This is a genomic window from Gemmatimonadota bacterium (assembly GCA_026706845.1).
Lineage (GTDB): Bacteria > Latescibacterota > UBA2968 > UBA2968 > UBA2968 > VXRD01.
Map to the genome: position 1 here is coordinate 42,492 of JAPOXY010000005.1, position 53,027 is coordinate 95,518.

The 53,027-nt window shown below is 53.0% G+C and carries 32 protein-coding genes; 16 read left to right on the forward strand and 16 right to left on the reverse strand.

Annotated features, from left to right (window positions below; genetic code table 11):
- Positions 1-69: 69 nt before the first annotated feature.
- Positions 70-573: a helix-turn-helix transcriptional regulator gene (locus tag OXG87_00390; GenBank protein MCY3867976.1), complete on the reverse strand. Its 504-nt coding sequence runs from the start codon at positions 571-573 to the stop codon at positions 70-72.
- A 444-nt stretch (positions 574-1,017) separates the two neighbouring features.
- Here OXG87_00390 and OXG87_00395 point away from each other — a divergent pair, with 444 nt between their 5' ends.
- A complete protein-coding gene (locus OXG87_00395) occupies positions 1,018-1,368 on the forward strand; it encodes a hypothetical protein (protein ID MCY3867977.1) in 351 nt (116 codons plus the stop codon).
- Positions 1,369-1,424: 56 nt separating this feature from the next.
- Here OXG87_00395 and OXG87_00400 read toward each other — a convergent pair whose 3' ends face one another.
- Positions 1,425-2,285 (reverse strand): fumarylacetoacetate hydrolase family protein, encoded by an 861-nt coding sequence (locus OXG87_00400; protein ID MCY3867978.1) that lies wholly within the window; start codon positions 2,283-2,285, stop codon positions 1,425-1,427.
- Between the two features lie 193 nt (positions 2,286-2,478).
- On the opposite strand from OXG87_00400, the gene OXG87_00405 reads away from it, so the two are divergent.
- From OXG87_00405 to OXG87_00425, 5 genes are all read left to right on the forward strand, one after another.
- Positions 2,479-3,162: a peptidylprolyl isomerase gene (locus tag OXG87_00405; protein ID MCY3867979.1), complete on the forward strand. Its 684-nt coding sequence runs from the start codon at positions 2,479-2,481 to the stop codon at positions 3,160-3,162.
- Positions 3,163-3,477: 315 nt separating this feature from the next.
- Positions 3,478-4,071, forward strand: coding sequence for a CDP-alcohol phosphatidyltransferase family protein (locus OXG87_00410; protein MCY3867980.1), 594 nt, complete (start codon positions 3,478-3,480; stop codon positions 4,069-4,071).
- Positions 4,072-4,153: 82 nt separating this feature from the next.
- The gene (gene tmk / locus OXG87_00415; GenBank protein MCY3867981.1) at positions 4,154-4,783 is read left to right on the forward strand and encodes a dTMP kinase; all 630 of its coding nucleotides are present in this window, start codon (positions 4,154-4,156) and stop codon (positions 4,781-4,783) included.
- 80 nt (positions 4,784-4,863) lie between these two features.
- Positions 4,864-6,774 carry a S41 family peptidase gene (locus OXG87_00420; GenBank protein MCY3867982.1) on the forward strand — a complete coding sequence of 637 codons (1,911 nt, stop codon included), beginning with the start codon at positions 4,864-4,866 and terminating at the stop codon, positions 6,772-6,774.
- Positions 6,775-6,789: 15 nt separating this feature from the next.
- Positions 6,790-8,085, forward strand: coding sequence for an arylsulfatase (locus tag OXG87_00425; GenBank protein ID MCY3867983.1), 1,296 nt, complete (start codon positions 6,790-6,792; stop codon positions 8,083-8,085).
- Between the two features lie 291 nt (positions 8,086-8,376).
- Here the strand turns inward: OXG87_00425 and OXG87_00430 are convergent, their stop codons facing one another.
- From OXG87_00430 to OXG87_00440, 3 genes are read right to left on the reverse strand one after another with little or no spacing between them, the layout of a single operon-like run.
- Positions 8,377-8,763 (reverse strand): type II toxin-antitoxin system VapC family toxin, encoded by a 387-nt coding sequence (locus OXG87_00430; protein ID MCY3867984.1) that lies wholly within the window; start codon positions 8,761-8,763, stop codon positions 8,377-8,379.
- Positions 8,763-9,008, reverse strand: a complete 246-nt coding sequence (locus OXG87_00435; GenBank protein MCY3867985.1) for a type II toxin-antitoxin system prevent-host-death family antitoxin — start codon at positions 9,006-9,008, stop codon at positions 8,763-8,765. The genes OXG87_00430 and OXG87_00435 overlap by 1 nt, the downstream gene beginning before the upstream one ends.
- A gap of 55 nt (positions 9,009-9,063) precedes the next feature.
- On the reverse strand, positions 9,064-9,246 hold the full coding sequence (locus OXG87_00440) for a hypothetical protein (GenBank protein ID MCY3867986.1): 183 nt from the start codon (positions 9,244-9,246) through the stop codon (positions 9,064-9,066).
- Positions 9,247-9,556: 310 nt separating this feature from the next.
- Between OXG87_00440 and OXG87_00445 the strand changes: the two genes are divergently transcribed.
- The gene (locus OXG87_00445; GenBank protein ID MCY3867987.1) at positions 9,557-10,846 is read left to right on the forward strand and encodes a DegT/DnrJ/EryC1/StrS family aminotransferase; all 1,290 of its coding nucleotides are present in this window, start codon (positions 9,557-9,559) and stop codon (positions 10,844-10,846) included.
- A gap of 170 nt (positions 10,847-11,016) precedes the next feature.
- Here the strand turns inward: OXG87_00445 and OXG87_00450 are convergent, their stop codons facing one another.
- A complete protein-coding gene (locus OXG87_00450) occupies positions 11,017-12,465 on the reverse strand; it encodes a sulfatase (GenBank protein MCY3867988.1) in 1,449 nt (482 codons plus the stop codon).
- A 134-nt stretch (positions 12,466-12,599) separates the two neighbouring features.
- Positions 12,600-13,832 (reverse strand): NupC/NupG family nucleoside CNT transporter, encoded by a 1,233-nt coding sequence (locus tag OXG87_00455; protein MCY3867989.1) that lies wholly within the window; start codon positions 13,830-13,832, stop codon positions 12,600-12,602.
- A 114-nt stretch (positions 13,833-13,946) separates the two neighbouring features.
- On the opposite strand from OXG87_00455, the gene OXG87_00460 reads away from it, so the two are divergent.
- From OXG87_00460 to OXG87_00480, 5 genes are all read left to right on the forward strand, one after another.
- On the forward strand, positions 13,947-14,114 hold the full coding sequence (locus OXG87_00460) for a DUF2283 domain-containing protein (GenBank protein MCY3867990.1): 168 nt from the start codon (positions 13,947-13,949) through the stop codon (positions 14,112-14,114).
- A gap of 73 nt (positions 14,115-14,187) precedes the next feature.
- Entirely contained in the window at positions 14,188-15,060 is an 873-nt protein-coding gene (locus OXG87_00465) for an SMP-30/gluconolactonase/LRE family protein (GenBank protein ID MCY3867991.1), read from the forward strand.
- Positions 15,061-15,062: 2 nt separating this feature from the next.
- The gene (locus OXG87_00470; protein MCY3867992.1) at positions 15,063-16,208 is read left to right on the forward strand and encodes a mandelate racemase/muconate lactonizing enzyme family protein; all 1,146 of its coding nucleotides are present in this window, start codon (positions 15,063-15,065) and stop codon (positions 16,206-16,208) included.
- A gap of 14 nt (positions 16,209-16,222) precedes the next feature.
- A complete protein-coding gene (locus tag OXG87_00475; GenBank protein MCY3867993.1) occupies positions 16,223-16,999 on the forward strand; it encodes a phytanoyl-CoA dioxygenase family protein in 777 nt (258 codons plus the stop codon).
- Positions 17,000-17,134: 135 nt separating this feature from the next.
- Positions 17,135-18,577: a sulfatase gene (locus OXG87_00480; protein ID MCY3867994.1), complete on the forward strand. Its 1,443-nt coding sequence runs from the start codon at positions 17,135-17,137 to the stop codon at positions 18,575-18,577.
- Position 18,578: 1 nt separating this feature from the next.
- Here the strand turns inward: OXG87_00480 and OXG87_00485 are convergent, their stop codons facing one another.
- The 5 genes from OXG87_00485 to OXG87_00505 all read right to left on the reverse strand — a co-directional run bounded on the left by OXG87_00485 (position 18,579) and on the right by OXG87_00505 (position 35,347).
- On the reverse strand, positions 18,579-22,049 hold the full coding sequence (locus OXG87_00485) for a GWxTD domain-containing protein (GenBank protein ID MCY3867995.1): 3,471 nt from the start codon (positions 22,047-22,049) through the stop codon (positions 18,579-18,581).
- A 17-nt stretch (positions 22,050-22,066) separates the two neighbouring features.
- Positions 22,067-23,806: a hypothetical protein gene (locus OXG87_00490; GenBank protein ID MCY3867996.1), complete on the reverse strand. Its 1,740-nt coding sequence runs from the start codon at positions 23,804-23,806 to the stop codon at positions 22,067-22,069.
- A gap of 142 nt (positions 23,807-23,948) precedes the next feature.
- The gene (locus OXG87_00495; protein ID MCY3867997.1) at positions 23,949-24,191 is read right to left on the reverse strand and encodes an acyl carrier protein; all 243 of its coding nucleotides are present in this window, start codon (positions 24,189-24,191) and stop codon (positions 23,949-23,951) included.
- 90 nt (positions 24,192-24,281) lie between these two features.
- On the reverse strand, positions 24,282-34,331 hold the full coding sequence (locus OXG87_00500; GenBank protein MCY3867998.1) for an SDR family NAD(P)-dependent oxidoreductase: 10,050 nt from the start codon (positions 34,329-34,331) through the stop codon (positions 24,282-24,284).
- An 89-nt stretch (positions 34,332-34,420) separates the two neighbouring features.
- On the reverse strand, positions 34,421-35,347 hold the full coding sequence (locus OXG87_00505; protein ID MCY3867999.1) for an alpha/beta hydrolase: 927 nt from the start codon (positions 35,345-35,347) through the stop codon (positions 34,421-34,423).
- 253 nt (positions 35,348-35,600) lie between these two features.
- Between OXG87_00505 and OXG87_00510 the strand changes: the two genes are divergently transcribed.
- From OXG87_00510 to OXG87_00525, 4 genes are all read left to right on the forward strand, one after another.
- A complete protein-coding gene (locus tag OXG87_00510) occupies positions 35,601-38,438 on the forward strand; it encodes a spermidine synthase (GenBank protein MCY3868000.1) in 2,838 nt (945 codons plus the stop codon).
- A 61-nt stretch (positions 38,439-38,499) separates the two neighbouring features.
- Positions 38,500-39,729 (forward strand): ankyrin repeat domain-containing protein, encoded by a 1,230-nt coding sequence (locus OXG87_00515; GenBank protein ID MCY3868001.1) that lies wholly within the window; start codon positions 38,500-38,502, stop codon positions 39,727-39,729.
- A 19-nt stretch (positions 39,730-39,748) separates the two neighbouring features.
- On the forward strand, positions 39,749-40,972 hold the full coding sequence (locus OXG87_00520) for a PQQ-like beta-propeller repeat protein (protein ID MCY3868002.1): 1,224 nt from the start codon (positions 39,749-39,751) through the stop codon (positions 40,970-40,972).
- A 13-nt stretch (positions 40,973-40,985) separates the two neighbouring features.
- Positions 40,986-41,969: a hypothetical protein gene (locus OXG87_00525; protein ID MCY3868003.1), complete on the forward strand. Its 984-nt coding sequence runs from the start codon at positions 40,986-40,988 to the stop codon at positions 41,967-41,969.
- A gap of 5 nt (positions 41,970-41,974) precedes the next feature.
- Here the strand turns inward: OXG87_00525 and OXG87_00530 are convergent, their stop codons facing one another.
- The 4 genes from OXG87_00530 to OXG87_00545 form a co-directional block, all read right to left on the reverse strand.
- Positions 41,975-44,557, reverse strand: a complete 2,583-nt coding sequence (locus tag OXG87_00530; protein ID MCY3868004.1) for a GWxTD domain-containing protein — start codon at positions 44,555-44,557, stop codon at positions 41,975-41,977.
- Between the two features lie 10 nt (positions 44,558-44,567).
- Positions 44,568-46,520, reverse strand: coding sequence for a hypothetical protein (locus OXG87_00535; GenBank protein ID MCY3868005.1), 1,953 nt, complete (start codon positions 46,518-46,520; stop codon positions 44,568-44,570).
- Between the two features lie 69 nt (positions 46,521-46,589).
- A complete protein-coding gene (locus tag OXG87_00540; protein MCY3868006.1) occupies positions 46,590-48,422 on the reverse strand; it encodes a tetratricopeptide repeat protein in 1,833 nt (610 codons plus the stop codon).
- A gap of 373 nt (positions 48,423-48,795) precedes the next feature.
- Complete coding sequence (locus OXG87_00545) at positions 48,796-52,992, reverse strand: leucine-rich repeat domain-containing protein (protein ID MCY3868007.1); 4,197 nt, start codon at positions 52,990-52,992, stop codon at positions 48,796-48,798.
- Positions 52,993-53,027 lie beyond the last annotated feature (35 nt).

The window sequence follows — 53,027 nt, forward strand, 5'->3', positions numbered from 1 at the left end:
CGAGAGAGGCTACTTCGTAGCGGTGTTACACGGGGTGAGCGCACCGCTCCAGTCCCCAACCCCTCTTTTTCATTTTATATCAGCAAAAGCTTTTGCTGTACTGAGCAATACCTGCCATTGTTGGACGGGGATTTGGGTGATGATCTTAATGAGTTCGGGAATATCCCGGTCTGTGGTTGAAGCACTCTCCTTCAGGGCTTCGCACCACTGCTTGTCCTTGAGTACTTTGCGAATATCGGGGCTCTGGAGTGCTTTGACAATGCCTGCATCGAGCATTTTGGGGTTGACAATTACCTGGCTTATGACCAGATCGATCATCAGTTTTTCCATCTGAGAAAAAAGTCTGCGGCCTTCAGGTGTTTTCTGTGCGCGTTCTTTATATACTAAAAAAAGAAGCCTCTGAGGATCGAGATCGAGTGCTTTTGCAAGATACGCACACACGTCGTCGGATGGTATGCGTTCCCCTTTTTCTATTTGATAAATATACGTGCCCCACACCCCAATACTTTCACCTAACGCCTGCTGGCTAAATCGCCCATTACGAGCGCGTTTAATTATTTCACCAAACCTCATACACCTCTCCCAATGGTCAGTCGCGTTTAAAAATTTGATGCCATAATATGAATCGAAAAGAGCCGCGTGGCAAGCTAAATCCTTGAGAAACAGACAGGTTAAATGAAGATATTTCCTCTTGACAACACAAACTTGAGAGTGTATATTTGGGTAATTGCTTTCTGGATCTCCCCATACAGAAAGTCCTTCATACACACTTGTTTGTGTGTATGAAGGACTTAACGTCCTGAAAAATAAAGAGAAACGAGATTCAGTTTAATCCCTAATTCCCCTGGACTCAAGACTCTCTTTATTGGGTGGGGAGGGTAACCGATCTTGCTCTGATTCCCCTTTCTCCCCAGATCGTCAGGCTTATCCTCCCCATTTCCCCACCTTCTCCTCCTTTTTTTTCGTCTAAGTATCGCTATTTTTCGGACGTCGTCTGCCTTTTTCAGGAATTCGCCCATGGCCCTTGATGGTGGCGAACTCGACCTTATTCGAGAAGCCGTTCGCGATGCCGTTGAGTCTTCGCAAGAAAATTTCGCTCAAATGGTCGCCAAGCAGTTTGTCGATATTCGATCTGACATCCAGAATGTACAGGATGAGATTCGCAAAATAAGCACACGCCAGACTCAGGTCGAGGCCGATATATCTGAAGTCGGCCACATCTGCGAACAGCTCAAGCGCAGGCTTTCGATCATACACGATAGTATGGGTACCGCTGATCGGTTCTTGCACGAGCGTGAAGTTTCACTCAGATTGGATCATCTCGAACGCGAATTGGCAGAATTGCGGAGCCGTTTGCCTTCCGTTTAATATTCCTCCCAAACGTCAAGTCCCTCCAAGAGTCCTCCCATTGACTTTGGGAGATCTCAATCTGAAATGACTGGATTTTCGAGCCGTCCTAACCCATCAATTTCACATATCACATGATCGCCGTGTTTGAGCCAGAGTTGTGGCTCACGCCCCATACCCACACCGTGTGGTGTACCGGTAAAAATCAAATCTCCGGGGGTAAGCGTGAATACATGTGCGAGATAAGCAATGAGTTTGGGTACGCCGAAAATCAGTTGAGAGGTATTGGAATCCTGTACTGTTTCGCCATTGAGAATACACCGAATGCCCAGGTTATGAGGATCGGGCACATCGTCGGTTGTGACCAGGTCAGGTCCTATTGGAGCAAATGTGTCAAAGGTTTTGCCCATCATCCATTGTGCACCTGGTTTTTCGAGCTGGTAATCACGAGCACTCACGTCGTGTCCAACCATGTAGCCCGCAACGTGGTCGAGGGCATCTTCTTCAGAAATGTTGCGACCGCGTTTGCCAATAACGACGACGAGCTCGACTTCGTAGTCAACCTGGGTACTCGCGCTGGGGGCTACGATATTCTCATCGGGACCGATGATGGATGATGCGTATTTGGAAAAGACAATGGGTTCGTCGGGAATGGGCATACTGCTCTCGGCGGCATGATCGGCGTAGTTGAGACCTATGCAAATGATTTTTTCTGGGTTGTCGATGGGCGCATGAATGGTGACATCGGTTGCAGAAATAGCATGCGTCCCACTATCAATTATTGCCTGGGCTCTGGAATTGGCATTATCGCCCGCTTCGAGAAATTCTTTCATGGTGGAGGGTAATGACGGGTCGGCAGCGCTGAGGTCAATAATTGAATCGCCTGATCGGGCACCGAGCCGACGTTGTCCTTGGTGCGTAAATGTAACGAGTCTCATAATGATGTTGTCCTTGGGAATGTGGAGGTTTGTGTTGTTTTGCGCGGCGGCGTTTCAGCCCCGCGATAGGCGCAATGGGTGACCGACGTTGTGTTGCGCCTGTATCACCATAGCGCGAACAATAAAGCGTGGAGAAGAACCACTGTCAAGGGAGATTTGGGGGTATTATTTTTTTAAGGAGATATGTGTGTCTATGAAACGATTTGTTTTTTTGGGAATATGTCTTTCGATAGCGAGTTGTGGAGGTAGCGGAATGGAAGATTTAAAACAAGCCAATGAGAAGTTGAACAATGAGAATCGGTCGTTGAAAAGCTCGTTGAACAAAGCGCAAAACCAGATTAAGCGAACTGGCGAGATCGGCAGCCGAATGCTATTTCTGGTAAATCAGATTCGGGGTGTGAAGGCGCGTATCGCGACGAATATGGGCGATATCGAATTGAAGTTTCACCCCGAAAAAGCACCTGTTCATTGTCTGGCCTTTATCACCAGAGCAGAAAGCGGATTTTACGACAATACCAAATTTCATCGCGTAATTAAAAATTTCATGATTCAGGGCGGCGACCCAAATTCAAAGGACGATGACCCGTCCGATGATGGAATGGGGGGACCCCTCGTGCATATCCCTCATGAATTTAATGACACAAAACATGTACCGGGAATTCTTTCCATGGCTCGCATTTCAGATGTGTCGGCAGGTGCCGGGTCACAATTTTTTATTATGCATGGGACTGCGCCCAATTTGGACAATCAATATACTGCTTTTGGAGAAGTGACAAAGGGAATGGATGTGGTTGACAGTATCGCAATGGCCGAAACCGCACCGGGGGATCGGCCTGTAAAATCTGTGGTGATCAAGCGCATAGATGTGTTTCGATAGACAGATGGGAAGATATGGACACTCATGGGAGGTGTCGCATTGAATGTGGAAAAGTGGATAACATTATCAACAATTTAAATGGTTGATTTTATTGGATAAAAGTACTAAAATTATGCGAACTTTTGAAAGTTATCCACATATTTTTCCACACTATTTTTCGGATTTCCCACCACTGAAATGCAGGCTGTTCAGGTTGTTTTTTCACCTATTTTGGAGGGATATTTCGCTTGCAACACCTGCAGAATTGGCCTATATTTGGATTTGTTCTAAACATTAGAAAATTCAACCAAAAACTTCACTCTCTGTGGGTTTACAGTGATTGAAAAAGTTAAAGATGATGTCGCCGAGATTTTGGGACCATCTACAGAATTTCTCGTAGAAAAGCGCTTTACGCCCGATTTGTTGACCATGATCGGGTTTGTTTTCAATATAGGTGCCGCGGTGCTCTTTGGCTTTGGATTGTATATGTGGGCCGGGCTGACGGTGCTTGTCGCGGGTGTTTTTGATTTCCTCGACGGGCAGGTGGCGCGCAAGGGCAAAACAGAGTCCAAATTTGGTGCGCTTCTCGATTCCACTGTTGATCGATATTCCGAAATTTTCATCTGGTTTGGCATTGCGATCAGTTTTATACGGGCTGATGATCTCTGGACAAGCGCGGCGGTCTTTTTTGCACTGGCAGGATCTTTGATGGTGAGTTATGTACGCGCGCGCATTGAGGGGCTTGGAGCAGAGTGCAAAGTTGGATTTATGCAGCGGCCCGAGCGCGTTATTGCCATTGGCGCTGGCGGGGTGATCGTTCCTCTGATTGGGGATATTGGTCTGATCGTTGTGGTCTGGGCAATTGCTCTGTTGGGAAATTTTACTGCGCTGGAGCGGGTAATTCACTTTCGAAAGCTGACAAAATCATAGGCCCGATTGTCCAATACTGGATGACAAAACCCGGGGGCATATCGCCGGGTTCTTTTTTTCTTTATAGAAAAATTGGGAACAAATGTCCGGTCTTTTCATATCATTAGAAGGCATTGATAAAAGCGGGACGAGTACCCTGGCCAGATTGCTGGTTGATCACCTGAGAAGTAGCGGTCACGCTGTTGTATTTACTTATGAGCCAGGCAGTACAGAACTTGGAGGAGAAATTCGGCACCTGGTACTCGACTGGAAACCACAGGGCGAGATCGATGCAACTGCCGAGATGTTTTTATTTGCAGCAGATCGCGCACAGCATGTCAACGAAGTGATTCGGCCTTCGCTGGATGCAAACAAAGTGGTGATTTCAGATCGGTATATCGATTCCACACTGGCTTATCAGGGCTATGGTCGCGGGTTGAATCTCAATGACCTGAGAATGATTCAAAATGTGGCCACGGGTGGTTTGATGCCAGCCATAACGATCTGGTTAGATGTCGATTTACAGACTGCGCGAAAACGCGGTTGGGGATCCGGAGCAGATCGCATTGAGAAGGAAGATGAAGCATTTTTTCAAAGGGTTCGACAGGGTTTTGCCGCGGGATATAAATCTGAACCCGATCGCATTTTCAGGGTTGATGGCTCTCAGCCCATAAGCGATGTATTTGAAGATGTTAAAAAGGTGGTTGTCGATCGCATGTCGGCGACTAAATAATCGCGATATGATTTCAAGTGAACTTGCCGTTTGTCAAAAATGAACTGCTGATGCAGTTGTACATCGCCTGGAGGCGCCCTATGTTTGTCCGAAGAAGACTTGCCGTTTTTACAACTTTAATTGGTGTTTTGAGTGTTTATCTCGTGCTCGATTCCCGGTTGGTGACCGGCGAAGATGCGTATGCAAAATTGGGGCGCGGGTTTGATGAGATTCAACAGGCCTATACCCTGCTGTTCAACGAGTATGTCGATGAGTTGAAGGCAGAGGATTTGAGCAAGACTGCCATTTCCGGCATGTTGTGGGATCTGGATCCCTATACCACCTTTTTTGATAGTAGAGACCTCAAGCAACTCCAGATCGAAACGCAGGGCAAATTTGGTGGGCTGGGCATTATGATCAGCAAACGGGGAAAGGATGATGGCCCGCCAGTTGTGATGAATGTTATTGAAGGCACGCCTGCGGACACCTCGAAGCTCGTTGTAGGAGATCGCATTATCGCCATTGAAGGAGATCCGACTTTTGACAAGGAACTGCGCGAGATTGTCAATATTTTACGGGGTGATCCAGGTGCTGGTGTGACCATTAAAATTGAACGACCAGGGATGGAGGTACCATTTGATCAGCCAATTATTCGGGCGCGCATTGACATTTCAAGTGTACAAATTCCGGGCGAAGTAGATCCCGATATCGGTTATATTTCCATGTCCTGGCTCAGCTCTTCTCGATTTACTGAACGCACGGGAGGGGAGTTGCAACAGGCAGTGATAAAGTCGCTCAACAATGGTGCTACGGGGATTGTCCTGGACCTGCGCGGCAATCCTGGCGGACTGCTCAACGCAGCGGTTGATGTGGTCGATAAGTTTTTGCCATCCAATCATCTGGTGGTGTCAACCAGAGGTCGCCTTCGCGAGCAGAGTCGCAGTCACAAAACGCGGCACGACCCCATATTGCCCGCCGATATTCCACTTGTGATCCTGGTTGATGAGCGCAGTGCCAGTGCATCAGAAATTGTCGCCGGGGCAATTCAGGATTGGGATCGGGGTTTGATTGTGGGCACGCAAACATTTGGGAAAGGCTCTGTACAAACCGTGCGTCCATTGGGTCGTGATGGCGATAAAGCTTTGAAGTTGACGACAGCAGCCTATTATACGCCGAGCGGGCGCAGCATTCACAATGCTGAAAAACGCCGATATCGCGGCGGTCCCATTGAGATTACAGTGGGAAATTCAACCAAGGTCTCGGCTTATGAACTCTTTGGCATTATAGGTCAGGCTGAACGGCGAGAAGATGTTATTACAGAACTCGAGGAAAGATTTGGTCTGGAAAATCACCTGGCAGAAGAGGTCCTTGGAATGCGATTAGAAGGGTTGTTGGGTCTGGCTTCCAGCGCGCATAACGGACCCGAAGATATCGATCCTGAAAAGGTATTTACAACGCGCGTGAACAAGCGCAAAGTTTATGGTGGTGGTGGGATTAAGCCCGATGTGGTGGTGCAACAAGAGCGCAGGCCGCGGCTGGTGCTGGCGTTATTGCGCAAAGGCCTGATTTTTGATTTTGCGGTTGATTTTGCAACGAAACAATCATTCCCCAGTCGATTTGAAAACTACACATTGCCCGAAGATATTGTCGATCAATTCTGGACTTTCATGGCAGATTCGGTCAACGCCGGTGGTTTTTCATATCAAACGGATACAGAGATTCAAGTGCAAGAAGTCGAAAAATCACTGAAAGAAAAGGATGTATTGACAGACGATGCTACCGTAGCGCTCAATCAATTGTCACAGGTTGCAGAGCGCGAGCGCGAAGCAGATTATGACAGGGCCAAGCCGTATATCCGGCTGGAGATTGAACGGGCATTGGCCAATCGCGTGTGGGGCACTAATGGCAAAATTTTAGCGGCGCTGAAGGGGGACAAGCAGTTTCAGGAGGCTGTTCGTCTGTTAAAGGATCGGGCTGTTTACGCGCAAAAATTGGCATTGGTAAAAGAGTGAGATATCGGAAAATATATGATGTCATTGCCCAACATTATTTTTATCCTCTGTGATGATATTGGCTATGGCGATCTGGGTTGTTATGGGCAAAAGGTTATTCCCACACCCCGATTGGATCAGCTTGCGTCGGAATCCATGCGGTTCACGCAGTGTTATACCGGGTCTCCTATTTGCGCGCCATCTCGGGCGGTTTTGATGACGGGTTTGCACAGTGGACACACGAGGGTGCGCGACAATATGGGCATTGTGGGCGGTGTGGGAGAGCAGAAACGGGTACCGCTCGAGCCGGAGGATTTTACGGTTGCCGAGATGCTCAAGGAGGCGGGATATACCACTGGGATAACCGGCAAATGGGGGTTGGGTGAACCCGATACGACGGGTATTCCCACCCGCAAGGGATTTGATGAATGGTTTGGCTATCTCAACCAGCGCAACGCGCATTCGTATTATCCGCCTTATTTGTGGCACAACGAAGAGAAGGTTATTCTCAAAGGCAATCTGGACAGCCAGGAGAACGACTATTCTCACGATATGATTTTTGACTTTGCCTGTGGCTTTATTCGCGACAATAGCGATGGTCCGTTTTTTTTGTACTTGCCGTGGACATTGCCGCACGGGAGATATGAAATTCCCGATGCGAGTGCCTGGGACGGTAAACCCTGGACAGATGATGAGAAAGTTTATGCGGCGATGATTACAAAAATTGATACGCAGGTTGGACAGATTGCGGATTTGTTGCGCGAACTGGATATAAAGGACAATACGCTTTTGTTTTTTGGTTCTGACCACGGGGCTGCGCGCCGGTGGGAACCGTTTGGCAGTTGTGGTGCTTTGCGCGGGCAAAAAGGGACGATGTACGAAGGTGGTTTGCGCACGCCTATGATTGTGCATTGGCCGGCGCGCATTCCGGCAGGTACTGTGAGCGATCAGGTGTGGTATTATGCCGATTTTATGCCTACGGTTGCAGACGTGATCGGCACAGACGCGCCAGATAATATGGATGGCGTGAGCATATTGCCGACGCTTTTGGATGAATCACGGGATATTGGGGAACGCTTTTTGTACTGGGAGCGCTTTGGCGGGGGCTTCAAACAGGCTGTGCGCTGGAAAAATTGGAAGGCCGTGCGCAATCCGTCGCCCCGGTTGCTCGACGAACCGCTTGAGTTGTACGATCTGGACAGGGATATTGGCGAGGAAAACAATGTCGCAGCGGATCATCCGGATGTGATCGCAGAAATTGAGAACTTTATGAAAGATGTACGCATAGACTCCCCTAATTGGCCAATTGGCGTCAAGGGGTCTCATGGGTGATTTATAATTGTATATATTCCAAAAATAGGTTGACATTGCTGCTTATATAGGACAATTTGTTTATTAACATGACCCATCGAACCGTCGCCCGTATAGGGAATTAACGCGTGTTCGATTGTTTCTACCCCAGGGACGCCAGGTGCGTCCCTGTTTTTTTGAGAACACTATGTAGATGACAATTTAAAAAGGAGATACCAGACGGTATCTCCTTTTTGCATTTCTCAGATCAAAATACCAGCAACACAGGCACTCATCATTCCCATGCTGGTGAAGACTTCTTACCTGTGGCGATTACCATATCACATCAATTGAATACTCCTGAAAGGGTCTGTCTCTGCTAACCACTGGTATGTTCTCTACCATAGCCTGTGCAATGATCAAGCGGTCAAACGGGTCGCGGTGATGAAATGGAAGTTCGGTATATCTCGCAAGATGAGGTAATGAGATAGGTAGTACATCTATTTGGTTTATCAGAAGTTGCTCTGGGATGAACTCGCTGAAGGCACGCGACAGGCTCAACTTACCGATACCATACTTAATAGCTATCTCCCACAGACTTCCTATGCTCAGCAGCACCTCATTATCTATATTAGAGATCATTTGCTCTGCTCTCTGGCTGAGCCTGTCATCGTCTTCTATATACCATAAAAAACTGTGCGTATCGAGTAAAAGGCGCATCACATATATTCTCGGAAATCTTCGAGCGGTTCGTCGAAATCATCGCTTATATGAACAAGCCCTTTGGCACTTCCAGGTCGTCGTCGTTTCGTCGGAACTGCTGGGGTAGTTGTAATCTGCTCAACAGCCACAAATTTGACTACGGGCTGATTGCGCTCTGTAATAATGATATTCTCGCCACGCCTAGCTCGTTCAACGAGTTCAGGGAACAGTTGCTGTGCTTGGTCCAACTCAAAACAATTCATTGCAAAAATCTCCATAAATCAGGATATGGTGTCCAGTAACGCCAGGTCCTCGGGATTATGGCTCATAAGCCGCTGCTCGATCATACCCGCCAATCAGGTAGGACTTATGCGTCGCAAACACGATTTCTTTGTCTTTGCACGCCTTTCTGTGCTGGGTCTGTTCCCGTAAACTATCAACCATCTTCTGTAACCAGATGGTATATTCATCGGGCAAGCCTCGCACATCGAGTGTATCCATCATTTTCTCCTTTGGAATTGATTGCAAGGGGCATGAACCGCTTATGTTCGAAATTACTATACCCAACAACAAAAGTCAACCAACAGCTCATTGAGGGGTGTGCACATTGTCTGCGGGATGGTGGTTTTAGATGTCAGATCAAAATACCCGCAACACAAGCGGTCATCATCATTGCAAGCAAGCTGATTACGCGCTCCATAGACCCTTCTTTAACGGTTGCTGATGTCTGTAAATGCCCGTAAATTAATTCGGTGTCTTTTGTTCTCGTCCCCATTTCTATGCGGTCTAAAGGCGCATAAGGAGGTCGCTCATGGCAGCAAAACTCGCTATATATGGTGGTAAAGGGACTGTCCCTGATGGATTAATTCAGCCGTGGCCACAGGTTACCCCATCCGACAAAGACGCGATTGCCGAGGTTATCGCCTCCGAAAAAATTACGGAACAGCAACGGATCCAATCCGAAGGTCTCGCGAAGGAATGGGCGGAATATATGGGTGTCCAGTATTGCATCCCGGTCAACAGCGGAACCGCTGCGTTGCATCTGTGTGTCGCAGGTGTTGGCATTGAGCCGGGTGACGAGGTCATTATCCCTGCCTTCACTTTCTGGGCAACGGCAGCAGCTGTTCTCCATCACAACGCTATTCCCGTCTTTGTTGACATTGACCCAATAACCTACTGTATTGACCCAAACGACATCGAAGCGAAAATCACGGAGCGAACACGTGCGATTATGCCGGTTCATATCCACGGTATGCCCGCCGACATGGATCCGATTTTAGCGATTGCGAAGAAGCATGACCTGAAAGTTATTGAGGATGTCGCTCAGGCACACGGGGCATATTATAACGGCAAGCTTTGTGGGTCATTTGGCGATGCGGCGGGTTACAGCACGCAAGCCTCAAAGACGCTGAGTAGTGGGTGTCAAGGCGGTTTGTTCACAACGGATGATGAGCAAATCTACAAACGCGCAGCGTTATTGCAGTATTTCGGGGAAATCGTCGTGCCGGGTAGGGAACGCGAGGAACAGGAGTACAATGCTTACGGGCTTGGGTGGATGTATCGTGGGGATATGTTCAGTCAAGCGTTCATCCGTAGCCAGCTCAAACGGCTTGATGTGAACAACGCGCTGCGGATCAGGAATTGCCACTATCTTACCGAACATCTGGATGAAATTGACGGCATCGAAACGCCTGTTACGCCAGAAGCGTGTGAACCGGTGTATTACAACTATGTTATCGGTTTCGATCCAGAGGCGTTGGGGTTGGATATTCCCGCACGAACCTTGCGTGAGAAGGTGCAAGCGGCACTACGCGCTGAGGGGGTGCCGACCGGACAGTGGCAACGGCTCCCCGTGCCGTCTCAAAAGATTTTCCAGAATCGGATTGGTTACGGGATAGGCTGTCCGTGGCGATGTAATCAGTCGACGGTTGAATATAAGACAAAGGATTATCCTCGAACTGTTGAATTCATTGATTCTCACTGTTATATCTTCGATGTCAACCCACCCAACGATTTCGAGTTGATGTCCTGTTACGTCGAAGCGTTTCACAAAGTGATGGATCAGCTTGATGCCGTGCTTGATGTACCTGATAATACTTAGGTTTTCAGTACTTCATTTGGGAATGAAAAGCAAAAGGAAATTTGAAACCAGATCATCCCTTTCTGAGGTGGGGAGCATCCGAAGCTTTTTGAGATTTGAGCGTCGGTGCATGGATAAAGAATGAATACAAAAAGGGCGGAACACTTCGGTGTCTCGCCTTTTACCAATTTCTATTCATCTGACTCGTCGGGATAGTCGATCGACCATTTGCCGCGTCCGTCGCCAGAGGGTTCTTCCTTCCAGAGATCAAGGAACTTCTCAGGCGCATTATGCTCCGTGAGATGCGCCATAAAGAGTTCATGCAATTCCTTGACGAGTTCCATGTTATCCGTAGCGATGTTGTTCTCCGCTATGGGGTCTGCGGGCAGGTCGAACAGTTCCGGTCTACCGTATTCACCGACAGGTGCGTATCCCCAGCGTTCGGTGACGAGGAACGGCGTTGTTGCGCGACGTGGTACACTCCCGTCCGGTGCGCCGATATGGCAACCTGTTACGGCGTATTCCCTGTGTTGTGTATCACCGTTAAGGAGAGCCTGTGTGAAGGAATGTCCCTCAAATGGTTTGGGTAGATCCAAGGTAACACCAGCCAATTCACAGAGTGTCGGCATAATATCCATCGGTTGCGCGATAAGATCGAGGCGTTGCCCGCACGGAACATCTCCACCAGCAATCAGGAACATCTCATGGTTAATCTCTGGATACGTGGGCCAGTAGCGTGAATCGTCTGGATCGATGTTGGATTTACCCGTTCTACTGTGTTCACCGATGGACATGCCGTGGTCGGAAAGCACAACGACGAGGGTATCATCCCATAACTCCAGATCTTCCACTTTCTGCAGAACCCGTCCGATGTGTCGGTCAATGAGTTCTGCCTCTGCTGCGTAGTGTGCCCAGAGGTTGTGCAATTCCGCATCCGTAAAGAGGGACGACAGACCGTAGTTCGGATGTATCATCGGTGGATCGGTATAATCTGGATCGTATCGTTTGACAAGGTATTCAGGTGGGTCCCACGGTTCGTGTGGATCGAAGAAGTCAACCCAGAGGAAAAAGGGACCCGAGCGGTGGTTTTCCTCCAACCATCGAATTGTAGTCTCGGAAGTCCTACTGGAGAACGTTTCCGCCTCGTACTGGTAGTAGCGGTTCGTCCAGCGGTGCGTGTTCGGTAGGGTGTGTCCGCGGTATGATGGATGCGGTCGCGTCTTTTCATTCGGCATAACGATTTTTATTTCATCGTTGAGGTGGAGAAGCGGTTTGTCTCCTTCCTGTCCACGATGCTGGAAAGCGGCATCGAAACAGTGCTGGAACCGTGTGTTAAACAGGTGCGGGGTGTCACAGATGAGCTGCGTTGCGTATCCCTGCTCACTCAGAAGTTGCGCGGTGATGTTCCGTCCGCTCAGATCGATTGGCTGCCACGGGTAGTGGGGCCACCCGACTGTTCCCGTCATAATATCTGTGCGGTGCGGTACCGTCGGGAAACTACTCATATAGAATTTGTCAACAGCAGTCGCTCGTTCTGCCTCAAATTTATCGAGCATTGGCGTGCGAATCGGACGTCTCGCCCGCTCGCCGAGATTGTCATACCGAAAGGTATCGGTGATAAGTAAAACAATATTTTTCATTTTTTACCTATTAACCTCTCTATGATCGCCCCCTGGACGACCATCGGTTTCTAAGTCGTCGTCGCTTCGTCGGAACTGCCGGTTATGTTCGAAGTTACTATACCCAACCATAAAAGTCAACCAACCGCGTTTTTTTAGATCAAAATACCCGCAACACAGGCAGTCATCATCATCGCGAGTGTGCCGCCGATCATGGCGCGTATGCCGAGGATGGCTAATTCTGTGCGGCGTTCTGGGGCAATGCCGCCGATGCCGCCGATTTGAATGCCCACGCTGCCAAAGTTGGCAAAGCCGCACAGTGCATAAGTCAGGATCAAGGTGCTCCGTTCGCTCAAGACCACGCCGGAATCGGGCTGGGACCATTCCATCATTTGTGCATAGGCGATAAATTCGTTGAGCACCATCTTCTTGCCCAGTAATTCCCCGGCATAAAAGCAATCGGCCCACGGGATGCCCAGCAGATAGGCAAATGGTGCAAAGACATAACCGAAGAGTGCGGCGAGGGACCAGTGCCAGTTATATCCAAGGAGCGCGCCAATCCACCCACCAATCAGTCCGAGAATGGCATCGACCAGTGCGACAAGGGCAAGGAAAGCGATGAGCATTGCGACGACGTTGAGGGTTAGCTTCATGCCGTCTAATGCTCCGTTGGTGGCTGCATCCACGATATTGGCATGTTTTTCGTCCACACTTAATTCAACTTGTCCCAGGGTCACGGATTGCTCGGTTTCGGGAATCATCAATTTGGAAATCAACAGTGCTGCGGGTGCGGAGATGACCGACGCGGCTACGAGATGTCCCGCGTCAATGCCCATGCCCACATAGGCGACCAGAACGCCACCGGCGATGGTTGCAAAGCCTCCGACCATCAATGCCATGAGTTCCGATTTTGTCATGCTGCTTATGTATGGACGCACCATCAGCGGGGCTTCTGTTTGTCCGACAAAAATATTGGCCGCTGCAGAGAGTGTTTCCGATCCCGAAGTTCCCAATGTGCGTTGCATGACCCATGCAAATGCTTCGACGACTTTTTGAATAATGCCCAGATAATAGAGGATGGACATCAATGATGAAAAGAAGATGATGGTGGGCAATACTTTGAAGGCAAAGAAATGGTGGAGGTATTCTTCTCCAAATACCAGGCTTGTGCCCGCATCGACAAAGCCCAATGTGGCGGTGAAAAAATCTCCAATGCTTTGAAATATAGCCGCACCTATTGACGTTTTCAAAATGAATACCGCAAGGACAAACTGCAACAACAGCCCGCCCCATACTACGCGAAAACTCACCTGTTTTTTGTGCTCACTCATAGCCCAGGCCAGGGCCATCATGACCACCAGACCCAGCAGGCTGATTACGCGCTCCATAACCCCTCCTTTAACGGTTGCCGATGTATATAAATGCTCTTAAATTGTTTCGTTACCCTTAATATAAGACGTTGAAAAGGTTCACAAGGCTTTTTTTAATAGAGACTTTGAGATATGAAAGTACGATACTTTTCCGATACGGATACGGCACTGGTTGAATTTGTAGATAAAAAATTTTTTGAGACCAGAGAAATCAATGAAAACATCTATGTCGATCTCGATGAAGAGGGTAATCTGGTAAGTATGACAATTGAACACGCCAAAGCAAATGCAGGACTCTGAGAATTTTCATTTCAGGAAGTGACCGCATAACTATTTTTTGTTTTTTTACAACTTTTTATGAAAGGTTGACACAATGGGTATTGAAGTTATTCGGGACGAGATGGCTGATCTGGTCGATCCCGCGGCAGAACCCGAATTGGTTGCAGATGGGTTTCAGTTCACCGAAGGTCCGGTCTGGGACCCCGCACAAGTCTGTTTGTTTTTTTCGGATATTCCGGCAAATACCATTTTTAAGTGGACGCCAGAAGGGGGGATAGTCGCATATCGTCAGCCGAGTTATCATTCAAATGGATTGACCCTGGATGGACAGGGGCGGCTTCTTTCGTGCGAGCACTCTGGCCGGCGGGTGAGCGTTGAGGCAGATGGCGAGTTGAAGACGCTGGCGGATTCCTATCAGGGCAAAAAACTCAATTCGCCCAATGATCTGGTTGTATGTCAGAATGGGGACATCATTTTCACGGATCCTCCTTATGGTCTGTCGAGCAGCCACGGCGTGGTGGCAGAACAGGAATTGCCGTTTCTGGGCGTGTATCGTCTGCCTGTAGGCGAATCAGAGCCCGTTCTTTTGATTGACGATTTTGAACGCCCCAATGGGTTGGCGATAACAGCCGATGAAAAGACCCTGTACGTCGATGACACGCAGCGGGGACATATTCGCGCATTTGATGTGCAGGATGATGGCTCTCTCGCAAATGGCAGAGTATTGGCGGAACTGAAAGGCGATGAAGATGGCGCACCCGATGGCATGAAGCTGGATCGCAATGGGAATATTTACTGCACGGGACCTGGGGCTGTGTGGGTGTTTAATCCCGCGGGTGACCTTCTTGGGAAAATTAGACTGCCTCTTCCCGCTGCCAATTTGAACTGGGGCGGCGAAGATCGGAAGACGTTGTTTTTTACAGCGCGAACGGATGTTTATCGCGTGGCGTGCAAAGTGGGAGGATAGATATGAAGATCACAGCAATCAAGACGTTTATGGCGAGCATGGGGCAGCGGTCTCGTGCGCTGGTGAAGGTCGAAACTGACGAAGGCATTTACGGATGGGGAGAGTGCTATAGCCCCGGTCCCGATCTGGCAATTGGTCCAACGATGGATTATATTTTTCAACTGGTTAAAGGCGAAGATCCGCGGCGGATTGAGTATATCATGCTCAAGCTGTTTCAGCAGTTCAGATTTCCACCCGGAGCAATAGGCCTTTCCGCTATGTCGGGTCTGGACCACGCGCTGTGGGATATCAGTGGCAAAGCTGCGGGATTGCCGGTTTATATGCTGTTGGGCGGTGCTGTGCGCGATCGCATTCAGGTTTATCGGAGTGTCGGTGGAAAAGACGGCAGGGAAGCAGCAAGAGTTGCGCGCCAGCTAAATGAAGATCACGGCATTACGGCATTTAAGACCAGTCCGTTTCGCCTGGATCCCAGTGCGGATCGGTGGGGTCGGGTATGCGCGGCTGCCGCCGATTATTTCGAGGCATTGCGAAAGTATTCAGATGACAATTGGGAATTTGCATTTGATCCACATGCCAAAATTTTTGAGCCAATTCGCGCATTGCAACTAGCCAACGCCCTTGCCCCTTACGATCCACTTTTTTATGAAGAACCGTTAAGGCCCGAGAACAGCGATGCGTGGGCGCGCTTGCGTTCACAAATGCAGGTGCCGCTGGCAACGGGTGAATCTCTGTACACGAAGTTTGAGTTTTTGGATTTGATGTCGAAAGATGGCGCGGATATTATTCAGCCAGACATTTGTATATGCGGTGGGTTGTTGGAGATGCGAAAGATCGCTGCGATTGCACAGGCGCATTATGTGTCGGTGGCACCGCACAATCCGATGGGACCATTGGCTACAGCGGTCAATGTCCAATTTGCCGCTGCCACGCCCAATTTCAAAATTCTGGAATATCACCTGCCCGATGAAAACAATGCCCTGAACTGGTTGGACGAACCCTATTGGCCCGTGGATGGATATTTGGAACTGAGGCCAGACCGCCCCGGTTTGGGTGTGGAAGTGAATGAAGAAGTCATCAGGGCTGGTGAATACGTCCACTGGGAACGGGGGAGTACTAAAGCGCCTGATGGTTCGACGAATTATATTTAAAAGAGGAGGGCGAAATGACACCAGAAGAAAGGTTTATGTTTGACCTCGAGGGATATCTGGTCATCAAAAATGTGTTGACGCCCGAGGCAGTCAAACGGCTCAATGAAGTCGCTGATGCGACATTTGTGCGCGATTACGACGATCCGGGTAAGGACTCAAAGGGGCGAGTTGGTCGCCGACAAGTGGGGCGCGTGTCTGCATGGTCGCCAGAGACACAGGCTCTGATCGATCACCCGCGTATTTTGCCGTATTTAATTGAATTGCTCGGTCCAGCTTTTCGGCTCGATCACGACTATTGCATCTTTATGAGACCGGGGGCTGCATGTGGTCGTCTGCACGGTGCGCCCGGCGGGCATACGGGCAGTCAGCGCAAGTACCTGTATATAGAAGGTGAGATGCTGAATGGGTTGAGTGTGGTGACGTTCTTTTTGGCCGATGCAAAGGCAGGAGATGGTGGCTTTACGTGTATTCCCGGAAGCCATAAGACCAATTTTGGCCAAAATGTGCCACCCGAAGTGCGAAATTTTGAACGCGTTCCCGATTATATGGTTCAACCAGAAGTGGAAGCAGGCGATGCGCTGATTTTTACAGAGGCGCTGATGCACGGCACGATGCCTTGGAGAGCAGGCCATGAACGCCGCGCATTTCTGTATAAATACGCGCCGGGCCATCTGGCATATTCCAATAAGTTTTACAATGCAGATGATTATACCAACCCATCAGATCAACAGCGGCGTATCTTAACGCCGCCATCTGCAGGAAGACGACCATCTGTGGTGGAGGGAGTGTGATCCGCAGAAAAAAACGCGAGTGAGCGGTGTACAACTGGCCGCCTATCAGGCCAGTTCATTTGAGCGTTTTTCGCAGATACACACAGATAAATGGGAGGGGCGAAAAACCTTTCGCCCGTTGTGAAGGGAGATTCTATGAATATTGTTCTCATTATTATTGATACGATGCGCTACGACTATATTGGTGCTAATGGAAATGACTGGATTGAAACGCCCAATCTCGATCGCTTGGCCGCACAGTCGTGGTGTTTTGACCGCGCTTTTGCCGCCAGCTTTCCCACGATTCCCTATCGCACGGATGTTATGACCGGAAAATACGGCAGCCCCTTCCACACCTGGAAACCCTTGCCTTTTGACACGCGGTCTCTTCCCTCGGTGCTGGGCGAAGCGGGATACGCGACACAACTCATTCACGATACGCCTCATCTCGTCAACGGTGGGCACGCATTTGATTATCCCTTCCACACCTGGACATTTATTCGCGGGGCAGAGGTTGACCGCGCCTGGATGGACGATGAAGCGCAGTGGCCGAGCAATTGGAGCAGAGATCCCTTATTCGATGTTCTGGGCAAAGACGCGGATCTGACAAAACACAATTACACGTATGCCCGTACCAATCGGGGACGCACAAATTTAGACGATTGGAATTGCGCGAAGTTATTCAATACCGCAGCCCAATTCTTGCGGGACAATGCGCGGCGGGAAAATTTCTTTCTCTGGATTGACTGCTTTGATCCCCACGAACCGTGGGACGTGCCTCCGGCCTTTATGCTGAAATACGACAAGACCCCCGGTTACGATGGGCGGCTTGATCCCCGCGCTTTTCAAGGCGGAGGACGCAATAACCCCAATTTGCCCGATGAAGCCAAAGCGCGCCTCAAAGCGAGTTATGCCGCCAAAGTTACGTGGATGGACCACTGCTTCGGGCGGTTTCTCGAGGCTTTCGACGCCACGGGATTGAGCAAAAATACCGCGATCATAATTGCTGGGGATCACGGTACTAATGTAGGTGAGCGCGGGCGCTTTGGCAAGTACGCGCCTGTGTACGAGCAGGAGATTCACATTCCGCTTATTATCAAAACTCCTGATGGCGACGCGGGACGCAGTTCAGCTATTTTTCAACCCCAGGATTTTTTCGCTACTGTTGCCAACTTGACCGGTGCGCCAATTCCGGGAGAGATAGACAGCCAGGATATCCTCACCGCCGCACGGGAAGGGAGTGCGGGAATGCGACAACTCGCGCTTGCTGGCACTGCCCGGGGGTGGGCACCACAGCGCGGATTTTTCACTGTGTTCGACCAGGACGGGTACCTGGAATGGCAACCCGAAGCAGAAGACTGCATGCTCACGCCTTATGGTTCGCTGGACAACACGGCGGCAGAATATCCCGATCGCGTCCAGAATCTGCATGCCGCTGGTCTTTCTGAACTCGAGCGCCGGGGAGCTGATCCACTCTTGATCGACTGGCTCAAAAATGGTGCAGAGGGCCAGGTGCCCGAGAATTGTCGCCTTTTCGATGGCTGGCCCGGGCCAGAAGGGTTTCAGACGTATTTTGCAAGAGCTTATGGCGGTGCGTGATTTACCTGGCAATAAAAAATATCACGTCTTTGGCGACTTTTTCTTTTGTATGCAAATCCGTCACTGCCACCTCTAATTCATAGCGCCCCGCCTCTGATCCCTTTACGTCAATCTCCAGATAATTGTACTCTGTTTTCTGCGTGCCTGTTTGTTCGTAAGAAATCGTTACCACTTTCTTTTGTTCAATACCCAGGAGTTTTCCGACCGCGCGCAAAATTGTCACGGCCAGGGGTTTACCTTTGCGGGGTGATATTTGGTAATCCATCTGGTAGCGCGTTTGACCCAATTCGTCGTGTGTCAACCCATAGACTTCGTAATAAATTGTCACGGGTTGTCCGGGCAAATAGGTTTTGGATGGCATAGGTACGACTTTGTGTCCACCTTTTACTTTTGTGGAAGGGTCTTCTACCACCAGACCGGCCATCTCGATGTCGGAAAGCATCAGCGAAGGACCTGTATATGGCTCCACTGTCAGCGACCGGGTATATGCGCCTCGCAGGTTGCCTTTCGGGCTGCGTACCTCTACCCCCAGGTGATAGTTGCCCGGCGGTAGATTGAGGGCGATTTGATCAACGGCGAGATCGCCCGCTCCCAGCGAATCTGTCGCATCTACCGCAAAAGGCAGGGGTGCCATCTTGCGATAGACGGGTCTCCAGGTGCTGTCAAATAACGCAATGCCCCGTTCCAAAATACCGGTTGCCTGTACGCTGTCTGGCAAATTGGCAAGGGGTACGCCGTAATACACTTCCATGCGGCTGTGCTCGTTTTTTCCCTGGAAATCGACCGCGTCGAAATGGAAATTCAATACATCATCAAAGGGCGGCATGAGATCTGCCTGCGCTTGAATGGCCGATGCCACCTGCCGGTCCGGCCGTCGGTCTGTCCACAGCGCCATGTTGAAGTGCGATTCGCTGCGGCCCTGTGGGATATCGGGATAGATGTAGTTCCCTTTCCGATCTAAAGCTGTGAATACCACTTCAATTCCCCCGGCGACATCCGGATAAATCCAGTATTCCCAGCGCGTGCCGCTATCGATGGGATAGAGCGGATAGCCCCGCACCGTCTTATCGCTCGCACCCCGATCATAGCCGCTGAGTTCCACTGTGGGCTGGTAGCGGTCAGTGCTTACCTGGTTATAAGATGTGGCACCAAAACGGGAGCGGTTGGGGTTCAATTCAAAGTCTATTGCCTCAAAATCGTTTACAGTGACCTCAAGCCCGTATTCATCCTGGATCGCCACATCTTGCAGAGATGTCCGCAACCTGCCCATCCGCGCGATTATCTCTTTGCGACCATCTACTGGAATGCCCAGCCACAGCCGCTCCTTGACCCGCACGACATCGGGGTCCGTCTCATAGCGCACATTGCCCGAACGGCTTTTGTGCGCGGGTTCTCCATAGCGAATATAAATTTCTCCGCGCCTGTCCCACGGCTTGCGCCCGGTTGAAAAATGCTGCATCGCATATAGCACCCTACGATAGTGCTCTACCAGACGCTCGTTGCCCGGCGTGGCTGGCGTGGGGTCTCGGCGCTGCCAGAACATCCGCACAAAGTCCGGTTGCTGCTCGGGCGGCAATGCCTCGTAAGTGGCAGTCTCTTTCAGGGTCGCAATAAGGCGGATGTCTTGCAGAAGTCCGCGCGTGTCGTCATCTACGGTGCGCAAATACTCGGCCATCACCTTTTGCGCTTCTCCTGTTTGTCCCATCAGTTGATACACACCCAGGAGCAGAGGAAGGCATTCTTCGCGCAGTTCGGGCCGCGTGTCCATCAGTTCGCGCCACACATGCGTCGCCCTTGCGCGTTGTCCCCGTTTCAACCATATTCGCCCCAGATCGAATCGCGCGCGCGCGTGCATCGGGTTTACCACAATCTGTCGGGTATAGGCTTTCTCGGCAGCTTCGATCTTGCCCTCGCGTTCAAACACCCGCCCGAGCAAATACAGCAACTCAGGGTGATGGGTATAGGCTTCAATGGCCTCTTTCAAGGCGTCTTCCGCTCGCTGTTTACCCCCGAGCAAGCGGGCAAGCGCGCGGTTGACCTGCGCGGTTTTCCAGTCGGGACGAAGGGCGAGAGCCTGACCATAAGCCGTCACGGCTTCGTCCCACCGCTTGCGTCCCATGTGGGATATTCCCACACCGTTGTACACTTCGGGCAATACTCCGCCTGAGTTCAATGCCGAGTTAAATGTCCGTTCCGCATAGGGTAAGTTGCTCGCAAACAAATAGGCATATCCCTGCGCGGCTTGTCCCATTAAATCTTTTCCATCTTCATCGAGGAGTTCCTCAAGCACCGCCAGGGCATCTCTTGCCATTGCTGTATCTGGCAGCACCTGTCGAGCTGTATAGCGCGGGTCGAGATGCTTTGCCATTTCTTTGCGCCTGCCCATGGCCGTGATTATCGCCCCGTTCAGGTTGGGAGGTGCACCAAAACCGAACAGTGGATTGTAATACGACCGCGCCACGATTGGATTGCGATCCATCCAGAATCCATAGAGGAATGCCGCGCGGTCTGCGCGTCCCAGGCCAGTATATACGGTTTCAACCTCAGACCTACCAAATCGTTTTAATAAGTGCTGCGCTGTTTTTGCACGCTGGTCGTCAAAGCCAGAAGCCGGAACGAGTGCGTCGCCCAGTATTTCAAATTTTCGGGCCGATACGAGCGTATCCCTCCCCGCCGCGACCTGAACCCGCAACGTGTATGTTCCCGGCAGAAGTTCACGAGTGGGAATGCCTTCGGCGAATTTGACTTCACCCCGATACCCGGGAAATGACCGCTGATCGCGCCAGAGGCGATGTCCGTATCGGTCTTCTATCTGCATCTCAATCCGGTGGCTCTGATAGCCCAGATAATACACCTCAAAATACAGGTAGAGCGGTGTCCCTCGCTGATATTGCCGCGCTGGATTGGGCAGGATCAAGCGCCCGTTTTTTCGAAACATCTCAAGAGCTTCTCCAGCTCCCTGTGGATTGAATCCGGAAGACAGGTACAGATCGCTCATGCCTATTTTCCCGGGATCGTAAGCGGGTACATCGAGAGAAAATACCGCCAATCCCGCCCGGTCGGCCTGCAAGTCGCTCAGGGTCAGTTCCCCGCGATAGCGACCTGTGGGCAGGCGCACCTGTACCATGTCATATACCATGCGGTCTGTATCGACGGTGGCTTCCAGCGATTCGGCTGTCAGCCTGCTTTCTGCCTCCACCTGCTGCACAACGTCTCCGGCATCGTTTAAGACCCGCAGCGAGGGCTTGTACCGCGCGAGATAAATCCCCGAATTTTGGCGCAAAAATGCAAATTGCGCCACGGGGAACCGCAGGGTAACTTCTTCGAATCCCTCGCGGCCCCGATATAGAAAACTGCACACATCAATCTCAAAAGCTATGGATCCTTCTCCGCGCGGCGGGAGATCCATCTCGCTGGCGTGTATTTCACAAACTGCGACTATTAAACTCAAAAATATCGTCGCGATACGCATAGTATTCCTCTTTGGATTTAGACAGGTGCGTTCACGCGCACGGTTACGATATCCGTGTCGTGATATTGCTGGTGGCGCACAGACGACGCGAGATGCTGCAACAGCCGAAGTGAAATTTCTCGCTCACTGGACAATTCATCCGTCTGTGCATTGAGTAGCGCGAGTCGATCCTGAAGATTTTCCTTTCCGGGTGCGATAACGAACTCGAGGACTGCGTCGCCTTCTTCTCTGTACGCGGTAAGGCGCAAGCGCCGTCGGTCGCGTTCTTCTTCATCTTGCGGGATGAGTGTCAGCAATGTCTCCTCAGCGGCAGCGTCCAGACGGTTCGACATTGCCGTGTCCCAGCCGTTGCGGGATGTAAATGCGCCGAGAAAGTCGCTGATTTTTGGCAGGGCGGAGATATCGAACTCTGTTTCTATCCGACTGCGGCGAGGTTCTGTTAGTTCCACGAATATGGTCATGAGGATGGCTGTGAAACCGCCCGCGCTCATTCCATTCTGCAACAGACCGCCTGCAAATTCCGAGATGTATTCGGGAAATATCAGGCCGCTCTGGAAACCAACACCGACAAAGAACGCGATGCCGACAATCATGCCGTTGCGATAGTCGATTCCATCCTGGACGACTATCTTCAGGCCGACTACGAAGAGCGCTGATAGCAGTACGGTGAGATAAGCCGCGATGACGGGACCTGGTATCGCCAGGATTGAGGCGAGTACTTTCGGAAGAAACGCCATCGCAATGAACACTGCCCCGGTGGCAACCCCGACGCTGCGGGCGCCGACCCCGGTGAGTTCGGTCACCGATACACCCACTGTATAGGCTGTGTTTGGCATTGTTCCCGCGAGACCGGAAATCAGAGTGCTCATACCATCTACGGTTAACGCACCCTGCACTGTCCGAAAATCCACTGCCCGGCTCTGGCGCCACGATATGCGCTGGATGGCGATGGCACTGCTGATCGTTCGGATGGTATTGATTACGGCGACGAGCAAGAATGCCGGAAGCAGTGCCCAGAATGTCGGTCCAAAATCGAGATCAAAGCCCGGCCATTCGTTCGTCGGTATGCCGATCCACGAAGCCGAGGCGACGCGGTCTGTGTCGTATAGACCGAAGAAGCCGCCAATTACTGAGCCAGCGACGACGCCGATGACCGGTGCCCACAGACGCAACGCTCCTGTCGCCTTTAGCGCGGTGCCGCTGATGATGATGATTGTTGCAAGCGCACTCAGCGGAGCAGATAGGACCGGGGTTCCGGGTGGTGTGGCCGACAGCAGGTTCAAGATGGCTGGCATTACCGTGATGGGTATCAGCATGATAACTGTTCCCGCCACAGTAGGGGTTAAGAGGCGCTGGAACAGCGAAAGCCGATGGGAAAGTACAAGGGGGACGAGCGATGTGATGACGACCAGGGTGGCGAGCATCGCCGGACCGCCTTCGGCAACGGCTGTGATGCAGACCGCGATAAAGGCCGCAGAAGGTCCCATAGCGAGTATGTAACCCATGCCGATCCGGCCGATGCGGACCGATTGCAGGATTGTGGCTGCGCCGCCGACCGCGACAGCGGTAAACACTGCCCACGATAGATAGGCTTCGGTCGCACCCGCAGCGCGCATCACGACTGTTGGGATCAATATGATGCCGGCTATACTGAGGACGGCGATTTGGAAGCCAAGGCCAAGGGAGAGAGGGGCCGAGAGCCTGTCGTCGGGCTGGTAGCGGATGCGTGAGGATCCGCCGGGGTTATTGGTGCTCATTGTGAAGTGTGAAGTATGAAGTGTGAAGTGTGAAAGGTTGAATAAGCGGAACCGTCATCAAATCCCCATAAACCAACAGGCCCCGAATTTCCATCCAGGGCCTGTTCTTTAAGAAGCGTACGTTCTCCGGCTGGAGAGGATTTTAGCCAGCTGCGTCCAGCCGCTCGACCAACTCCTGTACGCTTTTGACATCACCGCAATCTTCAAGCGTAAATTCAACGTTGAATTCCTGTGCGACTACTTTCGCGAACGCGACGAGATCTACAGAGGAAATTCCGGCCTCCTGGAGGCTGATGTCCAGATCATCGGGCAACTCAATTGGCTGTCCATCGACTTCCAAATTTTCCGCGATGAGGTTTCTGATACGTTCTGCGGTTGAAGCCATTGTTACTCTCCTTTCGTAAGGTAGATGGTTTGAACCGAAAAGATAGTGTTCGGCAGGCGTAAAGTCAAATTTTTTTTCAGGTCGTTTTGGCTATTGAATCCAGTAGTGCTGGTGCTGGAATGGATAGCTCGGCAGCGAGATGCGGCGGCGCGTTTCTCCCGCAAATAGCCCGGGAAATGATACCGAAAGTCCCGCTTCATAAGCTTTTGCTACTGCTTCTATAAAACCGTTGTCTCCCAGACTCGACAATACAACGGGTGGATTCGCGTCGCCTTCTATCGGTCCCGGCACCGCACTCGGGCCGATCTCGATGAGTACATTGACTCCCAGGTTCACAAGCTTCTTCGCGCATTTGTCCAATGCCGCCGGTTCCTGTGCTTGCCGACGCCAATACGCCGCGTCGAGGACTTCGACGCCCCCTGTCACACTGCTCACAAGGACCAGAGATGGCGATGCGATTGTGACGTCTGTGAGGGTGGCTTCCAGACTGTCCGTGTCCCATTCCAGCGCAACCCGCAAGCCATCCTCCAGGCTAAAGACGCCCGCCGCCTGTGCCGCTGCAATTTCCCCTATACCGTGCCCGACCACCACGCTGGGCTGAATCCCCACGCTTGACCACAGTGCCGTAAGCGCGGATCCCATTGCATAGATGGCAGGCAGGTCAGATAGATCACCGGTCTGACCGAACATCGCGTCCAGCAACGAGGTGTCCCGCTCTTCCCGAATTACTTTGTCGCAGCGATCCAGAACGGCTCGGACTACTGGCTCGCTTTCGTAGAGGTCTTTCCCCATGCCGATCCACTGGCTACCCTGTCCGGTGTACGCGAAGGCGATTTTTGTCGCTGTGCGCGGTTCCGGTCTTTCTCCTGTTTCTGAGAGTGCCTGTAGTTTTTCTCGTAGAGACGCAACATCCTGGAATACGATGCCCGCGCGGTGGTCGAAATGGCTGCGTCCCACACCCGCTGTCCACGCCATGTCGGCAAGCAGGTCCACATCTTCGGAGGCAAGCTCTTCAAGCCAGGACAGATAGCGTTCTGTCAGATCCCGGAGAGCTTCATCGGATTTCCCCGATAGGGGCAGGAGCCGCGTCTGGCGCAGAGCAAACGCTTCTTCCTCGTCTGGGAGATCCAGAACGGATAGGGAAACGGGTTGTGCTGAACCCACAGGTGTTGTATCCGGGCTGTCATACCCCTCTACGACAACATGTGCGTTCGTGCCCGATATCCCGAAGGCGCTTACCCCGGCCCGCGGCGGTCGGTCGGGATGGCTCGGCCAGTCCGTCAATTCGGAAGTCACCTGTACCGGCAACCGATCCCAGTCTATATGCGGACTCGGATTCTCAAAGTTCAGGTGCTTCGGTATCTTTCCTCGCTTCATCGCCAGCACTGCCTTGATCAGAGCCGCAACCCCGGCAGCTGGCTCCAGGTGGCCGATATTGGTCTTCACTGAGCCGATCAAAAGCGGGCGGTCTGCTTCGCGGCCCTTGCCGTAAACAGTAGCCGCTGCCTGAACTTCGATCGGATCGCCCAACTCCGACCCTCCTCCGTGGGCTTCCAGATAATCTACTTCTGATGGGGCAACGCCCGCTCGCGACAGCGCTTCTTCGATCACCCGCTCCTGTGCCGGTCCATTTGGCACGGTGGGTCCTGCGCTGGCTCCGTTCTGGTTGACCGCAGACCCGCGGATCACGCCCCAGATGCGGTCGCCGTCGGCTTCTGCCTCGCTCAGCCGCTTGAGGACGACTATCCCGCAGCCCTCGCCGCGCGTGAAGCCGTCTGCAGAGGCATCGAAGGGCCTGCCCTGCCCCTCTCGTGACAACATGCCCAGGTCCGCCATTTCTCTGGTTAAATCAGGTGATAAAACTGCGTGTGTCCCTCCAACCAGAGCCATATCTACTTCGCCCTGCCGCAAACCCATCACTGCCTGGTGTACCGCGACCAGTGATGACGCGCAGTTGAGTTCCACCGGTATCGTCGGTCCCTCCAGACCAAGGAGGAAAGCAATTCGCCCGACCGTCATGCTCGCGGCAGTGCCCAGATAACTGATGCCGTAGTCGCTGGCAGTCATCAGGTCCCGGTATTCGCTGGTGGCGATGCCGGCATATAGCCCGGTGCGGCTGCCCTTCAATTCGTCTGGATCCATCCCCGCATCCTCGAGCGCTTGCCAGGTCGTCTCCAGCATCATGCGTTGCCGCGGATCCATAATGCGCGCCTCAATCGGCGAAATCCGAAAGAATCTCGCGTCAAATTGATCAATGCCCTCCACAAATCCGCCCCGGCGATAAGCTGCGTACTGGGGTGGAAGGTCTTTGGCGAGATTGTTCCATGAACCGGGATCCTGGCGTCCGTCGGTCACCGCGTCTTTGCCGTTTTCGAGCAGGTGCCAGAAGGTGGAAAGATCCGGAGCGCCGGGGAAGTGGCACGCCATGCCCACGATTGCAATACCGTCGTCCTCGCGCTGCACTGCCGTCTGCGGTTCTGGCTCGGGTTGCACCTGAGGCTGAGGGGCGGGCGCATCGCTGACTTCGCCGAGTTCCTCGACCAGATGGCGGGCGAGACTGGCGATGTCCGGGTAGTCAAATACCACGGTGTTGGGGACCACGTACTCATCGGCAAATGCCCGGTTCAGACGATTCCGCAACTCTACCGCCATCAGTGAGTCCATTCCCAAATCGAAAAATCCCACTGTGGGTTCCGGCGCTGTCGGCAACCTCAGCACTGCCTGTACCTCCTGCTGCAGGAAGGATACAAGCAGGTCCTCGGGTGCCGCTGCAGGTGCCTCTCGCAGTTGGGAAAGCAGGTCCTTTGACGAGGCCGAGGCGTCGGCTTCGTCGTCCGCATCGGCGGACAGCAAGTCCTCCAGGAAGGGAGGACGATCTTCGACCGCCTCTTCGAACACTGACCAGTCCATCGACATCACCACGGAAGTCGTGGCGTCCTGACGCACCAGTTGATCGAATGCCCGGATACCCTGTTGCGGGGTAAACCAGCGGCCGCCAAGCGCTGACCGCTGTTGGTCAATCCGCTCCCGCTGTTCCGCTGCTTCGCCGATCTCCGACCACGCTCCCCAGGCAATGGCCTGTCCGGGTAGCCCCATCGCGCGGCGGTGCCCGGCGAGTTGGTCCAGAAATGCATTGGCTGAGGCGTGGTTCGCCTGTCCCGGATTGCCCATGACGCCAACCCGGCTCGAGAAGAGGACAAACATGTCCAGGTCGCGATCCAAAGTCGCCCGATGCAGATGCCATGCGCCCAGTATCTTTGGCCAGAGCACGGTTTCGAATCGCTCCCAACTCTGGTTGGTCAGCGCGCCGTCCGACAGCACGCCCACGCTGTGGATCACGCCTCCGAGCGGCGGTAGCGTCTCATCTATCCGCGCCATCATCTCATCTATTGCGTCGGCATCTGTCACGTCTGCGATCTCTACCTGCACTTTCACGCCGCGTTCTCGCAGCCTGCGGATCACCTCCTCAGCCTCGGGGTCCGGTGCCCGGCGCCCGTTTAGCGCAATTGCGCCCGCACCGCGATCCGCCAGCCAGTCTGCTACGGCGCATCCGATCCCACCCAGACCGCCGGTCACCAGATAGGTGCGGTCCTGTCGCAACTTGCCTTTCAGGATCGGTGGCGTTGTTACGACGATTTTTCCTATGTGCCGGGCGGCGCGCATGAAGCTCAGCGCGGCTCCGGCTTCGGCGAGCGGCCACCTGCTGTGGGTGATCGTTTTCAGTTCTCTCGACGAAAGGCGCGCCATCACGTCCCGCAGGACTCTTCCCACCCACGCCGGATCGGTTTTTTTCAGAACATCCAGTTCCAGGATGTCGTAGGCCACATCCGGACGTACAGCCGCCATCTCTTCCTCGCTCAAGATGTCCCGCCGTGCCAATTCCACGAATCGACCGCCGTGCTTGAGGCAGGACAGGCTCGCGTCGATGAAGCCCTCTCCAGTCAGGCTGTTCAGCACCACATCGATGCCCTCTCCATTTGTAGCTTCGAGGATCTCTTTTCCAAACGCTGTCTGACGGCTGTCGAATATGTGTTCCACGCCCAGTGATCGGAGATAGGTCTGCTTCGGCTCGCTCGCGGTGGCAAAGACTTCTGCGCCTGCGGCTTGCACCAGCTGAATGGCAGCCAATCCCACACCACCCGAACCCGCGTGAATCAGCACCCGATCGCCAGCCTCCAGTCCCGAGAGTTCGAAAGACAGCGCGGCGGATACGAACGCGCTCGGCACTGTGGCAAGTCCAGTGACGGAGAAGCCCGATGGCGCGGGTGCTACCAGTTCCTCCCGCGTGACCATTTGCGCCCCGAACGCCCCAAATCCCAATCCGACCACATGGTCGCCGACGGAGATGGTCGAGACATCGGAACCCACCTCGAGGATATAACCGCACATCTCTCTGCCCAGATTTCCCTCCTCAATAAAGCCGAGTGAACGAAACACATCCCAGAAGTTGAGCCCGGAAGCCTCGACTGAGACGCGAACCTCGCGCGGTTCGAGAGAAGGTGCCGGTAGCGGCTGGACATACGGTCTCTCGAACACGCCGTCCGGATCCGGAGCCAGCACCCAGTCCGGCTCCTCAGGCAGAGACAGACGCTCCGCTTCGGTGCCCATCCGAATCAGGCGGGCAACCTGGCGACTTCCCGATCTGTATGCGATGTGATTCTCGGGATCGGGATACAGGAGTTCATTGACGAGGTCGGGTGCCGGTGCCATATCGCCGGGGTCCAGATCGATCATCCTCGGCTGCAGATGCGCTGCTTCTCGGGCTACTGCTTTGCCGAAGCCCCAGAGTGCTGCGCCGGCGAGTTCTCCACCGCGCTCCCGCTCTAACACCTGCGCTCCGCGCGTGATAAACCACACGCCCTTTTCAGGTGTCATATCGGAGTCGGCGACGGCCTGCACCAGCGCGAGTGCGCTCGCCCCCACTCGCCGTACATCCTCCGCCATTTCCCCGGTCGTTGCCTCTGCTCCATGGCCTTCCAGTGACGCGAGATGTACAATGCCGCTGAGTGGCATGTCGTCCGGTAGCTCCATCAGGAGTGATCCCCACGCCTCGCGCTGTTCCATATCTATGGTCTTTCTGATAATTTCAGAGTCTTCCTCTACCTGTGGGCCATCGCTACAGGCCAGCACGACCGTCTGGTTTCGCGCCGCGAGTTCTGACGCGAGTTCCTCTGCGGCTCTTCTCTGGTCTGCCGCCAGAATCCACGCGCCTCCCTGCTCTGTCACCACCGCTGGTCCCTGCGCCACGATTACGCCCTTATCCAGCGTCCTGGTGGCGTCGGACTCATCTACGCCCAGGACTTCTACTTCCTCGAAGCCCACGTTGCCGAGCGCTCGTCGCCATACCGAAGGCTCAGCCAGGGCGTGGTGCGGGCGGTAGCTGTCGGCAAATCGCCACCAGCCATCCAGTTGTCCGAAAGTCAGATCCATCCAACCCAGGCCGCTGAGGTTCTCGAGTGCGATTAACTGCCCCGATGGCGCGAGAAGGTCACGACAGTGTGCGAGTGTTTCCTCCAGGTATCGCGTGGCGTGTAGCACATTGGACGCGATCAGCAAGTCATAACTATGGGCGTCAAAGCCCTGTGCCACGGGATCCTTTTCGATATCCAGCGGACGGTATTCGATAGCCTCGTCTCCGAACCGCGCTTCGGCTTCCGCAAAGAAGCCCGCGGATATATCCGTGTACATGTAGTAGAACCGTCCGTCCGGAAGTTCTGGCAATACGGACGCGGTTGCCGAACCCGTACCCGCGCCGACCTCGATGACTCTGAGGCGCCGACCGTCTGGCAATGCGGACACGAGTGCTCGCACCGCATCGCCCAGCATACTGTTCGCCGCTCGTGCCACAGGTGCCTTCAGATACAGATCGGCTGCGGTCGGTTCTCCGCTGCTGAACAGAAGGGTCAGCGGATCTTCGCGACCGCGGAGCACCTCGGCCAGAGCGCGGCCAGAGCGCCGAAACAGCCCGATCTCGGTCAGGCCGTGGGAGTGCAGGTCGGTCATCCGGGAGGCGAATTCCTCAAGGTCGCCCGGCATTTCTTCCGGCAGCGGATCTTCGGGTCCTATGACCACGACAAAGTTGTCGCCCTTCTCTTCCAATACCCCCGATTTGGCGAGCATTTCGAGCATTCGGCGGAAGAGGCGCTTGTGCTCCTCGGTAACTTGCAGGCGTTGCCGCAAGTCTTCGGGATCCACGGTCTCGCCCGCCTTGCGCTGCCAACCCAGCTCTTTCAGGGTCGCGAGTGCGCGGGACCGGGACCACCGTTCCAGATCCGCGAGCAGAGCGTTCCTGCCTTCGGGATCGACGCCTGCATCTATCAGATAGTCGGAGAACAACTGCGAGCGGGCGGCAACAGTTGACGGACCCGGGAAGAAGTCCGCGGGTGTTATTCCAGGTGAAAGGTCGCGCTCGCGCCACATCACTTCGTACAGGAGATCCTTCACGCCTTCGACTGCCGAGAGCAGTGCCTCCTGCGTCGCCCGCTTCACCGTGTACCCACTCAGGCGGCCAAGTGGAACGCCGTTCAGGTCGTAGATGTTCAGTTCACCGCTCAGGACTTCCGGAGGTTCGTCCGTTTCCTGGGAAGCCTCATTCAAACGCACGTGACAGACAATCCGATCCGGTAGCTGTCCCGTCAGCCACAGCCGCTCCCAGCCGAATGGCAGATATGTGGTTTCGCCCCCGGCTCCCTCCAGGTTTCGCGCCGCGCCCACGACTTGAAAGCAACCGTCCAGGACGAGCGGATGGACATCCAGCCCGTGCCTGGTCAGAGTTTCGGGCAGAGACACCTCTCCCAATGCCTCGCCCGGGCGGGACCAGACGTTCCCCAGCGTGCGGAAGAATGGACCGAGATCGACCCCGGTACTCGCCCTGTGGCGGTAGTAGCCCGCCACATCTACTGGTGAGAGGCTGGCCTTGAGACTTTCCAGATCAATCCTCTCACCTGCTTCCGGTATAGGAACACCAGACGACACGCGACCTTCCACGTGTACTGTCCATTCCCCTTCACTACCCTTGCTGAAGATCTGGACTTCGCGCGACGACGCCTGCTCAGAGGCGTCGAGCACGACCTGCATCTTTCGTCCCTCTTCATCCGCCCCGTCCTCCTCTTCGAAGACCATCGCGTTGTGCAACTGGAAATCCTCCACGACTACTGATTCGCTCTCCTCGAGGAACGCTGCCGCGCACGCCATGGCCCCGTAGAGCGCGCCGGGTGCCACGATCCGGCCAAACACCTTGTGGTCGTTCAGATAGGATGGATCCGAGGGGAATACTTCCGTCTCAAAGGTGATTTCTCCGCGGGCTGATTCGTGCCGAGCACCCAGCAGCGGATGGTCGGAACTCCGGCGCTGACGCTTCGGTGGCTCAAGCCAGTGGTGATTGCGCTGGAATGGATAGCTGGGCAGCGAGATCCGCCGCCGTGTCTCTCCTGCGAAGAGTCCCGCGAAACGAATCGGGAATCCCGCCTGGTACGCCTCTGCGACCGATCCCACGAAACCGTCGGTGCTTTCGGACTCTGATGGCGGAGAGAGGCTCGACAGCACTACTGGCACCGGTGTCTGTGGCGACGCTGGCCAGGCGGAGGCCGCCATTGGCGCCAGCACGGATCGCGGGCCAATCTCCAGTACCACATCGACCCCGAGATCCGATAGTGTTTTCACCCCCTGGGCGAATGCCACTGGCTCCCGAGCATGCCGTCTCCAGTAGGCTCCGTTTTGCGACTGGCCCGGTTCTACGGCTCTACCCGTCAGGTTGCTGACCACAGTAAGGGAAGGCGGCTGGATCTCCACACCATTGAGGGACGCTTCCAGTTCGTCCAGGATGGGTTCAACAAGGGCGCTGTGGAATGCTTTGGCAGTGTTCAGCCGCCTGACCCGTATGCCCTCCTGTTCGAATCGCTTCGAGATCGCTTCAATTTCCGCAATCGGGCCGCTGACCACCTGGTGGTTCCCGTTGTATCCCGAGATGCTCAACCCGGCGCCAGAGGAGGCTGCGTTTACCGTCTCCACCGCCACCGCCACGCGATCGGCCGGTGCGAAGACCGCGGCCATGCCGCCCTCTTCCATCTGCGACATCAGCGCGCCGCGCACGGCGGCGAACCGCATCCCGTCTTCAAGGCTGAACACGCCTGCTGCCTGCGATGCCGCGAGTTCTCCGATGCTGTGTCCGACGACCACATCGGGACGGATGCCGACGCTCGACCAGAGCGCTGTCAGTGCGCACTCCAGCGCGTAGAGGGCAGGCTGTTCCCAAGCCGTGTCGCCGAGGTCCTCTTCACCTTCGGACCGACCGAACATCACGTCCAGCAGCGAGGAACCTCTCTCCTGAAGAAGGACTGCCTCGCAGCGGTCCAGGACTGCCCGCGCCACTGGCTCGCTTTCGTAGAGCACCTGTCCCATGCCGACCCATTGGCTTCCCTGTCCGGTGTAGGCGAACGCCGCCCGGGTCGGTGTTCGCGATGATGCGCCCCCATCTGCTTCAGTTAGACTACGGAGGCGCTCTCGCAGCGATTCCGCGTCGTGGAAGACGATGCCCGCGCGGTGATCGAAGTGGCTCCGGCCCACGCCCGCTGTCCACGCCATGTCTGCAAGTATCGCCTCTTCTTCTTCGGCGTGTTCGTCGAGCCATGAAAGGTACCGCTTCCCCAGGTCCCGAAGTGCCCCATCGGATTTTCCCGACAGCGGAAGGAGACGGGTCCTTCGCGGCTGGACTTCCTGCTCCGGCAGCGGGAGATCCCCAACGGTCGCTGGCAGCGAGATTGCCACTGGCTTCGCGGAGCCAACAGCAGCGGATGCACCATCCGAAGCACGGTATTCCTCCATTACAATGTGGGCATTCGTCCCGGAGATCCCGAAGGAGTTTACCCCCGCGAGTCGCGATCGATCAGGACGGTGCGGCAAGTCCATCATCGACGATGTCACCCGCAATGGTAGGCTGTCCCAGTCGAGACTCGGGTTGGGATTATGGAAATGGAGGTGTTTTGGAATCACACCCCGCTTCAGTACCAACGCGGCTTTGATCACTCCGGCTACGCCTGCGGCTGACTCCAGATGGCCGACATTGGTCTTCACGGAACCGATGAGAAGGGGTCGGTCAGTTGATCGTCCCTTCCCGTAAACATTGGCCACAGCGTTGATCTCGATGGGATCACCCACCGTCGTTCCGGTCCCGTGCGCCTCCAGGTAATCTACGTCCGATGCGGGGATTCCCGCGTCGGACAGCGCAGTCTCGATCACTTCTTCCAGCGCGGGTGTGTTCGGCACGGTTAGCCCTGTACTGGCTCCGCCGTGGTTCACCGCCGCGCCCCGAATCACCGCCCAGATCCGATCGCCGTCCGCCTCCGCCTCATCGAGCCGCTTGAGGATGATGACCCCACAGCCCTCACCTCGCACGTAACCGTTTGCGGACGCGTCAAAGGTTTTGCACTGCCCATCCGGAGACAGCATCATCGCATCCGCGCGCAGTTCGTATATGCGACCGTTCAGAATCGCCTGTACGCCGCCTGCGATGGCAAGATCTGCTTTGCCCTGCTGCAGGTCTGCCACCGCGTCGTGGACTGATACCATGGATGACGCGCACGCGGCATCTACTGCCTTTGCCGGTCCCCTTAGCCCCAGCACGAAAGAGACCCGTCCGCTGGCGCCGTTGAGGTTGGTGCCGCTGAGGGCGTAGAGACAACTGGCAGCCTCGGCGGGTTTGCTCGAGTCCACGACCAGCATTCGGTATTCGTCGTTGCTGATCCCGGTGTACACGCCGGTGCGGCTCTCTCTCAACCCCTCTGGATCGATTCCCGCGTCCTCAAGAGCCTCCCAACTCGTCTCCAGCATCATTCGCTGCTGCGGATCCAGTAGTTCTGCCTCCACCGGGGAAATCCGGAAGAAGGCGTCGTCGAACTGGTCGATATCGTCAACGAAGGCACCGAAACGGCAACCTTCGCTCTGTACCGTGTCGTCGGGAAAGAGCTGGCTCCACCGCCCTACGCCTGAGCCCGGGACGCCTTCGCTGACGGCATTCCCGCCGGCTTCGAGCAGACGCCAGAAGGCAGAGATGCCCGGCGCGCCGGGGAATCGGCAGGCCATACCTATGATCGCTATTGGTTGGTCTGATACGGAAGGACCGAAAGATTTGTCCGGTTTCATGATTTAATCCTCCATGTTCGGACGGCTTTTTCCAGGACGGGCGGGCACGGGGACGCCGCCCCTACAATTTTCCCCTGTTTGCATGGGTTTTACTGCAGGTGGTTACTCTCGATAAATTCCCTGACCAACTCAACGCATTCCTCTGGTTTTTCCAGTTGAAGAAAGTGCGTTGTTTCAGGGACAAAATCGTAATCTACAGTTAGAATGTCACCGAGGTCAATGGTCGGCAGGAATGTATAAGGCAAGGTGGGATCGGATCCAATGACTTTTGTGGGGCAAGGGAGTGTTTCAAAATCCATCAATGCGGAAAAGCTTCTCATATAATCGACGATCTGCGCTTCGTAGTCGCGGGGGCATCGAAGCTCATAACCCTGCCCATCGGCGGCCTTTCGAAGCGTTGTTTTTGCCATGAGTTCCCGAACCCCAGGAACGAGGCGTGAGAAGCCAGGTAGATAGCTGAGGAGTTCTGAAAAATCCTCTTCTGTTTGGAACAGATACCCGCGGCGGCGGGTAACGTCGGCTGCGTATTCGGCAGCCTCATCAAATTCTATCTGGCTATTGCCGGGCTTGCACAGGGGGGGATCGAATAGTATCATCGCGGATAAGTGGCTGCTCTGGGCAGATGGCAAGAGGTCTGCCATAGTCGTTAGTGATAGGAGTGTTATCAATGCGGAAGCAGAGTGAAATACACCGATTTTTGGTTTGTTTCCGTAGTGATGGTCGATGGCTTCAAAAATGCAGAGATGGTCGCGGACCAGCGTTGGAACATTGTGATTTGCGCGTGGGCCAACGGTATTCCAGCCGTGGTTTCTGAGGTCGAAGATGATGAGGTCGAAGTCCTCGGCGAGCAGTGACCAGAAGGGGTAATAAAGGTCCATTGCGAGACCATTGCCGTGGCCCAGAACGAGGCGGGGTCCTGCGGGATTTCCATGTCGGCGCAGAATGGTGACGGTATCGTCGTCAAGCTGGACTTGGCATGTCGAAAGTGGCTCGGGTACTTCCCATACATTGTTCATAGCAGGGTTTCCAATGGCATTAGTACTAAAGAATGGCACGCAACGTCACACGACACAAATGCGTCGAGGACGAGCGTGTCATGTTATGAAGTTATAGAAAGTCGTGCAAGGATATTTTTATGCTAACATTTTGAGAAAATAAAAAATTAAAAATCACGGATAGCCCTTGACAGAATGTTTGGAAAGGCGTTGTTTGACGGAGTGTTAGTGGTAAGAAACAACCACCGATGAACACCGAAAAAAAGTAAAATTCATGACTCGTATTTTATCCCCCACCCTGTACGCGATATTCTTTCTTTCGGGTGCAGCTGCTCTGCTGTTTGAAACCCTGTGGTTTCGCCAGGCAGGGCTCACTTTTGGCAATAGTATTACGGCATCCAGTCTGGTGCTGGCCGCATTTATGGGTGGTCTGGCTCTGGGCAATGGTCTATCTGCGCGTTTGGGAAGGCGCGTCGAGCGTCCCGTGCGCGTGTATGCGTTGTTGGAAATTGCCATTGCCCTGTCGGGCGTGGTTATCGTTTGGATGTTGCCCACGCTTACCGCTGCGCTCTCTGCTTTTCTCGCATCTTTTTTTGACCAACCATTGTTGCTCAACGCGCTGCGCCTGGTACTGAGTTTTGCCCTTCTCATTGTGCCGACTACTGCGATGGGCGCTACTCTGCCCATTTTAGTCAGGGCATTGCGGGTGCGAGACGACGCTTCTATATCTGACGATGAAGGTGGTTTTGGGATCGCGCTCGGTCGGCTCTATGCGTGTAATACGCTGGGTGCCGTGGTCGGCGCGGTCGCGGGAGAGGTTGCTATTATCGAATGGGTTGGGGTTTTGGGCACGGCGTGGGTCGCCGCGCTGTTGGATCTCATCGCCGCTGGGGGTGCGCTGGGTATTGCGCGCTATTTCTCTGGCGCGCGCGAGGCTCTTCCCCCAAAATTGGACGGGTTTCCCAACTTTCGGGCCAGGTGCTTGCTGGGTGCTGCCTTTCTATCGGGGGCTGTTCTGCTGGCGCTGGAGGTGGTCTGGTTCCGCTTTCTCCACCTTTTTGTGCCCGCGACGACGCTTGCTTTTGCCGTGATGCTGTCTGTGGTGCTCACGGGTATTGGTGTGGGAGGTGGGTTGGCCGCCCGATGGCTGCGACACAATGCCGGGGCATTTCGCGTGCTTCCCGCCCTCGCTCTCGGTTCCGGGATACTCACGGTTGTCACTTATCTGACTTTTGTCTATGTGGTGACGCCTTTTGGAACGGGATATATTGGCAATATATCGCAAATCCTGACGCTGTCTCTGGCTCTGATGTTTCCCGTATCCCTTCTCTCTGGCATCCTGTTTACCTTCACCGGTGCCGCGCTCAATCGCCATATCCAGCCCGATACCCGGGCCGCTGGCTTGCTCACGCTTGCCAATACCATCGGTGCTGGTCTGGGCGCTCTTATTGCGGGTTTTGGGCTGTTGCCGCTTTTGGGCATGGAGGTCGCTACGTTTGTTCTGGCGATTTGCTACGGCGTTGTCGCTTTTCTCGTTTCAGGTCTGCGCCGGAAGTACCGGGTGTATTATGTTCTCTTTGCCGCGTACCTCTTGTTTCTGGTCCTTTTTCCCTTTGGCCGAATGGAGAATACGTATTTCACCTTTGTCGCACAGCGCTTTGGCTATCCCGATACATGGAAAATCGCCGGTACCCGCGAAGGACGCACGGAGACGATTATCTATTTGGAAGGTGCTTATTTTGGCGTGCCGGTTGCGTACCAGATGCTTACGGATGGCTTTTCAATGGCGTCCAGTAGTCTGGTCAATCGCCGCTATATGAAGCTCTATGTGTACTGGCCCATGGCTCTTCACCCCGATTTCAAAAGTGCACTGCTGATCAGCTTTGGCGTGGGTTCTACAGCCAAAGCACTTACGGATACACGGTCGCTCGAGCATATTGACGTGGTCGATATCTCCAGCGATGTGCTCGAGATGAATCGCATTGTGTATCCCGACCCGGATACGCAACCTTTGAAAGATCCCCGGGTGCGCGTGCATATTGACGATGGGCGCTATTTTTTGCAGACGACGCAAAACCGCTACGATCTGATTACCAGCGAGCCGCCGCCGCCGAGGCAGGCCGGCGTGGTCAATCTCTACTCGCAGGAGTATTTCCAACTGATCTACGACCGTCTTTCAGATGGGGGGTTATGCACGTACTGGCTTCCGGTTCACCATCTCAAACCCGAGGACACAAAGGCTATTATCCGCGCGTTTTGCAATGTTTTTGAGGACGCCTCTCTTTGGGCTGGGGCGGGTTTTAACTGGATGCTCGCTGGCTCTCGCAATGCCTCTCATTCCCCCTCTGAGGTCTCGTTTAGCCGACAGTGGCGCGATCCGGTCGTGCGTTCCGAACTCCTCGCCCTCGGTCTGGAGCGCCCCGAGCAACTCGGTGCTCTTTTTATGTCTGACGCCGACCACCTCAACGCGCTCACGCGCGATACCCCACCGCTGGTGGATAATTATCCCAAACGCCTTTCCGTGGGGTTTTTCAACCGCGAACCCCATCGGGCATTTTACGACCGCTGGATGAATCCCCTGCTCACCCGCGAGCGCTTTGAAAAGAGTGCTTTTATTCGCAATGCATGGCCCTCTGGCATGCGGATGCGCACACTCGATTATTTTGAAGCGCAGCGCCTTCTCGAGGCTTCGCTGGTTTCCCAAGCTGACGAAACGCGCGATGAGGGCACTCGCATCGCCATGCTCCACACGCTTCTCACGCAGACCGATTTGCGGACGCTCCCGCTATGGCATCTCCAGATTCAGGACGATTTGCTCTATGCGGTTGATACCCGCCTGAAGAAAGGCGATGAGGAAAAGCCGTATCTCCCCTACTTATCTGCACGCGCCCTGGCGGAGCGCGACTATACTCTTGCCGCACGGTATTACGCCCAGTCTTCCGATCCGACTCTGCGCTATTTATATCTCTACGCGCTGTGTATGGCGGGTGATACTGCGGAGGTCGAACGTCTTGTCGCTGGCTGGAAAGACCAGATTCTGCGCGATACGACACAGCGTTTCTACTATCAATGGCTCGCCCAGACTTTTGGTCTCGATATTCCCGTTCCGTGAAAATGAATTTGGACGCCAGAATCTTCTTTGACTTTTTTGTCTGACTTTTTACTTTTGCTGTATGTTCAAGATTATCTTTATATTTATCCTTGTCATCAGCCTTTCCGCAGGGGCCAATGGGACACAACTTCTCGAAGCCGCAGCAAAGGGAAATCTGTCCGATGTACAGGCGCGTCTGAGTGCTGGCGATAATGCAAATGCTCGGGATAAATACGGTACTACCGTGCTGATGGTCGCAGCCAGAGGTGGGCATACAGATATCGTCAATGCTCTTTTGGAAAAGCGTGCCGATCCCAATGCTCAGGGTATGAGCGGGGAAACGGCTTTGATTGTTGCGGCTTTTCAAGGACATATCCAGACGGTGCAGGCGCTTTTGTCGGGCAAAGCTGACCCCAATATTCAGGACAAGCACGGTGCCACCGCTTTAATGTCTGCGGCTTTTGATGGGCATACAGATATTGTCAATATTCTCCTGAAAAAAGGCGCAAATCTCCATTTGAAAAATGCCCATGGTGCCACTGCGTTGATGCCCGCAGCGGTAGAAGGTCACACAAACACGCTTCAAGCGCTGATAGACGCGGGCGCAGATGTCAACGCGCAGGACAGCGATGAGCGCACGGCTTTGATGAGTGCGATTGTTGCAGGCCATACGCATGCTGTAAAAGTTCTTCTCGAAAACGGTGCTGATCCCAATATCAGAGATAAGGACAGTCGGACTGCACACACCTGGGCGACAATTGAAGGCCAAACAGATATGGTGGATGCCCTCCTGAATGCGGGTGCTGATCCAAATGCCAAAGACAATCTGGGCGATACGCCCCTGTTGCTGGCTGCGTTCAAAGGTCATATCGCTGTTGTCGATACGCTTCTGGCAAAAGGCGGAATTCCCAATATCAGAGGTGGCGCTGGCGAAACCCCTTTGATGCGGGCTGTTTTACAAGATCATCGCCAAATTGTGCGGGTGCTCATAGCAGGTGGCGCCGACCTCAATGTTAGAGATAACATGGGCGATACGGCTTTGATGGGTGCAGCGTGGGATGGTGAGACCGCACGTGTCGAGTTTTTACTGGGGGTGGGCGCGAATGTCAATGCGCCCGACCGGGAGGGCCGCACGCCGTTGATGGCTGCCGCTTTTGAGGGACACGTCGAAGCTGTTCGCGTGCTTTTAAGAGGCGGCGCCGATGTGGCTATTGAGGATAAAGATGGGGTTACAGCCTTGATGTGGGCGAGGGCAAAAGGCCATACGGCGATTGTTCAGGAATTGGAACGGGTGGGAAATGCTAATAGATGAGTCGATGAGAGGAGTTTTTATGCGTGTCGTTATTATCACCTTTTCGATTGCCCTGCTCTTCCTGACGGGCAGTGGCTTTGCCGCGGATTGGCCGCAGTGGTTTGGTCCCAATCGCGATGGTATTTCCTCTGAGACAGGGTTGCTCAAAGATTGGCCTGATTCCGGACTTGTTGTTCTCTGGCGAATACCGCTGGGCGAGGGTTTCTCGAGCATTGCCGTTGCACGGGGCGCAGCCTATACTATGTTTGCTGAAGGCGAAGATGAGTATGCGGTATGTCTGGATGTCGCGACAGGGGAAGAGCGCTGGCGGGTTAAGACAGGACGCAATTTTTCAGATTGGCAGGGCGGGAACGGTCCCAGAGCTACGCCCATTATTGACAAAGAACGGGCGTTCTTTTTAGGTGCATACGGACAGCTTTATGCACTCAATGTTGAGGACGGAGAAACTGTATGGTCTCACCATTTTCAAACTGAATACATAAGCGATCCCCCCCATTGGGGCTTTTCTACGTCTCCTTTGATAGAAGGCAATTGGCTGATTGTCGAGGTTGGAGGTTCTTCTGGAAACGCTTTTATTGCTTTTGATAAAACCACTGGCGAGGTTGCCTGGGCATCTCAAGATGACGCTCCTTCTTATGCTTCACCTATTGCGATTACTGTGTCTGATGTCCGGCAAATCGTCTTTTTTCCAGTCTCTGGTCTGGTCGGTGTCGCTGCCAGAGATGGTCGATTCCTGTGGCGGCATTCCTGGCAAACAGGTCCCGATGTCAATGCTGCGACGCCTATTTTTCTCCCCCCAGATAGACTTTTTATCTCTTCGGGTTATGGCAAAGGCGCGACGGTTATCCAGCTTATTTCCCAGAACGGTCAGTTTTCGGTAAAAAGAGTATGGTTCAATCGCAGTATGAAAAACCACTTTGCCTCTTCCATACATCACGAGGGGTACCTCTATGGCTTTGACAACGCCATTCTCAAGTGTATTGCCGCAGATACCGGGCAGGAGCAATGGCGCAAACGCGGCTTTCAAAAGGGGTCACTCATCTTTGCGGATGGCCATCTGATCGTCCTGGGCGAACAGGGCAAGCTGGCGCTCGTGGAGGCCAAGCCAGAAGCGTACATAGAAAGAGCCAGTGCTCAGGTTTTGTCTCCGCGGTGCTGGACGCCACCCACACTATCTAATGGCAGGCTTTATCTTCGAAACCACACTGAGATGGTTTGTCTGGAAGTGGGAAGTGAGAAGTAGGAGGGGAATCCCTATGTCCGTTGAAAAAAAACATACACTCTGGGTCGTTACGCCCGTTGTTGATCTTTCCTGTATTACCTTGGGCTGGTTGCTTTTCTTTTTTGCCCCCTACCTGTTTCCCAAATACTTCGATACCATCCGCATTATCTCTGTTACGTTTCTTTTTGCGACGCACCGGTACTTCACGTTTCTGCTGGTCTATTTAGATCGCGCTGAGTTTAACCGCGCGCGCGTCCTTTATACGCTTATTCCCGTTCTCTGTTTTGTCTTTGTGGGGCTCTGTTATTTTTTTCGCATTGATGAGCCCGAGATGTTCGCGTTCTGGTACCTTTTTAACTATTTTCACTTTGTTCGTCAGAAATACGGCATTCTCCGCATCTATTCCGGCAAAGCCCGATGGGGTCACAAGCGCCTGGATGAATGGACGATGTATCTCTGGGGGCTGGCTGGGTTCTTTTACCTTTTCGGTTCTGAAGCCGATGTCAAGGTCATGCACTATCTTCGCAATTTGCTCGACTTCACGCCGCCGCTCCTGATCTCCCACATTTTATACGGTCTGGCTATTCTGATCACTCTGGCCTGGCTCATCTATGAATTTCGCAGCACTCAGGGTGTCAGTGTCCCCAAATTGCTCTTTTTTGCCTCTGTGGTCTTCCTCTATGGGATTGGTCCTACCCTGTCGGCTGGCGCTATCTATATTGCCACGAGTATTAATCACGCTTCCGAATATATCGCTCTGGTCGCGCTTACGATTAAAAACAAAGTCCGCACTTCGGCTCTCGATGCGCCGCTTCTCAATAGGGCCGCCACCCATATTGTACGCAATACCTTTCTCTTTACCGCTGTTATCTGTGGGATCCTCTATGGTCTTTACGCCTATTCCCTTTTTGCCTTCCTCTTCTTTGCCTACGGCACCTCATTTGCCCACTTTGTTCTGGATGGTTTGATCTGGAAACTCCGTCGGCCCAAAGTCGCACGCGAAGTTGGAACAGCGTAGCTGCCTTATTTCCCTATCGCTACCCAGACATCTTTTGTCGCTGTGGGTATTCCCGGGCGGTTCAGGTCGGTTACGGTTACGCCTATCGTGAGTTTTTGTCCCGGGTTTGCCGCTACGTTGAGGGCAACATATACGGGTTCTGTTTCCTTATTGCCTCGGTGTTCATAAGATACCTGCACGCCTTCTTGCTTTTCAGATATGCCCAGCAATGTGCCGATGCCTTTTAGCAACCGGGCACCGGCATTTTTGCTGCCACGTACAGTATAATCCACGCGGTAATGCGTTTGCCCCGTGTCGTCTCGGAAGAGGTTATACACTTCGTAGTACAGATAGACTGGCTGTTCTGGAGCAAAGGTGTGTGACGGCAGGGGGAGCACTTCGAGATCGTCTCGGATGAATTTGCCTTCTGCAGGGGTTTCTATTGTTGCAATTTTTCCCGCTACGACGGGGTCGCTTACCATCAGGATTGGGGCATTGTATGGTTCTACATCGACGAGTTGTCGGTGAATTTGCAATTTCCCCGAGGCCGGGTCGGTCACCCGCACGGCCATGAGATAGTGGCCTGGTTTGACTTCTGTAGTGACCTGATCTACCCATAAAACGCCGGGGTCGTCAACGGCTTCGCGCTGTGTTGCCCGCGTGTTCAGGCTGTCGCGGGCAATTTCTATTCCCTGTACGTCATAGAGGACCCACATTCGCTTCACCGAAGCCTCTATCTGTGTTCCCCGTTTTTGCGTTTTCAATGCGGTCCAGGGTATGCCGATAAAGGCATCCAGGCGCGTATCGCGTCCATTGCCCCTAAAATCCGCTACGGACATAAGCAGCGGCATGGGGTCTCCGGGATATGGATAGTGGTAAACAGAGGGCGTGCGGTTGACGACTCGTGCGACCACGGCTTCGGGTGCGAGGTGTAGCCACAGCAATCGATTGGGCGAGTCAACAGGCGGCTGGGGAAATTGAAAATCAAAATTGCCCAGGGCGTCGAGGAATGTCACTTCAATTCCCTCGCCAATATGGGCGTAAATCCAGGACTCCCACTTGTAGTTCAAAGACGCGCCATCTCGAAACAATGCACCCTGATGCGGCAGGGGAAATATCGGCAGTCCCCGAACTTCGGGTGTTACCTTCAGTACCGTGCTTGCGCCCAACGACGATTCTACCTGTAGCGATGTCGTCGGAGCGATTTCATGCAGCGCATTTCTCGCGAGGTCCATGAGCCGATTCTTTACCCGAATCACTTTTGCATTGGTTTCGAATACGAGGTGATCGGACCAGCTTCGATGATCGGGATGACCAAAGCGGATATACACATCGCCGCGCGCATCATAGGGTATTCGACCTTCGGAAAAGTTCTGAATCGCGTAATTCACGCGCCGGTAGTGTTCCAATCTGCGCTCGTTAACCGGTGTGGTCGGCGTTGGGTCTATCTTGCGCCAGAACAAATTGGTAAATGCGCGTTTTTCATCTCCCCTGATCATGCGAAAGGTCTCAAATTCACTTGCCGACAGGAGTAAGGTGACATCTTCGTACAGGAGGCGTTCGTTTTGCGGTAAGAGGGATAAAAATTGCGAAAATGACGCTTCTGCCTGCTCGTACGCGCCCGATTCCAGATATTGTGCGCCCAAAAGCGGCAGATAACGCTCGGGATCTTTTTGGGCGAGGTCGCGCAGTTCTGTGGTTGTGTGCAGTTCTTGTTTTAAATACTTCAATTCCATTGCCACGCGCGCCAATCTGCCCCTTGCCACGGTGTGCGCTGGATTTACAGCGACTTGCTTTGACAATGCCTTGACGGCTTTTTCAAAATAATAGAGCGATACATAAAATACCCCCAGTTTAAAATACGCATCGCGATGTTGCGGAAAACGCTTGACCACATTGCCAAAGTGATAGTCCATATCTACGCTACGCATTGCCAGGTGACACATTGCCAGATTGTAATACGCTGCCTCGTATTGCGAATCGAGAGATACGGTGTCCTGGAAAAGATCCAGTGCGCGGCGCACCTGTTTTTTCTGGATCAAGCACGCCAGTGCCCGCCCGTGTCGCGCGATGAGAAACCGCCGGTCTTTTTCCAGTACGCGCACAAAAATGCGTTCTGCTTCCACGCCTTTGTGCTGTTCTAACAAACAATATCCCAGCGCGCACAGGGCGATTCGGTCGTCGGCATTGTCCCGTAGCAGGCGTTCAAATAGTGCTACGGCATCGTCGAGCAGGGCGGGATCTGGTGGTGTGGCGCGCGTTTTATAGCGCTGGGGTATCAATCGACCGCGTTCAAAAAAAGCGTCTGATACCGTCAGGTAGCGGCGCCCGATGTGATATCCGTAATAAAATTGCAGGACTACGGGATTGTGTCGTTGCCAGAAGTCGATTAAAAATTGCGTTTTTTCCTCTCGCTGCAATGCCCGATAGATGGCTGAGCTGTCTGGTCCGGCGCGTTCTGCGACCAGGACTGCGGCGAGCGAATCTGCCCGTGCATCGAAGCTTTCCTGCAGGCGATCTGCCCAGACAGGCACACATATCATGGCAAATGCACACGCGATAAAGATGCGTTCACAGATGGAGCGAATTTTTCTTTTGTCGTTACACATGGCGTAGCCTCTAATACAATGCCAGCGAATGTCCTTGCCCAGGGAACCAGATACAATCTACCAGAAACGACACAAATACGCCCGTGAAATATCCCACCATAAGTCCCAGGAAAAACGGCGATGCTTTGCGGTATAGATCAATGCCGCCCGCCCGCAAGATGACAAATTTGGCAAACCATGCAAAGAAGATCGAGAATACAATGCGGTTGACCGGATAGGCTGTTACGGCGGCAAATCCGATCGGATGCAAGGGCCACCAGGGCCATATATAGCGCAAGGATAGCATCAGTGCCGTGGTTGCCATTCCAATGAGCGCGATGAGCATGCGCTCGCGTTTCAGGGCAAAGGGGTCCCGAATATGACCGGCGATGGTATCAAAAGTGTTTTGCACATAGGGACCGTAAATGCCGCCGTAATTAAATGCGCCGGTTACATAGCTCGATGATATTTGATAATACGCGCTTGTGGTTATCACCACCAGCATGGCCAATCCCAGGGCGATGACCAGGCGCGTTCTCTCGTGTCGGATGCTGTCGTAAAGCCGCGTGGCATTGGCCAGATTGGCCATCAATATGGTTTTGATATCGTGGTGCCATGTTTCTGTGAGGGCAAATGCCGCCATTCCCGATGGGGAAATATTAACGGGTCCGAGCAGGTGATAGGCGACAAATTGTCCCTGTATCATGCGGCTGCTGATCATGCCGCCTTCCACGCAGACGCGCGTGATGCCCAACCAGATCACGCCCACAAGGCTCAAAAAAGTCAGGGCGACAAAGACCGACATGCCGGAGGCTACGCACCAGCTCAAAATAAATAGTCCGCTCGCCAGCAGTCCGCCGAGTGCTGCGCGATAGGACAATAATTCGCCCGCGTCTTCAACCTCCCGCGCATTGAGCACGGCTTTGCGAAATACATTTCTCAGATGTTCTCGCGCCATCCACAAGCTCCACGGCACCAGCACGCACAGGGCACCAAATCCCTGCCAGTTTTCGAATTGCGATGCCGGCCACACATGGGTTGGGCCTATTTCGATTCCCAGGCGGTTGAACAGCCCCATTTCAAGGGTCAATAACAGGTGAAAGGCAATAATGCTAAACAATACATCCAGATCCATAAAATACGATACGCCAATGATCACTGGATAAAACCGCATGTGAATCGGCGGGAAATACCGACCGAATTCCATCAATCCCAGGTATCGGGGAATGGTTGGAAAATGCGGCTGGAAATATTCAACCATGTTCCAGTATATGGGAAATGAGGCGAGCGCGAATCCCCACCAGAATACGGGGCGATTCATGATGCCCACGGGCCAGAATCCACGCGGTTCTCTGTTGACGAGTTCCAGCGGCAATGTCATCAACGGAAAGGTGAGGCGCTCGTGTTCTACCCATTGTTTGCGCAGGATTGAGACCGCGCAAAATCCAAATACGCCGATCATAAATACGAGGCTCAGGCGCCAAATCATCGGCGTTATCCAGATTTCCCAGGGGATGGTTGCGCCAGCTGGCAGTCCTTCAAAAAACCACCGCGCAGCTGTCCTGTCGGTTACGACCGCCCATTCAGCTAAATACGGATGTATGTCGTCTGCCCATCGGTTCTCCGTGTTGGCAAAGTAAAATGGCGCGGATACGTTGGCGATTAAATGTCCCATGAAATAGCTGGGCAATGCCGATGCGACCAGGCCCATGCTGAAGATGACCAGCAATTCCGATGGGCGCAAGACCCATTGCGGGCGTACTTTTTCCAGGACTTTGTTCAATACGACTGCTATTATCAAAAATGGTACGACTGCGCCCCAGGGCAAGTGATCTTGCGCCATTTTTGTGGTGTGGGCAATGTGTCGCGTAAAATGTCCACCCCATCCGAGGAAGCCCGCGCACATAGCACCTATCACAATTGACCGCGCGGTTACGGCTCGTTGAAGAGGTGCTGTCTGTGTTTGTGTTTCGCGAATTGCCATTCATGATACTCCGGATCGATGGAAAGCGGAGGGCAATATAAGGATAGTAATATCAAGTGTCTATTTAATTTAGCGCGTGCGCGCCATCCCAGCTTTTGCCGAGGGGTGGTCGGGCGCTGTTTGCAAGACTTGCTGCCAGGCGTTGCGCGCTTCATCTGTCCTTCCCAGAGACCAATACGCCCAGCCCATGTTCGCGCGCGCATTGTGGGTATTGGGATCTCTTTTCAGTGCTTCCCGATAGTTATTTATCGCTTCGTGAAATTTTTTTTCGTGAAACAGGACGTTGCCCAGGTTGACGTATGCGCGCACCATGTCGGGGTCCCGGGACAGTGCCTGTTGATATGCGTTTTTGGCGGCTTCCATTTTTTCGGTGCGTGCATATGCCAATCCCAGGTTGTAATACAACACGGCGTCGCCCTGTCCGTATTTTTCCGCTTCTTCCAGATATAATTGCGCCGGTTCATTTTCGTTTGCCCACAAATAAGCCGTGCCCAGATTAAAGGGGTCCATGGTCCAGTTGTTTTGGGCGAGCTGTGCGTTTAGTTCTATGCGGTAGCCGGTCCACAGGATGATTAGTGCCGCCGCACCGATGCAGAGGTTTTTCCACTTTTGCGACTGTACACAGGATATCAATGTCCATGTTCCCATGCCTGCAAATATCATGAGGATGGGGATTGCGGGCATGCGATAGCGCGACGATACGTGAAATGCCAATACGCCTGCCGCATATCCTATGAGCCATAGATACAGGATGGCATGGCGGTCAAATTGCCGGGCTGCGACGATGAGTCCCACGATGGATAGGGGAAATAATATCCACAGTTCTGCGATTGGTAAGCGCAAGATGGCAGAGAATTTTCTCTGGTAATAGAAATTGTAATTGAGTGGGACTTCGTATCCCGATGCAAATAGGCGCACTTTTCGCAAGGTTACGGCTATCGCGCCTGTTGGATCGTCTATCCAGAATGCGAGTCCCTTATTAAACCAGAAGGAAGAGACTTCAGATGCTTTCAAAGATCGCCCCAAGGCGTCTTCGGCCACGCGGCGCGGGCCTTCCAAATTGCCCTGTGCCCCATCCGGGGTGATCTGTGCATCCACACCAGGAGGTGCGGAGAACCAGCCGGGCGCATCCGGGTGATTGCCCATGTAAAAGTTGATGCCGCCGTGCGCGGTCATCAATACCCAGTCGTCCGCGACCAGGCCGTTGCGAAGTCCGCACAGGAGGAGTGGGAGGATGAGGCCCCCTAAGAAGTAACTCGCCAGTCTTATTGAACGTTTTGCCGGTGTTGCTTTGTGGTAGGCCCACCACGCGCCGAATAGCAAGAATGGGATTGCGGATAAGATGTTGGGGCGCATGAGTGTTGCCAGTCCAAAGACCAATCCGGCCAGCCCCAGGTGCCAGTGGGTTTTATTCTTGCCCGAGATTAGCGTCAATCCTACCAGGCTGAGGAATACGGCACCCGATGTGCCCAGTAGCATGCCTTCGTAAAATAGTTGCGGTCCATAGCTCGCAAATAACAATCCCGCGAATAATCCCGCGTATGCGCCAAAGTGCCGCGCGCCCAATCGATAGACCAGTATCGCACTGGCACATCCGGCGGCAGCCTGTAAGCCTATTATCAGTTTGGGCGCATGTCCGAAGATCGCATATACAACCGCCATGAGGTATGGATACAGGGGGGGGAGAATGAAGACTTCAGCCGTGCCGAGCCAGTCTCCCGAGGCGATGCGCAGTGCCCAGTCGTCGAATATCCGCGCGTCTGAGATGAGTTTCTGAGAGAACGGATGAGTGGCCCAGAATGACCAGAGATAAAAAAAACGGACCACTATCGCAGTCCCGCCCACAATATAGGGAAAATAATGCGAGATCCGATCTGTTGCGTTGTTTGTTTTCGATGTCATGTTTTGTAATATCTAATCCGTGACATTAGAATGCAACCCTAATTAGGAGAGGAAAATAATAAAGCCCGTCGATCACCACCGATCAATGGGCTTTGTTTATTTTTAACTTAATCCAGGAGGTTTGGGTTGTCATCGCGGCATGATGAAAAGAACATATCTTTCACCATACCACTCATTCATCGCTCAAAATATACACTCTTTCCACGTTGCGTCAGTGTATTCACACGGCTCATGCGCGGCCAATTCCCAATCTTGCGCCTTAAACATCATTCAGAAAAACAAAAAAGCCCGACCTGTTCTAATCAAGTCGGGCTTTTGCAATTAGAATGCAAACAGAGCCGGGCTAACGGTTTGTAATCTGCCCGAGTGCATCTTATTCCGAGCAAGTTGGGCCGTTGACATCTTCAATGCCCTGCAGCCACGCCTGGAAGGCTACATCAGACGGCGCACATAGGCCTCCTTCACCCCAAAAGTGAAATGTCTGTAGCTTTGTCAGGCCGGTCAGGCTCTGAGGTAGAGAACCACTCAACTTATTTTCGCCAAGCCACAGTTCCGTGAGCTTGGTCAGGTTGCTCAATTCTGTAGGAACTGAACCACTTAACTCAGTATTCTGAAGCGCCAGGTAAGTGAGGTTTGTCAGGTTGCTCAATTCGGAGGGGATCTCTCCAGTCACCGGATTGCCCCAGATAGCCAGGCGCGTGAGCTTGGTCAGATTACCTAATTCCATTGGTATCTGCCCAGTCAATGGATTGCCACCAAAATTCAGGTCCTCAAGGTTTGTCAAGTTGCCTAATTTTGCTGGGATCTCCCCAGTCAACGCATTATCGTGAAGTCCCAGTTGCATAAGATTGGACAGGTTACCCAATTCTTCTGGAATCTCTCCACTCAATTGATTGTCCCAGAGATGCAGGTAAGTGAGGTTTATCAGGTTGCCCAATTCTGTTGGTATCTCTCCTGTCAGGTTATTCCCTCCCAGATGCAATGCTGTCACCGAACCGTCAGAGACCTCGACGCCATACCAGGAGGAAATGTCGTTTTCCGTGAGCCAATTGTCGTTATTTGTCCAATTAGGTCCATCCGTAGCATTATACAGTGCTACCAGTGCCTCGCGCTGGCCTGGCGGGGGTGGTGGGGCACAAGTTGAGCCGCCGTGATCTTCAATACCCTGAAGCCATGCCTGAAAGGCTGCATCAGTTGGCGCACATAGACCTCCCTCACTCCAAAAGTGAAAGCCCTGTAGATTTGTCAGCCCGGTCAGGCTCTGGGGCAGTGCACCACTCAATTGGTTACCGGCAAGCCAAAGTCCAGTGAGATTGGATAAGTTGCCGAATTCTGCTGGGATCTCACCAGTCAACTGATTCTCGCTAAGATTCAGATTTCTAAGATTGGTCATGTTGCCCAATGCCGCAGGAATCTCTCCGCTCAACTGATTGTCCCAAAGCTCTAGGGCTTCGAGGTTGGATAAGTTGCCGAATTCTGCTGGAAGTGCTCCTGTCAGATTATTCCGTTCAAGGTCCAGGTACCCAAGATTGGACAAGTTGCCCAATTCAGTTGGGATCGAGCCGTTCAACTGATTCCCGCCAAGCTTCAATTCAGTGAGGTTTGTCAGGTTGCCCAATTCAGTTGGAATCGAACCTCTCAACTCATTATCGAAAAGCTCCAGGTACCTAAGGTTAGACAAGTTGCCCAATTCAGTTGGGATTGAGCCAGTCAATTGATTCCCGCCAAGCTTCAGATGAGTGAGGTTTGTCAGGTTGCCCAATTCAGTTGGGATCGAGCCGTTCAACTGATTCCCGCCGAGAGTCAGTTCCTCAAGGTTTGTCAGGTTGCTCAATTCAGTTGGGATTGAGCCAGTCAATTGATTCCAGCCAAGCTGCAGATGAGCGAGATTTGTCATATTGCCTAATTCAGTTGGGATTGAGCCGTTCAACTGATTCCCACTGAGACCCAGCCATCCAAGGTTTGTCAGGTTGCTCAATTCTGCTGAAATCTCCCCAGTCAATTGATTGCCCTCAAGACCCAGATACCCAAGGTTTGTCAGGTTGCTCAATTCTGCTGGAATCTCCCCAGTCAATTGATTGTCCCAAAGACCTAATCCCCCCAGATTGGACAAGTTACCCAATTCGGATGGTATAGGGCCAGTCAACGCATTTTGGCTGAGATTCAGATTCCCAAGATTGGTCAGGTTGCCCAATTCTGCTGGGATCTCTCCTGTCAGATTATTCTCTTCCAGTTCCAGGTTTGTCACCGAACCGTCAGAAACATGGACGCCATACCATGTGGAAATGTCATTGTCCGTGAGCCAATTGTCGTTATTCGTCCAATTGTCTCCACCTGTCGCATTATACAGTGCCACCAATGCCTCGCGCTGGCCTGGGGGAGCGCACGTTGGGCCATGAGCCTCTTCAATGCCCTGCAGCCACGCTTGAAAGGCTGTATCAGATGGTGCACATAGTCCCCCCTCACCGTCAAAGGAAAGCTTCTCCAGCATCGTCAGTCCTGTCAGGCTCTGAGGAATCTCACCACTCAACAGGTTGCCGCCAATCTCCAGTATCTTCAGGTTGGTCAGGTTGCCCAATTCAACGGGTATTCCACCACTCAATTGATTACCGCCAAGCTTCAGTTCTGTAAGCTTGGTCAAGTTGCCCAATTCTATTGGAATCATCCCACTCAACATATTGTCGGGGAAATGCAGGATTTCAAGGTTAGACAAATTGCCCAATTCTATTGGGATAGAACCACTGAACTGATTGTCCCAGAGCAATAGCACCCTAAGATTGGATAGGTTGCCCAATTCTGTTGGAATCGAACCGTTCAACTGATTCTGGCTAAGATACAGCACCTCAAGATTGGACAAGTTGCTCAATTCTGCTGGAATCCCTCCGCTTAACTGATTATCGTTAAGACTCAGTTCCGTGAGATTTGTCAGGTTGCCTAATTCTGCTGGGATCTCACCAGTCAACTGATTGCGGCCAAGACCCAGAGTCTCAAGGTTTGTCAGGTTACCCAATTCTGCTGGAATAGAACCACTCAATGCATTATTGAAAAGATACAATCCCCCAAGGTTGGCCAAATTGCTCAATTCTGCTGGGATTTCACCAGTCAATGCATTGCGGTCAAGACCCAGGTAGCCAAGGTTAGTCAGGTTGCCTAATTCTGCTGGTATCGAGCCACTCAACTGATTGCTGTGAAGACCCAGCCCTCCGAGATTTGTCAGGTTGCCCAATTCAGATGGAATCTCCCCGTTCAACTGATTCTGGCTAAGATGCAACTGCCCAAGGTTAGTCAGGTTGCCCAATTCTGCGGGAAGTTCACCCGTTAGATTATTCTCTCTCAGGTTCAATGCTGTCACCGAACCGTCAGAAACATCAACGCCATGCCATGTAGAAATGTCGTTGTCCGTGAGCCAATTGTCGTTATTTGTCCAACTGGATCCATTCGTTGCATTATACAGTGCTATCAATGCCTCGCGCTGGCCTGGTGGGGCACACGTTGGACCATGAGCCTCTTCTATGCCATCAAGCCACATCTGAATGGTCGGATCAGATGGCGCACATAGCCCTCCCTCACCTCCAAATGAAAATGTCTCCAGTTTCATCAGCCCAGTCAGGCTCTGAGGTATCTCACCACTCAGTGCATTGTCGCCGAGATTCAGATAAGTGAGGTTTGTCAGGTTGCCCAATTCTGATGGAATCATACCCGTCAATTGATTGTTCCAAAACGTCATATACGTGAGATTGATCAGGTTGCCCAATTCGACGGGAATAGGACCACTTAATTGGTTACCGCCAAAACTCAGATGCACGAGGTTTGTGAGGTTACCGAATTCAACGGGAATAGGACCGCTCAAATCATTATCCCAAATTGCCAGCAACGCAAGATTGGTCAGGTTACCTAATTCTATTGGGATCGGACCACTTAATTGATTCACGCCGAGATTCAGGTAAGTGAGATTAGATAAGTTGCCCAATTCTGTTGGAATAGAGCCAGTCAACTGATTGCGGCTGAGATTCAGGCGAATGAGATTAGATAAGTTGCCCAATTCAATGGGTATTCCACCACTCAACTGATTGCGGTCAAGGTGTAGCCGCTGAAGGTTGGATAGATTGCCCAATTCAATAGGTATTTCACCACTCAACTGATTACTATAAAGATACAGGTACTGAAGGTTGGTCATGTTGCCCAATTCTGTTGGAATCTCCCCGCTCAACTGATTATCAAAAAGATAGAGTCGCTCAAGGTTGGCCAGATTGCCCAATTCTATTGGGATTTCCCCGCTCAACTGATTATCAAAAAGATACAGGCGCGTGAGATTGGTCAGGTTGCCCAATTCGGGGGGAATCTCGCCACTCAACTGATTCCTATAAAGATACAGGAGAGTCAGATTGGACAGGTTGGTCAATGCCACGGGAATACCACCACGCAACTGATTACTGTTAAGATACAAGCGTTGAAGATTTGTCAGGTTGCCCAATTCGGGGGGAATCTCGCCACTCAACTGATTGTCGTTAAGATTCAGGTGAATGAGGTTGGACAGGTTACCCAGTTCCACAGGAATCGAACCACCCAACGGATTGTCGTTAAGACTCAGTTGCTCAAGATTCG

What these genes read in the sequence shown, in the direction of transcription:
- OXG87_00535 (MCY3868005.1), bottom strand. Translation starts at nt 46,520, where the DNA reads ATGGCAATTCGCGAAACACAAACACAGACAGCACCTCTTCAACGAGCC.
- OXG87_00445 (MCY3867987.1), top strand. Translation starts at nt 9,557, where the DNA reads ATGGCAGCAAAACTCGCTATATATGGTGGTAAAGGGACTGTCCCTGAT.
- OXG87_00420 (MCY3867982.1), top strand. Translation starts at nt 4,864, where the DNA reads ATGTTTGTCCGAAGAAGACTTGCCGTTTTTACAACTTTAATTGGTGTT.
- OXG87_00485 (MCY3867995.1), bottom strand. Translation starts at nt 22,049, where the DNA reads ATGCGTATCGCGACGATATTTTTGAGTTTAATAGTCGCAGTTTGTGAA.
- OXG87_00390 (MCY3867976.1), bottom strand. Translation starts at nt 573, where the DNA reads ATGAGGTTTGGTGAAATAATTAAACGCGCTCGTAATGGGCGATTTAGC.
- OXG87_00460 (MCY3867990.1), top strand. Translation starts at nt 13,947, where the DNA reads ATGAAAGTACGATACTTTTCCGATACGGATACGGCACTGGTTGAATTT.
- OXG87_00465 (MCY3867991.1), top strand. Translation starts at nt 14,188, where the DNA reads ATGGGTATTGAAGTTATTCGGGACGAGATGGCTGATCTGGTCGATCCC.
- OXG87_00520 (MCY3868002.1), top strand. Translation starts at nt 39,749, where the DNA reads ATGCGTGTCGTTATTATCACCTTTTCGATTGCCCTGCTCTTCCTGACG.
- OXG87_00435 (MCY3867985.1), bottom strand. Translation starts at nt 9,008, where the DNA reads ATGAATTGTTTTGAGTTGGACCAAGCACAGCAACTGTTCCCTGAACTC.
- OXG87_00405 (MCY3867979.1), top strand. Translation starts at nt 2,479, where the DNA reads ATGAAACGATTTGTTTTTTTGGGAATATGTCTTTCGATAGCGAGTTGT.
- OXG87_00480 (MCY3867994.1), top strand. Translation starts at nt 17,135, where the DNA reads ATGAATATTGTTCTCATTATTATTGATACGATGCGCTACGACTATATT.
- OXG87_00510 (MCY3868000.1), top strand. Translation starts at nt 35,601, where the DNA reads ATGACTCGTATTTTATCCCCCACCCTGTACGCGATATTCTTTCTTTCG.
- OXG87_00505 (MCY3867999.1), bottom strand. Translation starts at nt 35,347, where the DNA reads ATGAACAATGTATGGGAAGTACCCGAGCCACTTTCGACATGCCAAGTC.
- OXG87_00430 (MCY3867984.1), bottom strand. Translation starts at nt 8,763, where the DNA reads ATGCGCCTTTTACTCGATACGCACAGTTTTTTATGGTATATAGAAGAC.
- OXG87_00530 (MCY3868004.1), bottom strand. Translation starts at nt 44,557, where the DNA reads ATGTGTAACGACAAAAGAAAAATTCGCTCCATCTGTGAACGCATCTTT.
- OXG87_00395 (MCY3867977.1), top strand. Translation starts at nt 1,018, where the DNA reads ATGGCCCTTGATGGTGGCGAACTCGACCTTATTCGAGAAGCCGTTCGC.
- OXG87_00450 (MCY3867988.1), bottom strand. Translation starts at nt 12,465, where the DNA reads ATGAAAAATATTGTTTTACTTATCACCGATACCTTTCGGTATGACAAT.
- OXG87_00440 (MCY3867986.1), bottom strand. Translation starts at nt 9,246, where the DNA reads ATGGATACACTCGATGTGCGAGGCTTGCCCGATGAATATACCATCTGG.
- OXG87_00515 (MCY3868001.1), top strand. Translation starts at nt 38,500, where the DNA reads ATGTTCAAGATTATCTTTATATTTATCCTTGTCATCAGCCTTTCCGCA.
- OXG87_00455 (MCY3867989.1), bottom strand. Translation starts at nt 13,832, where the DNA reads ATGGAGCGCGTAATCAGCCTGCTGGGTCTGGTGGTCATGATGGCCCTG.
- OXG87_00525 (MCY3868003.1), top strand. Translation starts at nt 40,986, where the DNA reads ATGTCCGTTGAAAAAAAACATACACTCTGGGTCGTTACGCCCGTTGTT.
- OXG87_00400 (MCY3867978.1), bottom strand. Translation starts at nt 2,285, where the DNA reads ATGAGACTCGTTACATTTACGCACCAAGGACAACGTCGGCTCGGTGCC.
- OXG87_00495 (MCY3867997.1), bottom strand. Translation starts at nt 24,191, where the DNA reads ATGGCTTCAACCGCAGAACGTATCAGAAACCTCATCGCGGAAAATTTG.
- OXG87_00540 (MCY3868006.1), bottom strand. Translation starts at nt 48,422, where the DNA reads ATGACATCGAAAACAAACAACGCAACAGATCGGATCTCGCATTATTTT.
- OXG87_00490 (MCY3867996.1), bottom strand. Translation starts at nt 23,806, where the DNA reads ATGAGCACCAATAACCCCGGCGGATCCTCACGCATCCGCTACCAGCCC.
- OXG87_00425 (MCY3867983.1), top strand. Translation starts at nt 6,790, where the DNA reads ATGATGTCATTGCCCAACATTATTTTTATCCTCTGTGATGATATTGGC.
- OXG87_00475 (MCY3867993.1), top strand. Translation starts at nt 16,223, where the DNA reads ATGACACCAGAAGAAAGGTTTATGTTTGACCTCGAGGGATATCTGGTC.
- OXG87_00500 (MCY3867998.1), bottom strand. Translation starts at nt 34,331, where the DNA reads ATGAAACCGGACAAATCTTTCGGTCCTTCCGTATCAGACCAACCAATA.
- tmk (MCY3867981.1), top strand. Translation starts at nt 4,154, where the DNA reads ATGTCCGGTCTTTTCATATCATTAGAAGGCATTGATAAAAGCGGGACG.
- OXG87_00470 (MCY3867992.1), top strand. Translation starts at nt 15,063, where the DNA reads ATGAAGATCACAGCAATCAAGACGTTTATGGCGAGCATGGGGCAGCGG.